We start from the raw sequence: 57,671 nt of genomic DNA, 5'->3' as shown, positions 1-57,671 counted from the left end.
GCCGTACACCTCTACTTTCCTGATGTTTGTTGAATATGCCCGTAATGCGGTGCGTATGGCAGCATTGATGAAGCAACGCCAGGTGATGGTCTACACCCACGACTCCATCGGTCTGGGCGAAGATGGCCCAACTCACCAGCCTGTAGAGCAGCTTGCTGCCCTGCGCGTGACGCCAAACATGAGCACATGGCGTCCATGTGACCAGGTTGAGTCTGCGGTGGCGTGGAAATACGCTGTAGAACGTCATGACGGCCCGACCGCGCTGATCTTCTCCCGTCAGAACCTGGCACAGCAGGATCGTACCGAACAGCAACTGGCAGATGTTGCCCGTGGCGCATACGTTCTGAAAGATTGTGCAGGCACGCCTGAGCTGATTCTGATTGCGACCGGTTCTGAAGTTGAGCTGGCTGTTGCAGCCTGGGATCAACTGACTGCTGAAGGCATCAAAGCGCGTGTGGTTTCCATGCCGTCTACCGATGCATTCGACAAACAAGATCCGGCTTACCGTGAAGCGGTACTGCCGAAAGCGGTTGCTGCGCGTGTTGCTATCGAAGCCAGCATCGCTGACTACTGGTACAAATACGTTGGCCTGAACGGCGCGGTAGTGGGCATGACCACCTTTGGTGAGTCAGCACCTGCTGAGCTTCTGTTTGAAGAGTTTGGTTTCACCGTTGCAAACGTAGTGAAACAAGCTAAAGCAGTTCTGTAAAACGTAATCCCCTAAGGCCAGCAAACATTGATTGCTGGCCTTTTTTTTATCTGTTGTTGATAATGCAATTGAAAATTATTATCATTCACATTCGTAAATAAATGTGAATCTAAGTAAATGAATCGACATACTTTGTACGGATACCAGAAATCGGGCTTCATTGCTTTAACCGTCGCACTATTGATGAGCTCACTGAGCGCGAGCGCTAAACCACTCCCTGAAAAGGACTTTCTTACCGTTCCGGTGGGTAATGGCGTGTATGAGCTGGCATATGACGCCTCTCAAAACGTTCTGTTTGCTGCCTCTGCCCCTTCGTTTGATAAAGATAAAACGGATGGTCTGGTCTACAAGCTGAACCCAGACACGTTGAAGACAACGGGGAAAATCACCACTGAGCGACGCGCATTTGCCACACTGCTGGATGAAGAAAACCATATTTTGTATATCGGTAACACCCTTGAAGGGGCCGTCACGCTTATTGATACGCGCACCGACAAAGAGATTAAAACGGTTCAACTGAGTGATATTAGTAACCCCAAAGAAATCGTTCACACCCGTGAAATGGCGCTCGATAAAAAACACCAGCGCTTATATGTCTCTGGCGTTACCCAGCAAGGAATTATTTGGGTGATCGATACGCAAAAACAGCAGCACATTGCGACCATTGAAAATATGGGTGAATATCCAACCGGGTTGACTGTCGATGAAGGCAAAGGGCGAGTTTATGCTGTAAACGGCAGTGGGGAATTTATTACGCTTGATGCCAGCGATAATAAAATTATTTCACGTGTTAAAGTTGAACCGCAGAAAAAACACTTCTTCTTAAATATCGCGCTGGATAATAAAAAAGAGCGTGCATTTATTACCGACCCCGATTTGCCTGATGTGCTGGTGGTTTCACTAAAAGACGGAAAAATCATTGATCGTATTAAGGTGATTAACTCTCTGGCTGTGATGTACAACAATGGCCGCAACGAGGTGTATATCACTCACCGTAACGCGCAGCTGATTAGCGTTGTCGACGCTGATACTTATAAAGTGAAAGCCAGCATCGCGACATCGGCCTTGCCTAATAGCCTTGCGCTCTCAGCGGATGGCCACACTCTTTATGCCAGCGTGAAGCAGAGTGAAAAAGAGATCGGTAAAAAACCGGACTACATTATTAAAGTCGAACTCGACAAAATCTAACTCACTTTTCATTAAAAGAACAATAAAGCCCTGTGGTGAAAATTCACAGGGCCGGCAGGCTTTTTTTTCAATATCTTGGGTAATAAAAAATGGCAACGAATAAGCAGTTGGTGTTGGCAAGAAGAGTGGCAGGAATAATAGTGCTGGCAGGGGGCGCTATGCTCCCCGTGTTGGCCGAGGAAAATAACGCTTCTCTTAAAGAATCTGAAGATCAAATGGTCGTGACGGCATCGGGTTTTTCTCAACAGAAAAAAGATGCCCCGGCGACAATTTCTGTTATTGACAGAAAACAGCTCGATGAAAAACCAAACAGGAATGTCGCCGAAGCCATTCAGGATTTACCCGGTGTTAATATCGGCAGTGGCTCAAGCGATATGGCAACCGGCAGTATTATGATGCGCGGTATGGACTCAGGCTATACAGCATTTATGGTTAATAGCGTGAAACAAAATACCGGTGAGTCACGGCCTTATGGGCAGGATATTGGTGCCGAGGTCAACTTCCTGCCGCCGATGGAAGCTATCGAACGAATTGAAGTCATTCGCGGGCCGATGTCATCGCTGTATGGTTCAGATGCAATTGGCGGTGTGGTCAACGTTATCACCAAAAAGCCTTATGGCGTGGCTGACTGGACCGGGGCATTGGCGGCAAACACCTTCATTCAGGAAGACAGTTCATTCGGTAATACCAACCAGATGAATTTATTTGCCATGGGGCCACTTGTGCCGGATGTGTTAGGTATCAGCGTCGCCGCCGACTGGCTTAATCGTCGCGATGACGAACGTAATAACTATTTCAGTAAAAACGATCGTAAATCTCTCGATATGACTGTAGGTCTTGCGGCAAACGAAACTAACCTTTTTGATCTGAATGTGGTGACGGGAAAACAGAAGAAAAATCGTGATGAAGCGCCATGGATGTGGACGTTTGACAGGGATGCGGTGACGCTGAGCCACAGCGGTTGGTATGCCGAAGACATGATCGCGACCAATAACTATCTCAACTATGAGAAGGGTCGCTCTAAATACAACCTGGACGGCGATGCACCGCAGTACATTGAGACTGAAAACTACGTTGCGAATAGCCAGACCACTTTCTCGTTCGAGAATCACAAACTCACCGTTGGGGCTAACTTCACCCGTGAAGAATTAAACGATCAGTTCGCTGTTTCCAGTAAAGAAGCGCCTGGCGTTGAACCGGTGACCAAAATCAGCCGCGAAGGTTGGGCGCTGTTTGCTGAAGACGGCTGGCAGATTGGGGACTTTACGCTGACCACCTCTGCACGTATGGACCGCGACAACTATTTTGGCACACACATCACGCCAAAACTTTATGGCAACTGGGCAATTACGGACGCCTGGGCTCTGAAAGGCGGGGTATCTTCAGGTTATAAAAAACCTGAGTTGCGTGAAACCTCCGCTGATTTTGTTACGCCACGTGGCTCATTACCACCGTACCCTTATTTGACCGTGGGTAACGATGACCTGAAACCAGAGAAAAGCGTTAACTCTGAGTTAGGTTTGTACTGGGCGGGAGAAAAACTGGCGTTAGACGGCACGGTTTTCTACACCCAATTTAAAGATAAAATCTCGGAAGAGACTATTTGCGAAACGACGGCGACTAACCAGTGCCAGATGAACGGCTATAAAGCTGACTCCATCAGCAAATACTTTAACGTCGGCAAAGCTGATGTTTACGGTGTGGAGCTGAATGCGGACTGGCAAGTGACGGAAACCGTGAAGGCCAACGCGAACTACACGTATAACCATAGTGAGCAGAAAACAGGTGTGAATAAGGGTTATGCGCTCAATGACTTCCCACGCCATATGGCGAACTTGTCACTGACCTTGTCGGCGACACAAGCGTTAGATCTGTGGAGCAAAACAAATTACCGCAGTAGCAATCGCGATACCGGCGACCATATTGATTATGACGCCTGGACGATGGTTGACCTCGGTGCGCGTTACCAGTTGAACAAAAATACTCAGCTTATGGCTGGGGTGTACAACGTGTTTGATGCCGACCCACAACGTGTCAGCCCATGGGGTGATTACGGGCTGGTCGAGGGGCGTCGTTATAATCTGGGGGCCCGAATCGAATTTTGATTGAAAGCCTGTCAGGATAAACGCTGCCAGCTGGCAGCGTTTACTCTTCATCGTTGAAATCCAGTTTTACTACGGAGCCTGTAATTCTGGGTAGTCGCGTGTTTACGCTGGCTACTATTCGTTCTTAGCCCATAATTCGTTGCAGTTATTCCATCGAAAATGTGACCTGCGTCAGAAGATTAGTTGCCTGTCCTGGGGTAACGTTCCATTTATTCCCCGTTTCGCTTACCATAGCTGAAGCGTTTCAGTCGACTAAATGTTCGACAATTAAGCAAACAAATGCAGTTTCAATAGTGCGAGGATTCCCCTCAGACGATTGCTGGATTACTCTGTCAGCCACTAAGTCTCAGGGATTCTGGCAGGAGAGATATGACCGTACGCATAGCAATTAATGGCTTCGGTCGCATTGGGCGCAACGTGGTACGTGCTTTGTACGAATCCGGTCGCCGTGCGGAAATTACCGTCGTAGCAATCAATGAACTGGCTGATGCTGCGGGTATGGCGCATCTGTTGAAATACGACACCAGCCATGGCCGCTTTGCCTGGGATGTACGCCAGGAGCGCAGTCAGTTATGGGTCGGTGACGACACCATCCGAATTTTGCACGAACCAGAAATTGCGAATTTGCCGTGGCGTGAACTGGGCGTAGATGTAGTGCTGGATTGTACCGGTGTGTTTGGCTCCCGTGCAGACGGTGAAGCGCATCTGACTGCTGGTGCCAAAAAAGTTCTCTTCTCTCATCCTGGCGGTAACGACCTCGACGCCACCGTCGTTTACGGTGTGAATCATGAAAGTGTGGTGGCTGAACATTGCATTGTTTCCAATGCTTCATGCACCACAAACTGCATTATTCCTATTATCAAATTGCTTGATGATGCATATGGTATTGAGTGGGGCACTGTGACCACCATTCATTCGGCCATGCATGATCAACAGGTTATCGACGCCTATCACCCGGACTTGCGCCGCACCCGTGCTGCCAGCCAGTCCATTATTCCCGTAGATACGCGTCTGGCTGCTGGTATCGCACGTATTTTCCCGCAATTTAACGATCGTTTTGAAGCGATCGCGGTGCGAGTTCCGACCATCAACGTCACGGCTATCGATTTGAGCGTGACAGTGAAAAATGCAGTTAAAGCCAATGAAGTCAACAAGTTGCTGCAAAAAGCAGCACGGGATTCATTTCATGGTATAGTTGACTATACGGAATTACCGTTGGTCTCGACTGATTTTAACCACGATCCGCACAGTGCCATTGTTGACGGCACGCAAACCCGGGTCAGTGGGCAACATCTGATTAAAACTCTAGTCTGGTGTGATAACGAATGGGGCTTTGCTAACCGAATGCTCGACACGACGTTAGTCATGGCCGCAAGTGGTTTCAGGTAGAGCGCATATGCGTTCGCAAAACTTTAAGAATCAACGAGAGGATTCACCATGTCTGTAATTAAGATGACCGATCTGGATCTAGCTGGTAAGCGCGTTCTGATCCGTGCAGATTTGAACGTACCAGTTAAAGAAGGGAAAGTGACATCTGACGCACGTATCCGTGCATCTTTGCCAACTATCGAACTGGCCCTGAAGCAAGGCGCTAAAGTGATGGTTACTTCTCACCTGGGTCGCCCGACTGAAGGCGAGTACAATGAAGAATTCTCTCTGCTGCCGGTTGTTAACTACCTGAAAGACAAATTGTCTGCTCCGGTTCGCCTGGCTAAAGATTACCTCGACGGCGTTGAAGTTGCTGCGGGTGAACTGGTTGTTCTGGAAAACGTTCGCTTTAACAAAGGCGAAAAGAAAGACGACGAAACACTGTCTAAAAAATACGCTGCACTGTGTGACGTATTCGTAATGGACGCTTTTGGTACTGCGCACCGTGCACAGGCTTCTACTCACGGCGTTGGTAAATTTGCTGACATCGCTTGTGCAGGCCCGCTGCTGGCTGAAGAGCTGAGCGCACTGGGTAAAGCACTGAAAGAACCTGCTCGTCCAATGGTTGCCATCGTTGGCGGTTCTAAAGTTTCTACCAAACTGACTGTTCTTGATTCCCTGTCCAAAATCGCTGACCAGCTGATTGTTGGCGGTGGCATCGCGAACACCTTCGTTGCTGCTCAAGGCCACAACGTGGGTAAATCCCTGTACGAAGCAGACCTGGTTGACGAAGCTAAACGCCTGCTGACCATCTGTGATATCCCAGTTCCTGCGGATGTTCGCGTTGCTACTGAGTTCTCTGAGTCTGCTGCTGCAACTCTGAAATCTGTAAACGACGTGAAATCTGACGAGCAGATCCTGGATATCGGTGATGCATCTGCGCAGCAACTGGCTGAAATCCTGAAGAATGCGAAAACCATTCTGTGGAACGGCCCGGTTGGCGTGTTCGAATTCCCGAACTTCCGTAAAGGTACTGAAATCGTTGCTAATGCAATTGCAGACAGCGAAGCATTCTCTATCGCAGGCGGCGGTGACACTCTGGCAGCAATCGACCTGTTCGGTATTGCTGACAAGATCTCCTACATCTCCACTGGTGGCGGCGCATTCCTCGAGTTCGTGGAAGGCAAAGTACTGCCAGCAGTAGCGATGCTCGAAGAGCGCGCTAAGAAGTAATAATGACGGGCAGGGTTTCCTGCCCGTTTGTTTTTTGCCGCCGATTTTAGTAAGCGGTTAATATTTCTTTATTTACCCTAACGGGCAAATTGGCCGACGATACAGGACAAACAACCATGTCTAAGATTTTTGATTTCGTAAAACCTGGTGTAATCACTGGTGATGACGTACAGAAAGTTTTCCAGATTGCAAAAGAAAACAACTTTGCTCTGCCAGCAGTTAACTGCGTAGGCACCGACTCTATCAACGCCGTACTGGAAACTGCTGCGAAAGTTAAAGCACCAGTTATCGTTCAGTTCTCTAACGGTGGCGCTGCATTCATCGCGGGTAAAGGCGTGAAAACTGACGTTCCTCAGGGTGCAGCAATCCTGGGCGCAATCTCTGGCGCACATCACGTTCACCAGATGGCTGAACATTACGGCGTGCCAGTTATCCTGCACACCGACCACTGCGCTAAGAAACTGCTGCCATGGATCGACGGCCTGTTGGACGCTGGCGAAAAACACTTCGCGGCAACTGGCAAACCACTGTTCTCTTCTCACATGATCGACCTGTCTGAAGAGTCTCTGGAAGAAAACATCGAGATCAGCTCTAAATATCTGGCTCGTATGTCCAAAATGGGCATGACTCTGGAAATCGAACTGGGTTGCACCGGCGGCGAAGAAGATGGCGTAGATAACAGCCATATGGACGCATCTGCTCTGTACACTCAGCCAGAAGACGTTGATTACGCTTACACCGAACTGAGCAAAATCAGCCCTCGTTTCACTATCGCTGCTTCTTTCGGTAACGTGCACGGTGTTTACAAGCCAGGTAACGTGGTTCTGACCCCGACTATCCTGCGTGATTCTCAGGACTATGTTTCTAAGAAACACAACCTGCCACACAACTCTCTGAACTTCGTATTCCACGGCGGTTCCGGTTCTACAGCTCAAGAAATCAAAGATTCCGTGAGCTACGGTGTTATCAAAATGAACATCGATACCGATACTCAGTGGGCAACTTGGGAAGGTATCCTGAGCTACTACAAAGCTAACGAAGCTTACCTGCAGGGCCAGTTGGGCAACCCTAAAGGCGAAGATCAGCCGAACAAAAAATACTACGATCCACGCGTATGGCTGCGTTCTGCACAGACTTCAATGATCACCCGTCTGGAGCAGGCTTTCAAAGAACTGAACGCAGTAGACGTTCTGTAATTTGAAGCAGTAAATGCTTGAATCAAGCCCGCTTCGTGCGGGCTTTTTTGTATCTTTAATAAATTTTTATCTGCAACCCAGGCTTAAAAATCCAGCATATTGCTTTTAAATAAACTGATAGCAGAAATAATATTTTCTGATGCGGGTATTTTCTGAATGCTATTTATTTCGGCAATTTTATAAAATTATTTTAGTTTTATTATAAGTGCCTATAAAATTGAGAGTTATTTGTACAGATATGATTTTATTATCACCATAACTTTATTTTATTACTCCTGCTAAGGTTGACCTTTGTCATGTAAAATGCAAATGACCTATTTTTAACGTTATGATTTTAAAGGGTTAATTTCGTTTGCGTGATTTGCATCCAATTAGCGCTCTGGTAATTGTGAGTCACTGCACACTACAACTGATGCATAATTCGATATGATCTGCTGCATGGGACGTTAATAGGCGCAGATTTGAATGGACAATAATACCTTACCAAAAACACAACATCTGCTTGTCTTTCAGGAAGTGGTGAGAAGTGGATCATTTGGTTCTGCGGCTAAACAACTGAGCCTGACCCAGCCTGCTGTCAGTAAAATTATAAGCGACATGGAATCGTATTTTGGTTTAGAGCTTATTATCAGAAAAAATACCGGCGTTAAATTAACTGAAGCAGGCAAAGTATTGCTGACTCACGCTGAATCCATCACACGTGAATTGCGCAATATGTGTAGTGAAATGAATCGCATGGTTGGAAATAGCGTGGTGGATGTGTCATTTGGCTACCCTTCGCTTATCGGCTTCACTTTTTTGCCAGGTATGATGAAAGAGTTTAAAGAGCTTTTCCCGCAGGCTCAGATCTCGATGTTCGAAGCCCAACTTTCTTCTTTCTTGCCTGCAATCCGCGATGGTCGCCTGGACTTTGCTATTGGCACATTGAGCGACGAAATGTTGCTACAGGATTTGCACATTGAACCACTGTTCGAGTCAGAGTTTGTTCTGGTTGCCAATCGAACACGGGTAGTTAAAGGGACGACCACGCTCAGCGCATTAAGTCATGAGCAATGGGTTTTACCACAAACGGAAATGGGATATTACAGCGAGCTTCTGACTACCCTGCAAAAGAACAATATCAAAAGTGAAAACATCGTAAAAACAGATTCGGTAGTAACCATTTATAACCTGGTGCTCAACGCAGGTTTTCTGACAGTTATTCCACGCGATATGATTTCCCCATTTGGGTCTAACCAATTTATTAAAATCCCGGTTGAGGATAAATTACCTGTCGCACGATATGCTGCCGTTTGGTCTAAGAATTATCGAATTAATAGATCTGCTGCCACATTAGTTGAACTGGCCAAAAAACATTCATTACGAATTAAGTTTCAATCAGACAAATTAACTGAAGTTGCTTAACTTAAATAAGTAACTCATAAAATATTACTCATTCAAAGTGGTAGCTTAATAAAAGCCACCCCATAAATCATTTTTGCTTTTAAATGTTGAGGTCTACATGCATATCGACTATGAACTACCTGTGACTATTATTGATGTTCTTGATGCTAAAAAAAGATTAGCGGGATATATCTATAAAACAGGGATGCCGCGTTCTAATTATCTGAGCGAATGCTGTAAGGGTGAAATATTTTTAAAATTCGAAAATATGCAGCGTACAGGCTCATTTAAAATACGCGGTGCTTTTAATAAGCTCAGCTCATTAACAGAAGAAGAAAGAAGCAAAGGTGTGGTGGCTTGTTCTGCCGGCAACCATGCGCAAGGTGTTTCGCTCTCCTGCGCCATTCTCGGAATCAATGGCAAGGTTGTCATGCCTAATGGTGCGCCTAAGTCTAAAGTAGCGGCAACAACGGACTACTCCGCACAGGTCGTGATGCATGGCGATAACTTCAACGATACCATCGCCAAGGTGAGTGAAATCGTTGAGATGGAAGGGCGCATCTTCATTCCACCTTATGACGATGAAAAAGTGATTGCCGGGCAAGGGACTATCGGCCTTGAAATTCTGGAAGATTTATATGATGTAGACAATGTCATTGTGCCAATTGGCGGCGGCGGATTAATTGCGGGTATTGCACTGGCGATTAAATCAATCAACCCGACAATCAATATTATCGGCGTGCAGGCAGAAAACGTGCATGGCATGGCCGCATCATTTTATAAAGGTGAACTCTTGGCGCACCGTACTTCAGGTACGTTAGCCGATGGTTGTGATGTTTCACGTCCGGGCAGAATAACCTACGAAATCGTGAAGAAGCTCGTTACCGATATTGTATTAGTCAGTGAAGATGAAATTCGTAACAGTATGGTAGCCCTTATTCAACGTAATAAAGTTGTCACAGAGGGTGCTGGCGCATTAGCCACTGCTGCATTATTGAGCGGTAAATTAGACCATTATATTAAAGGGCGCAAAACGGTTAGTATTATCTCCGGCGGTAATATTGACCTGTCTCGCGTTTCACAAATTACAGGCTCCGCAGATATTTGATAGAATCTCTCGAGGAACTTTATTATGAGTAATACTGATGCAACCCTTATTGGCCAAAAAGCGGAATCGCAATGGCGCAAGTCTGACACCACCTGGACTCTCGGTTTATTTGGAACGGCTATCGGTGCGGGAGTTTTATTCTTCCCCATCCGTGCAGGTTATGGCGGCTTAATTCCGATTGTGATAATGCTGTTCCTGGCATTCCCGATTGCATTTTACTGCCACCGTGCACTGGCGCGTCTGTGCCTTTCCGGCAGTAATCCTTCCGGCAATATCACGGAAACGGTAGAAGAGCATTTCGGTAAAACGGGTGGTGTGGTTATCACCTTTTTGTACTTTTTCGCGATTTGCCCGCTGCTGTGGATTTACGGTGTCACGATAACCAATACCTTCATGACATTCTGGGAAAACCAGCTCCAGCTTATGCCCCTTAACCGTGGTGTGGTTGCGCTCTTCCTGTTGCTGTTGATGGCTTTTGTCATCTATTTCGGCAAGGATCTGATGGTTAAAGTCATGAGCTACCTGGTGTTCCCGTTCATTGCCTGCCTGGTGCTGATTTCAGTCTCGCTGATCCCTTACTGGAACTCTGCGGTTATCGATCAAGTGAGCCTCAGCGACATTTCGTTTACCGGCAGTGATGGCATTCTGGTGACGGTATGGCTGGGTATTTCCATTATGGTCTTCTCGTTTAACTTCTCGCCAATTGTTTCCTCCTTCGTTGTTTCTAAACGTGAAGAGTACGAGCATGACTTTGGCAGGCAGTTTACCGAAGACAAATGTTCGAAAATCATTTCCCGTGCCAGCATGCTGATGGTTGCCGTAGTGATGTTCTTTGCTTTCAGCTGCCTGTTCACGCTTTCCCCGCAGAATATGGCCGAAGCTAAAGCGCAGAACATTCCCGTTCTTTCCTACCTGGCGAACCACTTCTCATCGATGGCGGGTACAAAATCGACCTTTGCCACGACACTGGAATATGGCGCGTCGATCATTGCACTGGTCGCCATTTTCAAATCCTTCTTCGGCCACTATCTTGGCACTCTCGAAGGGCTCAACGGTCTGGTTCTGAAGTTCGGCTACAAAGGGGATAAAACCAAAGTTTCCGGTGGCAAACTCAACCTTATCAGCATGGTCTTTATCATGGGGTCGACCTGGGTGGTGGCTTACGCTAACCCGAACATCCTCGATTTGATTGAAGCCATGGGTGCGCCAATTATCGCTTCACTGCTTTGCTTGCTGCCAATGTATGCCATTCGCAAAACACCTGCACTTGCGAAATATAAAGGCAGAACCGAAAACATTTTTGTCACAGTAATTGGCTTGCTGACCATTCTTAATATTGTCTACAAGCTTATCTAATGACTTACTCAGGATGAGTGGGATTTAAAAATGAATGATTACCCGGTAGTGTTGACGATTAACTGTGGTTCTTCTTCGGTAAAATTTTCAGTATTAGATGCAGAAACGTGTGATGTGCTTTTGTCCGGGATTTGTGAAGGTATTAATACCGATAAAGCATTTATAACGGTTAATGATGGGGAGCCAGTTATTCTGGCTCGCCAGAATTATGAAGAAGCACTTGCGGAAATATCCTCTGAGCTTGAAAAGCGTAATTTAATTGATAGTGTGGCCTTTGTTGGCCACCGTATTGCTCACGGTGGTTCTTTATTTAGCAAGTCGGTATTAATTACTGATGATGTCATAGAAAAAATTCGCCTGGTTTCACCTTTGGCTCCGCTGCACAATTATGCCAATTTACACGGCGTGGAATCTGCACGGCTTCGTTTCCCTGGCGTTCCTCAAGTCGCGGTATTCGATACCAGCTTCCATCAGACCCTAAAGCCCGAAGCTTATTTGTACGGTCTGCCATATCGTTACTTTGAAGAGTACGGCGTTCGCCGCTATGGGTTCCATGGCACTTCGCATCGTTACGTAGCGCAGCAGGCATGTGATTTATTAGGCCTGAACGTAGAGGATTCGGGGTTGGTGATTGCTCACTTAGGTAATGGTGCTTCGGTGTGCGCGGTGCAAAATGGCGAAAGCGTCGATACTTCAATGGGCATGACGCCACTCGAAGGCCTGATTATGGGCACGCGCTGCGGTGATGTGGATTTCGGTGCCATGGCCTGGCTTGCAAGGCAGACCGGACAATCCATGGATGACCTTGAGCAGGTCGTCAATAAAGAGTCAGGGCTGCTGGGGCTTTCGGGTTTATCGTCAGATTTACGTACCCTGGAAAATGCCTGGCACAACGGTGATGAGCGGGCACAACGGGCGATAAAAACATTTGTCCATCGTATTGCCCGAACGATTGGCGCGCACGCAGCTGCATTAAATCGCCTGGACGGCATTATTTTTACCGGTGGTATTGGTGAAAATTCAATACTTATTCGCCGTCTGGTTTCTGAACGTTTACAGGTATTTGGTGTTGAACTGGATATTGATAAGAATAACCAACCTAACCGGTCAGGTGAGCGAATTATTTCCTGCGAACAGTCTCCCGTTATTTTAGCGGTTATTCCTACCAACGAAGAAAAGATGATTGCACTTGATGCTTTGCATTTAGGTAGAGAATGCCATCTCGCCGAATACGCCTGATATATCCTCATATTTCAAATTGCAAGGCAAGGGGCTAACACCCTTTGTCCCGCAACTCGAAATTCAAAGGGTATATAAATAATATGCTTTAAAGGAATGAAGTAATGAAAGTAGATGTTGATATTACCAGCGATAATTATTCCCATGCCTGGCAGCAATTCTCGGGCGTAGAATGGAAAGCAACAATTAATGTTCGGGATTTTATCCAACAAAACTACACCCCATATGAAGGTGATGAATCATTTTTAGCGGGAGCAACTACGGCGACGACGGCACTGTGGGAAAAGGTCATGGACGGCATTCGTATTGAGAATGCCACCCACGCGCCAGTCGATTTCGACACTAATATTGCCACCACGATTACCGCGCATGCACCGGGTTATATCGTCAAAGAGCATGAAAAAATTGTCGGTTTGCAAACGGATAAACCGCTAAAGCGCGCCTTACACCCTTATGGTGGCGTGAATATGATCAAAAGCTCTTTTGAAGCTTATGGTCGTGAAATGGACCCGGATTTCGAATATCAGTTTACCTCGCTGCGTAAGACGCATAACCAGGGCGTATTTGATGTTTACTCGCCGGATATTTTGCGCTGCCGTAAATCGGGTGTGTTGACTGGCTTGCCGGACGGTTACGGGCGTGGCCGCATTATTGGCGACTACCGCCGCGTTGCGCTTTACGGGATTGCATACCTGGTGCGCGAGCGTGAATTGCAGTTTGCCGATCTGCAAAACCAGCTTGAGCGCGGTGAAAACCTTGAAGCGGTAATTCGCTTGCGTGAAGAGTTGTCTGAACATCGCCGTGCGCTGCTGCAAATTCAGGAGATGGCGGCAAAATACGGGTTCGATATTTCGCGCCCGGCAAGCAATGCGCAAGAAGCGTTGCAATGGCTCTATTTTGCCTACCTGGCTGCGGTGAAATCGCAGAATGGCGGGGCGATGTCACTGGGCCGCACCACCACGTTTATCGACATTTATATCGAGCGCGATATAAAAGCCGGGCTGCTGACAGAGCAACAAGCACAAGAGCTGGTCGATCACTTCATTATGAAAATCCGCATGGTGCGTTTCCTGCGTACACCGGAATTTGACACGCTTTTCTCCGGTGACCCTATTTGGGCGACCGAAGTCATTGGTGGAATGGGGCTTGATGGTCGCACGCTGGTCACCAAAAATGCCTACCGCTACCTGAACACGCTGTACACCATGGGGCCTGCACCGGAGCCGAACCTGACGATTCTCTGGTCGGAAGCATTGCCGAAACCCTTCAAGATCTATGCGGCGAAAGTATCCATCGAAACATCATCTCTGCAATATGAAAATGATGACCTGATGCGCTGTGATTTCGACAGCGATGACTATGCGATTGCATGCTGCGTCAGTCCGATGGTGATTGGCAAGCAGATGCAGTTCTTTGGTGCACGCGCTAACCTGGCAAAAACGCTGCTGTATTGCATCAACGGCGGCATGGACGAAAAACTCAAAATCCAGGTCGGCCCGAAAATGCCAATGCTGCTCGATGAGGTATTGGATTACGACAAGGTAATGAGCAGCCTCGACCACTTTATGGACTGGCTGGCAACGCAATACATCACCGCGCTCAATCTTATTCACTACATGCACGACAAATACAGCTACGAAGCCTCGTTAATGGCTCTGCATGACCGGGATGTTTATCGCACCATGGCATGCGGTATTGCCGGGTTGTCGGTGGCAGTGGATTCGCTTTCTGCGATTAAGTACGCCACGGTGAAACCGGTGCGCGACCAAAACGGCCTGGCGGTTGATTTCGTCATTGAAGGTGATTACCCGCAATACGGTAATAATGATGATCGTGTTGATGCCATTGCCTGCGATCTGGTTGAGCGTTTTATGAAGAAGATCCAGGCGCTGCCAACCTATCGCAACGCGGTGCCGACTCAGTCGATCCTGACGATCACATCAAACGTGGTATACGGGCAAAAAACCGGTAACACGCCAGATGGCCGCCGTGCCGGAATGCCATTTGCGCCGGGTGCTAACCCGATGCATGGGCGCGATCGCAAAGGTGCAGTGGCTTCATTAACGTCGGTCGCCAAACTGCCGTTCAGTTATGCCAAAGATGGCATCTCTTACACCTTCTCGATTGTTCCTGCGGCGCTAGGCCGTGATGACGCGGTGCGCCAGTTAAACCTTGTCGGGTTACTGGATGGTTATTTCCATCACGATGTGCGAACCGAAGGCGGGCAGCATTTGAATGTGAACGTCATGAACCGGGAGATGCTACTTGATGCTGTTGAACACCCGGAAAACTACCCGACGCTGACCATCCGCGTTTCCGGCTATGCGGTTCGTTTTAATGCGCTGACGCGTGAGCAGCAGCAAGATGTCATTTCGCGCACCTTTACCCACTCGATCTAATGCCACGCTGCATTTATTCACTCTCCTGAACCCGCCGCGTGCGGGTTTTTTCGGACAAATTTGTGAGCAACTTGGCATATTCGGTTGTTTTGTTTACCCTTTAAAGTCTCTGTTGTGCCTTTTGGGTACAAATTTCAGTAATGACAAGGACACGTGAATGGAAGATCTCAACGTTGTAGACAGTATTAATAATGCTGGGGGCTGGCTGGTGCGCAACCAGGCGCTGCTGCTGAGCTATGCGGTCAATATTGTGGCGGCGATTGCGATAATCATCGTCGGGATGATCGTGGCTCGCGTGGTTTCCAATACCATTAACCGTGTGATGTTGGCGCGTGGTATTGATGCGACGGTAGCTGATTTCCTTTCCGCTCTGGTGCGTTACGGCATCATCGCATTTACGTTAATTGCCGCGCTGGGGCGCGTTGGCGTTCAGACTGCGTCCGTTATCGCAGTCCTCGGTGCAGCCGGTTTAGCCATCGGTCTGGCTCTACAAGGTTCGCTTTCTAACCTCGCGGCAGGCGTGTTGCTGGTAACTTTCCGCCCATTCCGCGCAGGTGAGTATGTTGATCTTGGCGGTATTGCTGGCACCGTGCTGAACGTGCAGATTTTCTCCACCACGTTGCGCACCGTGGACGGCAAAATCGTTGTCGTGCCAAACGGTAAAATCATCGCTGGCAATATCATTAACTTCTCCCGTGAACCGGTGCGCCGCAATGAGTTCATTATTGGCGTGGCATACGATTCAGATATCGACAAGGTTAAGCAAATCCTGACAGATATCATTAACAGCGATGAGCGCGTGTTGAAAGACCGCGAAATCACCGTGCGACTCAATGAGTTTGGGCCATCAGCCATTAACTTTGTGGTGCGTGCATGGAGCAACAGCGGTGATCTGCAAAACGTCTATTGGGATGTGCTGGAACGCGTTAAACGTGAGTTTGATGCGCAGGGCATAAGCTTCCCGTATCCGCAAATGGATGTGAATTTCAAACGTGTGAAAGAAGCTGCGTAAGCGTGATTTTCTGGGGCTGGTTTCGGCTGGCCCCCTTTTTATTAGTAATACTTATAAACCATTAAAATTATCCATTTCCTCTAATAATTTTTCCCCATTAAACTCCTCTTTAATTGCTAAACATTAAAGAGTGAATCATCGTGTTATCTTACTTTTTTCAAGGGCTTACATTAGGCGCTGCGTTAATTCTGCCGCTGGGCCCACAAAATGCGTTTGTGATGAACCAGGGTATTCGCCGCCAGTATCATTTGATGATCGCCTCGCTTTGCGCCTTAAGCGATGTGCTGCTGATTTGCGGTGGGGTGTTTGGTGGTAGTGCGCTTTTGATGAAGTCACCATGGCTGCTGGCGAGCGTGACGTGGGGCGGTGTAGCATTTTTATTGTGGTACGGCTGGGGCGCATTGCGCACCGCCATGAGCAGCAGCGTAGAACTGGCTTCAGCAGAAGTGATGAAGCAGGGGCGCTGGAAAATTATCGCCACCGTGCTGGCGGTAACCTGGCTTAATCCGCATGTTTATCTGGATACTTTTGTTGTACTGGGGAGTCTTGGCGGGCAACTGGCTGATGAACCGAAGCGCTGGTTTGCATTAGGTACCGTGAGTGCGTCTATCCTATGGTTTTATGGTCTGGCTCTTCTCGCAGCCTGGCTTGCGCCACGTCTGCGCACCGCGAAAGCTCAGCGGATTATCAATGGCGTAGTGGGTGTGGTGATGTGGGTTATTGCTCTGCAACTGGCTTCTGATGGGGTTCGTCATATCGCGTCTCTGATGGGCTAATTAGCCTAAATCCGATAGACAAGTTACCATTCCAGGCTAAGCTTGCAGCCAGACGTCCGTGTATTTTGCGGGTGTAATGACAGTGGAATGTAGCATGGAGGAATTACAGTGAAGTTTAAAACCCTGGCATTAGTTGCTTTAATGGGATTAGGTTCGGTTCCGGCATTGGCCGATGAATTACCAAATGGCCCGCATGTCGTGACATCCGGTACGGCAAGTGTAGATGCCGTTCCTGACATTGCTACGCTCGCAATCGAAGTGAATGTGTCAGCTAAAGATGCGGCATCCGCTAAAAAACAGGCCGACGATCGTGTGGCGCAATACCTGACATTCTTGCAGCAAAGCGGTGTCGAGAAGAAAGACATTAATGCCGCTAACCTGCGCACCCAACCAGAATATGAATACCTGAAAGACGGCAAAACACAGCTCAAAGGCTACCGTGCTGTGCGTCAGGTTGATGTGACTCTGCGCAAACTCGACAAAATGAACGAGTTGCTTGATGGCGCGCTCAAAGCGGGCCTTAACGAAATCCGTTCTGTCTCACTTGGCGTCGCAAACCCGGAACAGTACAAAGACAAAGCGCGTAAAGCCGCTATCGACGATGCAACTCGTCAGGCGAAGCTGTTAGCTGAAGGCTTTAGCAGCAAGCTGGGGCCAGTTTATAGCGTGCGTTACCATGTCTCTAACTACCAGCCAGCACCGATGGTGCGGATGATGAAAGCTGACGCGGCTCCACCGGTTTCGGCCCAGGATACCTACGATCAGCAAACGATTCAGTTTGACGACCAGGTTGATGTGGTGTTTGAACTCGACAGAGCTCAGAGTCAGGCTCCGGCATCGCAGTAACTGTTTTACCCTTTGCCCTGGTTTTCTCCCTCGCCCCTTTGGGGAGAGGGTCGGGGTGAGGGGCTATAGAGTGTTATTCAGCATCCTGGCGTAAAACTTTATGCCCATATTCCAGCAGTGCGTCGGTAACGTTGCGCATCATGCGGCTTTCCGGTGCAAAACGGTGCCAGTACAGCATACGGCGTTGCATCAGGCCTGGCGTCAGGTCAATCAGCTCACCGCTATTAATCTCTCTTTCGATTTGCAGATGCGGAATCATGCAGCATGTGGTGCCCTGGCGTGCCAGTTGCACAAAGGCTTCTGACGAGTTAACGATATGGCACGGTACGCTGCCCGGTGACAAATCGAAGTTTTGCTGCAAGAACGCCTGGTGCATATCGTCGAGATGGTCAAACGCAACAGCCGGGGCTTTTAGCAGGGCAGAACGCGTGACGCCATTCGGGAAATAGCGCGCGGCAAAATCTTTCGAACCGACAAACAGATAATCCAGCGCACCCAGCCTGTCGACCAGACAGCTTGGCAACGGTTGCGGCTGAATTGACACCGCTCCGACCACTTCACCACGACGCAGGCGTTCCTGAGTGCGGGTTTCATCTTCCACCTGAAGATTCAGGCGGATAGGGGAGTCGGCAAGCACAGGCGCGAGCGCTGGCAGCAGCCAGGTTGCCAGACTGTCGGCGTTCACCGCAAGCGAAAGTAACAGTGGTGTCGAACCGGTCTGCTCATCGCCCAACCACTCTTCTTCGAGCAGTTCTACCTGGCGCAACAATGCCAGTAACTTTTGCCCTTGTTCGGTTGGACGAGGCGGCACAGTGCGCACTAACAATGGCTGGCCGAACATATTTTCCAGTTGCTTGATACGTTGTGAAACGGCTGATTGAGTGATGCAGAGCTTTTGTGCCGCACGCTCAAAACCACGTTCACGAATAACTGCATCCAGCGCCTGTAGTGTTCTATAGTCCGGGCGTTTCATTGTTGTTAGCTAACTCCTGTTTTTGTTATCCCAGCACTATGACATAAATTTGCAGTCGATCCAGACCAAAACCACAAAGATCGGATGAGTTCAGCCATTCACGGGGACAATCTCATGGCGCTTGCACTATAATGCGCGTCAGTTTTCACAGCACACAGGCAAAAAACCATGACGCAGGATGAACTGAAAAAAGCAGTCGGCTGGGCAGCATTACAATACGTGCAACCAGGCACGATCGTTGGTGTGGGTACCGGTTCAACGGCCGCACACTTTATTGATGCTCTCGGGACTATCAAACATCAGATTGATGGTGCTGTTTCAAGCTCCGACGCTTCTACCGCCAAACTGAAAAGCCTTGGTATCACTGTTTTTGATCTCAACGAAGTTGACTCTCTGGGCATCTACGTTGATGGCGCAGATGAAATCAACGGCCAGATGCAAATGATCAAAGGCGGTGGTGCGGCACTGACTCGCGAAAAGATCATCGCGTCGGTTGCGGAAAAGTTTATTTGTATCGCCGATTCGTCCAAGCAGGTCGATATTCTCGGTAACTTCCCGCTGCCAGTGGAAGTTATTCCTATGGCGCGTAGCTGTGTGGCGCGTGAGCTGGTGAAGCTGGGCGGTCGTCCGGAATACCGCCAGGGTGTGGTGACTGATAACGGCAACATCATTCTTGATGTTTATGGCCTGAGCATTGCCGAGCCTATTGCACTGGAAAATGCGATCAACGGTTTGCCGGGTGTCGTGACGGTTGGCCTGTTTGCCAACCGTGGCGCGGATGTGGCGTTGATTGGTACTGCCGATGGCGTGCAAACCATTGTGAAATGATATGACCCGGGCGCTTCATGCGCCCTTAAATTGCATAAAAAATGACAAAATAATCTAACGCCAAATTTGGTGACATATGTCACATTATTAACAACTGCCTGTTTTTCATTCCTGGTTATCTTCCCTGATTAGCATTTTCTGCTGCCCAATACGCCTTATTCCTTTTCTGACGAGATGCCTGCGCAATCGTTTATATTGCCCCGCCCGTAATTTTTGATATTTTGGCAGAAGGGTGTCTTATCACACAGCACAACATCAGTTCTAAAAATAGGGTCGGGAAATGGCAAAAGTATCACTGGATAAAGACAAGATTAAATTCCTGCTGGTGGAAGGCGTACACCAGAAAGCCGTGGATAACCTTCGCGCAGCAGGCTATACCAACATCGAATACCATAAAGGCGCGCTGGACAGCGAAGCCCTGAAAGAGTCGATCCGTGATGCGCATTTCATTGGTCTGCGTTCCCGCACTAACTTAACTGAAGATGTTCTGGCTGCCGCTGAAAAGCTGGTGGCGGTGGGCTGTTTCTGCATCGGTACTAACCAGGTTGACCTGAATGCTGCGGCTAAACGCGGCGTGCCAGTGTTTAATGCTCCGTTCTCCAATACGCGTTCTGTTGCTGAACTGGTTATTGGCCAACTGTTGCTGCTGATTCGTGGTGTGCCAGAAGCTAATGCTAAAGCACATCGTGGTGTGTGGAATAAAGTGGCTGTGGGTTCGTATGAAGCGCGCGGCAAGAAACTCGGCATCATTGGTTACGGCCATATTGGGACGCAGTTGGGTATTTTGGCTGAAGCGCTTGGCATGAACGTCTTCTTCTACGATATCGAAAACAAACTGCCGCTGGGCAATGCCACTCAGGTGCAGCACTTGTCTGATTTGCTCAATATGAGCGACGTAGTCAGCCTGCATGTGCCTGAAAACGCTTCCACCAAAAATATGATTGGTGCCAATGAACTGGCACTGATGAAGCCGGGCGCGCTGCTTATCAATGACGCACGTGGCACTGTGGTGGATATTCCTGCCCTGTGTGATGCATTAGCACGTAAGCATCTGTCTGGCGCGGCAATCGATGTGTTCCCAACTGAGCCTGCGACGAACAGCGATCCGTTTAACTCACCACTGTGTGAATTTGATAACGTGATCCTGACTCCGCACATCGGCGGTTCTACTCAGGAAGCGCAGGAAAACATCGGTCTGGAAGTGGCTGGCAAGCTGGCGAAATACTCTGACAACGGTTCAACATTGTCTGCCGTGAACTTCCCTGAGGTTTCCCTGCCATTGCACGGTGGAAGCACCAGCCGTTTACTGCACATTCACGAAAACCGCCCGGGGATTTTGACCGCGCTTAACCAGATTTTTGCCGACCAGGGCATCAACATCGCCGCTCAGTACCTGCAAACAACGCCGCAAATGGGTTATGTGGTTATTGATGTGGACGCTGAAGAAGATGTTGCTGAAGCTGCACTGAAATCTATGAAGGCGATTCCAGGCACTATCCGCGCTCGTCTGCTTTACTAATCTCAAATCTACGGGAGCCTGCATGGGCTCCTGTTTTTTCTTAAAGTCCTTTTCCTAAGTTGTTTTTTTAGCCTGTCCCACGGATAGTTACGCTTTTAGCCAGGCGGCGAAACAACATGACCAGTACATTCTTAAAATCCGGTGCCTTTATCCTGCTGTTGATTCTCATCTATACGGGCCTTAGCACCGCAGACAGGCTTACCTGGCTGATGGAAGTCACGCCGGTCATTATTATCGTCCCTCTGCTTTTAGTGACTTACGCTCGTTACCCGCTGACACCGCTTCTGTATACGCTGATTTTCTTCCACGCGATTATTTTGATGGTCGGCGGTTTGTATACCTACGCGAAAGTACCCATCGGCTTTGATATGCAGGAATGGTTCGGCCTGAGCCGCAACCCGTATGACAAACTTGGCCATTTCTTCCAGGGGCTGGTTCCGGCACTCGCTGCACGGGAAATCCTGATTCGTGGTGGCTATATCCGTGGGCGCAAAATGGTCGCGTTTCTGGTCTGCTGCGTAGCGCTCGCCATCAGTGCATTGTATGAACTCATTGAATGGGTGGCGGCGTTGTCATTAGGGCAGGGGGCAGATGAGTTTTTGGGTACGCAGGGCGATGTCTGGGACACGCAATCAGATATGTTTTGTGCGCTTCTCGGTGCGTTGTTTACGGTTTTGATACTGCAATACTGGCACACAAAGCAGTTACTGAAACTGCGTGTAGCCTGAGTTTACCACTGCCAGATACGCGATGGCGTGACCACAGCAGGCAGCGGGATATCCCACTTTTGCGCAGGTAACGCCGGAACGTGCTGGCAATCGTGCGCCAGCCCAACTGGCCACAAGCCATGCTGCTGCCAGTTCTGCAACGTACGGTCGTAAAAACCGCCGCCCATTCCCAGCCTCTGCCCTTGCTCGTCGAACGCGACCAGCGGCGTAATCAGCACATCCAGTTTATCCAGCGGCAGCACGTCACGCACATTAAGTTTAGGCTCAAGGATTTTCAGACGATTCATCACCAGATGGCTATCCTCGGCATAACGCAGGAACAGCAAATTGCCTTTACTAAAGGGATGCAGGACGGGCAGATAAACGGTTTTTCCCGCTTGCCATAAGGCGCGTATCAGTGGCGTGGTATCCAGCTCACCGTCAAACGACAAAAACACCGCGACCGTCGCAGCTTTCGCTATGGGCTCATAAGCAAGCATGCGCATAGCGGCAAGTTCAGCAAAATGGTGTTGTTCAGTTGGCGTGAGTGCACGGCGTCGTTGCCGAATGTGTTGTCGGATTTCTGAGCGAAGCGATGGGATTAGCTGAATTTTCGTCATGGTGATGACTAATTTGGTAGAAAGAGGGAATCTCCGAGATGCCGCCGCAGGCTGTAACCCTTGAACCCTTGGTTCAAGGTGAATGCAGCGTCAGAATCATCAGGCTTCTCGGACGGACCGAGCATGCTCACAGAATCTGGATCACCACACTCTTGTGGTATGAAATATCGGCTCAGGGGACTGGCCCGCATGCAAACATCTCAGAGAAATTTGGTCTTCAAAGTTACTCTACCATAGGTAACTGTGAAGTGTTATTCAAAATTTGGACCCTGTCTTTCTGTTATGCGACCTTGCTCAAGCAACGCTTGTTCGATGGTCTGCTGTAACATCCGAATACGTTCTTCCATATTGGAAGCGTAGTCGCGGGTTTTCGATTTTTCCTGAGCCAGTTCGTAGCAAATGTTCAGTGCTGCGATGAAAACTAACTGCTCAGTATTTGTGACTCTAGTGCGAACTTTTAAATCTTGCAACCGCTGATTAAGCTCTTCGGCCGCAAGATTCAGTGCATCCTGTTGTTCAGGCGGACAATTCACGCGCAATGAACGACCGAAAATTTGGATATCGACTGGTTGTGCAGACATGCCACCTTCCTGCTGTTAACTCGCCTGCCTCTCGCTAACCTGTGCCAGGCTACGAAAGGGGCGTCACTATAGCTATCCCGAAATGAAGATACAAGCCCTTTTCTGGTGCCTTGGGGTCCCTGGTGGTAGCATAACATGAACTATCCCTGCCAACGATGGCGAATGCGCATGTCTATACAGAACACTATGCCTGACTACGACTTAGTCGGCCAACTATTGAACCAACAAGGTGTGGGCCTGACGGCCTCAGAAATGCACGGCTTGATTAGCGGTATGCTGTGCGGTGGCAACAAAGATACCAGCTGGCAGCCACAGCTACACGACCTGACAAACGAAGGGCTGGCCTTTGGTCAAAACCTTGCCGACACATTGCGCCAGATGCACGGTGCAACGAGCGATTCGCTGGAAGATGACGGTTTCCTGTTCCAGCTTTACCTGCCCGATGGCGACGACGTTACCGTATTCCAGCGTGCCGACGAACTGGCGGGTTGGGTAAACCACTTCCTGCTGGGCCTTGGCGTAACGCAGCCTAAGCTCGATAAAGTCACCGGCGAAACCGGGGAAGCTATCGACGATCTGCGCAACATTGCGCAATTGGGCTACGACGAGGATGAAGATCAAGAAGAGTTGGAAATGTCACTCGAAGAGATTATCGAGTATGTGCGCGTTGCGGCATTGTTGTGCCACGACACCTTCACGCGCCAGATTCCGACCGCGCCAGAAGTGCAAAAACCCACTCTGCATTAATCATTATTAGCTTCAGGAGGTGTGATGAATCAGCACGAATTTCTCCGGCGCCGTCAGGCGTTGTTAGCCAAAATGGCACCGGCAAGCGCCGCGCTCATCTTTACCGCTCCCGAGGTAACACGCAGTGCCGACAGTGAGTACCCGTATCGCCAGAATAGCGATTTCTGGTACTTCACGGGTTTCAATGAACCGGAAGCGGTATTGGTGCTGATTAAAAGCGACGAAACCCATAATCACAGCGTGCTGTTCAATCGCTTGCGCGATAAAACCGCAGAAATTTGGTTTGGGCGTCGCCTTGGCCAGGAAGCGGCACCCGAGAAACTGGGCGTCGACCGTGCGCTGGCATTTTCCGAAATTGATGAGCAACTGCATCAGTTGCTCAATGGTCTCGATGTTGTCTATCACGCGCAAGGCGAACACGCTTACGCTGACACCATCGTTTTTGCCGCCCTTGATAAACTGCGCCGTGGCTCACGCCAGAATCTTGCCGCCCCCGCGACATTGACCGACTGGCGTCCGTGGGTTCACGAGCAGCGCCTGTTTAAGTCGGAAGAAGAGATAGTCGCTATGCGCCGCGCCGGGGAAATCACTGCACTCGGGCACACCCGTGCGATGGAAAAATGCCGTCCGGGGATGTTTGAATACCAGCTCGAAGGCGAAATTCTTCACGAATTTAACCGCCACGGTGCGCGCTTCCCGTCTTACAACACCATTGTTGGCAGCGGCGAAAACGGCTGCATTTTGCATTACACTGAAAATGAAAGCCAAATGCGTGATGGCGATTTGGTGCTAATCGATGCAGGTTGTGAATACAAAGGTTATGCCGGTGACATTACCCGCACCTTCCCGGTGAACGGTAAATTTAGCGCACCTCAACGGGCGATTTACGACATCGTTCTTGAGTCACTGGAAACCGCTCTCCAGCTCTACCGCCCGGGCACCTCAATTCAAGAAGTCACCACGCAGGTGGTACGCATTATGGTTAACGGCCTGGTCAACCTTGGGATTCTCAAAGGCGATGTTGACCAGCTGATTACTGATAACGCCCATCGTCCATTCTTTATGCATGGCCTGAGCCATTGGCTGGGGCTGGATGTGCATGACGTCGGTCATTACGGTAAAGACCGCTCACGCCTGCTTGAACCTGGCATGGTGATTACCGTTGAGCCTGGTTTGTATATTGCGCCAGATGCGGATGTGCCCGCTGAGTACCGTGGTATCGGTATTCGTATAGAAGACGATATCCTCATCACCGCTGACGGTAACGAAAACCTGACGGCAAGCGTGGTGAAATCGGCGGATGACATTGAAGCGTTAATGGCGGCGGCACGGCACTCATGAGCGTGATTATTGTCGGTGGCGGTATGGCGGGTGCGACGCTCGCGCTGGCTATATCGCATTTGACCCAGGGAAAATTGCCGGTTCATTTGATTGAAGCGGCAGCCCCCGAATCTGCGGCGCACCCTGGTTTTGATGCGCGCGCCATCGCCATTGCGCAAGGGACGTGCCAGCAATTAACACGCATCGGGGTGTGGCCTGCCATTCAGGACTGCGCGACGGCTATCACGACTGTTCATGTCAGCGATCGCGGGCATGCCGGTTTTGTTACGCTGGAAGCGCAGGACTATCAGATTCCTGCACTGGGGCAAGTGGTCGAACTGCATGATGTTGGGCTGCGGTTATTTGCGTTGTTACGCAAAGCGCCTGGCGTGACGTTGCATTGCCCACAGCGTGTCGCGTCCTTTACTCGTGAAACCGATAAAGTGAGCGTTAAGCTCGATAATGGCGAATGCATTGAAGGCCAATTGTTGGTGGCTGCAGATGGTTCTCGCTCCCAGCTTGGTGCGCAGTGTGGCATGACCTGGCAGCAGCAGGCTTATCAGCAAGTGGCGGTTATTGCCAACATCACTACATCGCAGCCCCATAATGGTCGTGCTTTTGAGCGTTTTACCGAGCATGGGCCGCTGGCAATGTTACCGATGTCGGATGGGCGCTGTTCGCTGGTCTGGTGCCATCCTCTGGCGGCTCAGGCTGAAATTGCGCAGTGGGATGACGAGCGGTTCTGCAATGAACTGCAACGCGCATTTGGCTGGCGGCTTGGGCGCATCACCCATGCAGGCGCGCGGGCACAATATCCTCTGGTCTTAACCACGGCCACGCAGTCGGTTTCTCACCGTGTTGTGCTGGTGGGCAATGCTGCGCAAACGCTGCATCCGATTGCCGGGCAGGGCTTTAACCTGGGTTTGCGCGATGTGATGTCGCTGGCTGAAAACCTGGCTGTGGCACATGAAGCATCTCAGGATATTGGCAGCTACGGCGTTTTGGCTGAATATCAGCAGCGCCGCCATGAAGACAAAATTGCTACCATTGGTGTGACCGATGGTCTGGTGCAGCTGTTTGCTAACCATTGGGCTCCGCTTGTCTTGGGGCGCAATCTCGGGCTGATGGCGATGGAACATTTAACTCCGGCACGTGATTTGCTGGCTATGCGTACGCTGGGCTGGGTTGCGCGTTAAAACCTGCCACCAGCCTTATTTATTTGCCATTTTGCCCCGGGAATGTGCTCGAAATCCTCACGTACTTTAGTACGCTCCGGTTTCTCCGCGCACTCCCGAGACAAACTGGCTGCAACATATACGCCTGGTGAGCAGGTTTAAGAATGTAAAGGAGAGTCAATTTGCAAAGCGTTGATGTGGCGATTGTTGGTGGTGGCATGGTTGGACTGGCGGTTGCCTGTGGTTTGCAAGGCAGCGGCTTGCGTGTTGCGGTGCTGGAGAACCATCTCCCACAGCCGCTGGCACCTGAATCTGCACCCGCTTTGCGCGTTTCGGCCATCAATGCCGCCAGCGAAAAACTGCTGACTCACCTTGGCGCCTGGCCGAAAATTATTTCCCAGCGTGCCAGTTGCTATCACGGCATGGAAGTATGGGATCAAGACAGCTTCGGGCATATCGCGTTTGATGATAAATCCTTTGGTTTCAGCCATCTTGGTCACATTATCGAAAATGCGGTGATTCACCATACATTGTGGCAACGCGCCGAACAGTGCAGCGATGTCACTTTGATGTCCCCGGTTGAATTACAGCAAGTTGCCTGGGGCGAAAACGAAGCATTCATTACCCTCAAAGATGGTGCCATGCTGACCGCACGTCTGGTCGTCGGGGCTGATGGTGCCAACTCCTGGCTGCGCAACCAGGCCGATATCCCACTCACTTTTTGGGATTATAAACACCATGCGCTGGTGGCAACTATTCGCACCGCTGAACCCCATCAAGCGGTGGCTCGCCAGGTGTTTCATGGCGACGGGATCCTGGCTTTCCTGCCATTAAGCGACCCGCATTTGTGCTCAATTGTCTGGTCATTAGCGCCGCTTGAAGCAGAGCGTTTGCAGCAGGCGACAGCCGAAGAATTTAACCAGGCGCTCAGCGTGGCCTTCAATATGCGCCTGGGTTTGTGCAGCGTTGAAAGTGAGCGTCAGGTTTTCCCGCTGACTGGCCGCTATGCCCGCAATTTTGCCGCCCACCGCCTGGCGTTGGTTGGCGATGCGGCACACACTATCCATCCGCTTGCCGGGCAGGGCGTGAACCTGGGCTTTATGGACGCCGCTGAACTGATTGATGAAGTGCGTCGTCTGCATCGCCAGGGCAAAGACATCGGGCAGCATATGTATTTACGCCGCTACGAGCGCAGCCGTAAGCACAGTGCGGCAATGATGCTTGCCAGCATGCAGGGCTTCCGTGATTTGTTTGCCGGAAGCAATCCGGCGAAGAAACTGCTGCGCGATATTGGCCTGAAACTGGCCGATACCCTTCCAGGCGTGAAACCGCAATTAGTTCGTCAGGCGATGGGTCTACACGATCTTCCTGACTGGTTAAGATAAATGCTCGTCATACTTCAAGCTGCAACGGTGCTGTCTGCACTCAGTTACCCCGGTCACTTACTTTAGTAAGCTTCCGGGGGTAACTGAGTTGGCCGCCTTGCTGCAGCTCGAATTATTTAGAGCATTCAGTGTGACAACGATCATCTTCTCTCATTTGAAAAATTCTAATCCCACACCCTTTCTCGGATTACTTTTTCTCATCCCACGTTTTTAGCGTTGTAGTGAATTTGTTTCTGAAATGGTCGTAAATGTTAGCTAACGCTAAATTCTGACTTAAACACTTCTTATTTATGCGTGGTGTCTCGCATTTTTCCAGTCGAATACTCTGCATGCTGCGCCTCTGGTTTTGGTCATAAGCTAATGCAATGACGCATTGTGCCTTATGGTTAACTCCCCCATTCAGTGGTAACTTCAGGCAAAAGGTAACGTTTGCGTCGCCCTCGGGATCGATGGTGATACTGGGTTTCGTCTGAAGAAAAGAAAAGCGAAATGCGCTTTTCAACCAGATGGTTAAAGAGGAAAAAATGACTCAAAAGACCCCTTTGTTTGAACAGCACAATCTCTGCGGTGCGCGCATGGTGGATTTCCACGGCTGGATGATGCCATTGCATTATGGCTCGCAGATTGATGAGCACCACGCGGTGCGCAATGATGCCGGTATGTTTGATGTCTCCCACATGACCATCGTTGACCTGAAAGGCAGCCGTACCCGCGAATTCCTGCGTTATCTCGTCGCCAACGACGTTGCCAAACTCACCCAACCGGGTAAAGCCCTCTACACCGCCATGCTTAATGCCTCCGGCGGTGTTATCGATGACCTGATTATCTATTTCCAGACCGAAGACTTCTTCCGCCTGGTGGTGAACTCCGCCACCCGTGAAAAAGATTTGGCCTGGATTAACCAACACGCCGAACCGTTCTCTGTCTCCGTTACCGTGCGTGATGACTTGTCGCTGATTGCCGTGCAAGGGCCAGGCGCTCAGGCAAAAGCCGCGCAGCTGTTTACCGAAGAGCAACGCCAAGCAGTGGCGGGTATGAAGCCATTCTTTGGTGTGCAGGCGGGTGATCTGTTTATTGCGACCACCGGCTATACCGGTGAAGCGGGTTATGAAATTGCGATGCCAAACGAAAAAGCTGCCGAGTTTTGGGCGCAACTGGTCGAGATTGGCGTGAAACCTTGTGGACTTGGCGCACGTGACACGCTGCGTCTGGAGTCCGGTATGAACCTGTATAGCCAGGAAATGGATGAGAGTGTTTCTCCACTGGCTGCCAATATGGGTTGGACTATCGCCTGGCAACCGGAAGACCGCGATTTCATTGGCCGTGAAGCGCTGGAGATTCAGCGTGAGAAGGGCACCGATCAGCTCGTGGGTTTGATCATGACGGAAAAAGGCGTATTACGTAATGATTTGCCTGTCCGCTTTACTGATGCTTCAGGCAACATCTGCGAAGGTGTGATCACCAGCGGAACGTTCTCGCCAACACTGGGTTACAGCATTGCGCTGGCGCGTGTTCCGGCAGGTATCGGCGAAACCGCCATTGTGCAAATCCGTAACCGTGAAATGCCCGTTAAAGTGACGAAACCTATTTTTGTTCGCGGCGGTAAAGCTGTCGCGCAGTAAATTTTGAGATCAGGAGAAAAACAATGAGCAATGTTCCTAACGAATTGAAATACAGTAAAGAACACGAATGGCTGCGTAAAGAAGCTGATGGTACTTACACCGTTGGTATCACTGAACACGCGCAAGAGCTGCTGGGCGATATGGTGTTTGTTGATCTACCAGACGTAGGCGCAACAGTGAGCACCGGTGATGATTGCGCCGTTGCCGAATCTGTCAAAGCGGCTTCTGATATTTACGCGCCAATCAGCGGTGAAATCATCGCTGTAAACGATGCACTCAGCGATGCGCCAGAGCTTATCAACAGCGAGCCATACGCGGCAGGTTGGATCTTCAAGATCAAAGCCAGCGACGAGTCCGAACTGGACGGTTTGCTGGATGCGACTGCGTACGAAGCGCTGCTAGAAGACGAGTAAATTCCCTTCATCCTTCGTGTTGCTGGGGTGTTGGCGTCGCTCAAACACCCCAGTCACGTACTTATGTACGCTCCTGGGGATGTTTTCACTTGCCGCCTGGCAGCAACACAAATGATTTTGGGAATCGGAATTATTCGGGTGAGCTGTACCAGCCCGGTTTTGTAGGGTGGATAAACGTAGTGCCATCCACCGCTAAAGCCCCACATGTTTCAGGAATCACCGCTCATGACCCAGTCTTTACGTCAGCTTGAAAATCACGAAGCGTTTATCGACCGTCACATTGGACCAGACGCGCAACAGCAACACGAAATGCTGGAGGCGGTGGGCGCTCGTTCGTTAAACGAGCTGATTGCTTCAATCGTTCCGGCTGATATCCAGCTTGCCGAGCCACCACAAGTGGGTGAGGCTGCAACTGAATTCGCGGCCCTGGCTGAATTAAAGACCATCGCCAGCCGTAATAAACGTTTTAAAACGTACATCGGCATGGGTTACACCGCAGTGCAAACTCCCCCGGTTATTCTGCGTAACATGCTTGAAAACCCAGGCTGGTATACCGCGTACACGCCGTATCAGCCGGAAGTATCACAAGGCCGTCTTGAAGCACTGCTTAACTTCCAGCAAGTGACGCTGGACCTGACGGGGCTTGATATCGCCTCGGCTTCTTTGCTGGACGAAGCCACCGCCGCAGCCGAAGCCATGGCTATGGCTAAGCGCGTGAGCAAACTGAAAAACGCCAACCGCTTCTTTGTTGCCGCTGACGTACACCCGCAAACGCTGGACGTAGTACGTACCCGCGCTGAAACCTTTGGCTTTGACGTGATTGTTGACGACGCTGCGAAAGTGCTGGATCACCAGGACGTGTTCAGTGTGTTGCTGCAACAAGTGGGCACTACCGGCGAAGTGCATGATTACAGCGCTTTGATTACCGAACTGAAAAGCCGCAAAGTCATCGTGAGCGTTGCCGCTGACTTTATGACGCTGGTGCTGCTGACCGCACCAGGCAAGCAAGGTGCCGACATTGTGTTTGGTTCCGCACAGCGTTTCGGTGTGCCAATGGGCTACGGCGGCCCACATGCTGCATTCTTTGCTGCACGTGACGAATTCAAACGTTCTATGCCAGGCCGCATTATCGGCGTTTCCCGCGATGCGGCAGGCCGCACTGCGCTGCGCATGGCGATGCAAACTCGCGAGCAACATATCCGCCGCGAGAAAGCCAACTCCAACATTTGTACCTCCCAGGTTCTGCTGGCGAACATCGCGAGCCTGTATGCGGTGTTCCACGGTCCGGCTGGCCTGAAACGCATTGCCGGGCGCATTCATCGCCTGACTGATATTCTGGCGGCTGGCCTGCAACAAAAAGGCCTGGTGCTACGCCACAAACACTGGTTCGATACCCTGTGTGTAGAAGTGGCCGATAAAGGCGCGGTTCTGGCGCGTGCTGAAGCTAATGAAATCAACCTGCGTAGCGACATTCTCAATGCAGTTGGCATCACGCTTGATGAAGCGACCACGCGTGAAGATGTGCAGGCGTTGTTCACTGTATTGCTGGGTGACAACCACGGCCTGGATATCGACAAATTAGATCAAAACGTAGCGGGCGATAGCCTGTCGATCCCAACTGGAATGCTGCGTACTGACGAATTCCTGACGCATCCGGTGTTTAATCGCTACCACAGCGAAACCGAAATGATGCGTTATATGCACTCGCTCGAGCGCAAAGATCTGGCGCTCAACCAGGCGATGATCCCGCTCGGTTCGTGCACCATGAAGCTGAACGCGGCCGCTGAGATGATCCCCATCACCTGGCCAGAATTTGCTGAGCTGCACCCGTTCTGTCCGGCAAACCAGGCGGAAGGTTATCACCAGATGATTTCCCAGCTGTCTGACTGGCTGGTGAAACTGACCGGTTACGACGCGCTTTGCATGCAGCCAAACTCAGGTGCGCAGGGCGAATATGCGGGCCTGCTGGCGATTCGTCGCTACCACGAAAGCCGCAACGAAGGCAGCCGTAATCTGTGCCTGATCCCAAGCTCTGCGCACGGGACTAACCCGGCGTCAGCGCAAATGGCGGGCATGGAAGTGGTGGTGGTGGCTTGTGATAGACAAGGCAACATCGATCTGCACGATCTGCGTCTGAAAGCAGAACAAGCGGGCGATGCGCTGTCTTGTATCATGGTCACTTACCCGTCCACCCACGGCGTGTATGAAGAGACTATTCGCGAAGTGTGCCAGATCGTTCATCAGTTCGGCGGCCAGGTTTACCTGGATGGCGCAAACATGAACGCACAGGTGGGGATTACTTCACCGGGCTATATCGGCGCGGATGTTTCGCACCTTAACCTGCACAAAACCTTCTGCATTCCACACGGCGGTGGCGGCCCAGGTATGGGGCCAATTGGCGTGAAAGCGCACCTCGCTCCGTTTGTGCCTGGTCACAGCGTGGTGCAAATTGAAGAGATGTTGACCCAGCAGGGTGCGGTTTCCGCAGCACCGTTTGGTAGCGCATCAATTTTGCCAATCAGCTGGATGTACATCCGCATGATGGGCGCGCAGGGGCTGAAGAAGGCAAGCCAGGTCGCCATTCTGAATGCGAACTATATTGCGACTCGCCTGAAATCTGCTTTCCCGATTCTGTACACCGGGCGCAGCGGCCATGTGGCGCACGAATGTATTCTCGACATTCGCCCACTGAAAGAAGAGACCGGCATTAGTGAGCTGGATATTGCCAAGCGCCTGATTGATTTCGGCTTCCATGCACCGACTATGTCGTTCCCGGTTGCGGGTACGCTGATGGTTGAGCCAACGGAATCTGAAAGCAAACTGGAACTGGATCGTTTTATCGACGCGATGCTGACAATCCGCACTGAAATCGACCGCGTTGCACGTGGCGAATGGCCGCTGGAAGATAACCCACTGGTTAACGCGCCGCACACGCAGGACGAAATTGTTGCTGACTGGACGCACCCGTACACTCGCGAACTGGCGGTATTCCCGACAGGCCATGGCAACAAATACTGGCCGACAGTGAAACGCCTGGATGACGTGTTCGGCGACCGTAATTTGTTCTGCTCTTGTGTGCCGATGAGTGAGTATCAGTAAGCACTAAAACAACCCTCACCCTAACCCTCTCCCTGATGGAGAGGGAACTAGAACGGTGTTCTCTCTCAGCTGTGGGAGAGGGAGCTGGATCGGTGTTCTCCCTCTCCAGCGGGAGAGGGTCGGGGTGAGGGCGCTGCAGAGTCTCTGGAGGTTGAAATGGGCGTCGTACTCGTCACTGGTGGCAGCCGTGGTATTGGCCGGGCAACATCGCTGCTGCTGGCACAGTCTGGTTACAAAGTGGTTGTGAACTATCAACGCAATAAACAAGCTGCCGATGAAGTGGTGAACATCATTCGCGAAGCAGGCGGTGAAGTGCTCGCTATCAAAGCGGATATTTCGGATGAACTGCAAGTGATGGCGATGTTCGCCGAAATCGACAGCGCTTTCGGGCCGGTGACTGCACTGGTCAATAACGCAGGGATCTTGTTTCAGCAATCCACCATTGAAGAGCTGACGGCAGAGCGAATCAATCGCGTACTGGCGACCAACGTCACGGGCTCGTTTCTCTGTTGCCGCGAAGCGGTAAAACGTATGGCGTTACGCCACGGCGGTAAAGGCGGCGCGATTGTTAATGTTTCGTCTGCCGCGGCACGTTTAGGTGCTCCGGGTGAGTACGTTGATTATGCGGCGTCGAAAGGGGCGGTAGACACGTTAACCACCGGGCTTTCTGTGGAGGTCGCAGCGCAGGGTATTCGTGTAAATGGCGTGCGGCCAGGTTTTATCTATACCGACATGCATGCGGATGGTGGCGAAGCCGGGCGAGTTGATCGTGTCAAAGAGCTGTTACCGATGAAGCGCGGTGGGCAGCCGGAAGAGGTTGCACAGGCCATCGCCTGGTTGCTTAGCGATAAAGCCTCTTACGTGACGGGCAGTTTCCTGGATTTAGCGGGCGGCAAATAGGATCAATGGCAGTCGCCTAAAGTTACAGGCGAACTGCCATTATTCGGGTTATGACTTTTTACCCATCTCGTCTTTAGCCATATTGTCTTTAGACATTTTGTCTTTGGACATGTGATCCTTAGACATACCGTCTTTTGACATATGATCTTTCGTCATACAGTCTTTTTTCATACTGTCTTTCGAACAGTCATGGGACATTTTCCCCATGTTATCTTTGGCCATATTATCTTTAGCCATATTATCGGCAGCATTTGCACCGGTTACACCAAAGAATAAAGCTGAGCACATCAGAGTAGTGTAGAGTTTTTTCATTTTTTAGTTCCTCGTCGTTTAATTAACTACTTAGGTTTGTGAAATCAGAGTAATTCTTGTAGCAGTCAACGAACCTGCCGTTTCAAGCATAAAAACATTAACTTCCGCCAAACCAGTTATAACCCTGATCCTCCCAATAACCACCGGGATAACGATTGGTGACTTCAATAACCAAAATATGCTTTGGGTTTTTATAACCTAACTTGGTTGGCATTCTTAATTTCATGGGGAAACCATATTTACGCGGCAATATTTCTCCGTCGTAGGTTAATGCAATAATGGTTTGTGGATGTAACGCCGTTGCCATATCAATGCTGGTGTAGTAATCGTCAGCACATTTGAAACTGACATAACGGGCGTTTAAATCGGCACCAATGCCTTTGAGAAATAGCGAGAACGGCACGCCGCCCCATTTGCCAATGGCGCTCCAGCCTTCAACACAGATATGGCGTGTTACCTGACTGACCTGCGCCATCTGGTGCAGTTGGGCGAGTGTCCACGGGCGTTTATCAGCCACTAAACCGGCGACTTCCAGGCGGTATGCGTCGCCATTAACCGCAGGTGCTTCCTCTTCACTGTAAAAAGCATTGAAGGGGAATGGGCGTGTCATCATGCTTTCCGGATAAATCGGTGCGAGGTCATTGGCATTAAATAACCACCCCTGCACCCGGTCATTAAAACGTGAAATACGGCTTAATGTGTTTTCTACCGATTGATTATCACTAATATCGCAACCGGTTAGCATCATCAAACCACCCAGCGTTAAACCTTGTTTTAAAAAACGGCGGCGGCCTTCCGATGATAACTGCTTATTAATTTCTTTCGTGGCATCGTGAATAATGACTGCTTTATCGGCGTCAGAGAAAAGCTTATTTTTATTGTTCATCTTTTTCCCTTATCGTCCACGCAGCATGGCGAGTAAAGTTTTTGGCACCAGCGCCACCATAATCAGATGAATGACGACAAACCCCACCATTCCAGACATGGCATAAAAATGAATAAAACGCGCGTTGTCATAACCACCCAATAATTCGCGTAACAGTGGAAACTGTACTGACTTCCAAATCACCAGGCCGGAACAAACAAGAACGATCCCGTCTAACATCACGAACAGATACGCCAGTTTTTGCACGGTGTTGTAGTGGCTAAGATCTTCATGGGCCAGCTTCCCACGTAGTGCGGCAAGGAAATCCTTTATCAACTCGCGTGGCGACAGCGGCCAAAATTTGCGTTTCAGGCGTCCGCTAAGAATATTAATCAGCAGATAAGCCCCGCCATTTATGCCAAACAGCCACATTCCTGCAAAATGCCACTGCAACGCACCGCCTAACCAACCGCCGAGGGTTAACTCGCCTGGAAAAGTAAAATTAAACAGTGGTGAGGCGTTATAAATTCGCCAGCCACTCGCCACCATGACAAGCATTGCCAGTGCATTCAGCCAGTGGCAAATCCTCAGCCACAGTGGGTGAACGATGATGGGTTTAACCTGAAACGTTGGAGTATCCATCGTTTTATTTCCGGTTATTGCGTTGAAATGAGTGTGGCCTAAATCTGTTCGCCAAAGTCTCACGAAAAGTTAAATTAAATGTGATAACTCCACGCCCGTTTGTTGTATAGACTTCTTGTAATAGAGGCATAAAAGGCGAAGTGATGAAGCCCAAAAAGTTATTAATCGTCGAGGATGACGAAAATATTGCTGAACTTCTGCAACTCCATTTGCGGGAAGAAGGCTATGAAATTGTCCATGCGGCAGATGGCACTCTGGGGCTGGAATTACTGAAACAGGGCGGCTGGGATGCGCTGATTTTGGATCTCATGCTGCCAGGTGTTGATGGCCTGGAAATCTGCCGCCACGCTCGCACTATGACGCGTTACACGCCGATTGTGATGATAAGCGCACGCTCCAGTGAAACGCACCGAGTTCTAGGGCTGGAACTGGGTGCTGATGATTATCTGGCAAAGCCATTTTCGATGCTGGAACTTGTCGCACGCGTTAAAGCGCTGTTCCGCCGCCAGGAAGCGATGAGCCAGAACCTGATGCAGGATGCGGGAACGCTGACTTTTGACCGACTTACGATTGACCCGCTTGCGCGTGATGTGCGCCTCAGAGAACAACCTGTTGAGCTGACGCCGCGTGAGTTCGACCTGCTGTGGTTCTTTGCCAAACACCCGGGCAAAGTTTTCTCCCGGCTGAGCTTACTAAACCAGGTTTGGGGCTACCAACACGAAGGTTACGAACACACGGTTAATACGCACATCAACCGGCTACGCATCAAAATTGAAGATAACCCCGCAGAGCCTGAATTCATTATGACGGTGTGGGGAAAAGGGTATAAATTCATTGCACCGCGACACGAGTAAACCATGCGAAAACTCACTCTTTCACAGCGCCTGACCCTTGTTTTTGCCTTGCTGCTGATCACCTCTTGCTCATTGTTGGGGTGGCTGCAAATTCGCACCAGCACGCAGTATAGCCAGGCGGTCATTCAACAGCTTTCCGGCTCTCTGGCTGAACATATCAACCAGAGCTACCCGCTGCTTGGACAAGATGGCCTGAATAATGATTCGGTGCGCACGCTGTTTGATCATCTGATGACGGTAAATCCAAGTGTTGAAGTTTATCTGCTGGATGAGAAAGGCAATATCATTGGTGATGCCGCGCCGCCGGATCATATTAAACGCCATCAAATCGATCTGGAGCCGATCCAGCTGGCGCTCAATGATCGGCAGTACCCGATCTACGGTGACGATCCGCGCAGTATTGATGGCAAGAAAGTGTTTAGCGTGGCACCGATGCGGCAAAACGGGCAGGTAAAAGGCTATCTGTATGTCATTTTGCTCGGTGAAAACTACAATGCGCTCGCCAGCGACGCGCAGTCGAATACGCTATTTAAAGTGGTTCTGCTCTCGATCAGCCTGGTTGCGTTACTGGGGTTGATTGTTGGGGGGCTGGCATTTCGCTGGATTACCCGGCCACTGCGTTCGCTGTCACGCCAGGTTAATGCGCTGGAAACTGGTGGCATGGCAGAAATGCAGGCCATGGCCGCACTGCCTTCCGAAAAAGTACAGAGCAATGATGAAATTAACCTGTTACGTCAGGGGGTTATCATGATGGCTCGGCGCATTTCAGAGCAGTGGCATCGCCTTTCGCAGCAAGACCAACTGCGCCGTGAATTTATTGCCAATATTTCCCATGACTTACGCACACCGTTAACCTCGCTACATGGTTATCTGGAAAGTTTATCGGTGATGTCTGCGACGCTTTCAGAAACTGAGAAAAAACGTTATCTGGAAATTGCCCTGGCACAGAGCCAAAAAGTCCGCACACTCGCGCAATCATTGTTTGAACTGGCGCGTCTGGAATATGGCGTGGTGAAGCCGCAGAAAGAGCATTTCTGCCTGAGTGAACTGTTGCAGGATGTCTTCCAGAAATTCGAACTGATGACGCAAACCCGCCAGTTGCAGCTGGTCGCTGATATTCAGCCCGGCTTGCCCTTAATTGATGCTGATTTAGGAATGATTGAACGGGTTCTGACTAACCTGCTGGATAACGCTATTCGCCATACGCCGGAGCAGGGAACGGTCGCGGTTCGCTTGTGGAAAGAGGGCGAAAAAGTGATGGTGCAGATTAGCGATAGCGGGCCTGGCATCCCACAGGAACTTAAAGAGGGGTTGTTTATGCGCCCGTCGATTGTTAATCAGTCACACGTCAGAGTCGGTGGATTAGGGTTGATGATTGTGCGCCAGATGCTGCAACTGCACGGCAGCGATATTGCGCTGGTGGAAAGGCCCGAAATCGGTGCCTGCTTCCGTTTTGGGTTGCCTACCTGAATTAAAAAGCGCCCCGCAAATGAGGGCGCTTAATTGATCAAATCAATCAGAGATTTTCGCCGTTGCTGGCAATCACTTCTTTGTACCAGTTAAAGCTCTTCTTGCGTGAGCGGGACATATCGCCAGTACCATCATCGTGCTTGTTCACATAGATAAAGCCGTAGCGTTTGCTGTACTGACCGGTGGTGAAGGAAACACAGTCGATACAGCCCCACGGGGTGTAGCCCATCAAATCAACGCCATCGTAAGTTACCGCTTTCATCATTTCGGAAACGTGTGCTTTCAGATAGTCGATACGGTAATCGTCGTTGATTGAACCATCTTCTTCGACTTTATCGTAGGCGCCAAAACCGTTTTCAACGATAAACAGCGGTTTCTGGTAACGCTCATATAATTCACACAGTGCGTAGCGCAAGCCAACCGGGTCAATCTGCCAGCCCCAATCGGACGCTTTAACGTGTGGGTTTGGCACGCTGCCCTGGAAACCAGACAACGCATCGCCACTGCCACCGTCTGCTTTCACAGCATTCGTCATGTAATAGCTAAAACCAAGGTAATCACACACGCCTTCACGCAAGATTTGCTCGTCGCCTGCTTCCATTTTGATGTTGAACTCGCGGCGTTCCCACTCGTTTAACACATAAGATGGGTAGTAACCGCGCAGTTGCACGTCGGTAAAGACATAACGTTCACGCATCGATTCTTGAGCGAACATTTGATCTTCTGGTTTGCAGGAGAACGGGTACAGCGGCACCATCGCCAGCATGCAGCCGATTTGCATTTCCGGATTGATACGGTGACCAATCTTCACCGCCATAGCGCTTGCCACGAACTGGTGATGTAGAACTTGATACATCACTTCTTCTGGGTTGTCGTGCTCGGTGTAAACCACGCCAGAGCAGCAATAACCGAACAGCGGCGCACGCCAGTTGCGCTGATTATTGATTTCGTTGAAGGTCATCCAGTATTTCACTTTGCTCTTGTAGCGTTCAAACACCACTTCGGCAAAACGAACAAAGAAATCGACCACTTTACGGTTGGTCCAGCCACCGTATTCGGTCACCAGATGGTGTGGCATTTCAAAGTGGGAGAGGGTGATAACCGGCTCGATGTTGTATTTCAGCAGCTCATCAAACATATCATCATAGAACTTCAGCCCTTCTTCATTGGGTTGCAGTTCATCACCCTTCGGGAAAATGCGCGTCCAGGCGATTGAAGTGCGGAAACATTTGAAGCCCATTTCAGCAAACAGCGCGATGTCTTCTTTGTAACGACCGTGGAAATCGATCGCTTCGTGGTTCGGGTAATATTTACCAGGGATAACTTCCTGAGTGATTTCACGCGGTACGCCGTGTGCGCCACCGGTTAACACATCACAAATACTTGGGCCTTTACCTTCTTTGTTCCAGCCACCTTCAACCTGGTGTGCAGCAACAGCGCCGCCCCACAAAAAGTCTTTTGGTAAGGTCAGTTTTTTCATATTTTGTCATCTCACTGTCAGTGCCAGAATAATGTGGGATATATCACAAAATGGCAGTGCGTTAATAAGCTCTGTTCTGGAGTCTAACAAATGAAATTTAATTGTCACGATATAACAAATCACGGTTATTGTGATTTGTTACATGGAAAAAACAGCCTGTTTTTTTATGCCATTTTCTTAGCCAGTTTACGGCCAATGGTTTCTAAAATATAAATAACGGGAATTTGCGTGGTGATGTCATAAACTCCGCCGACGCGTGTCAGTGGGATATGCCAGGAGATATTAAAATCGGCAAGCTTTGCCAGCGACGAGTTCTCATGGCTGGTGATGGAGAGCACCTTGCAGTTGTGCAGACTGAACTGGCTGGCGAAACGCAGGATCTCTTCGGTTTCACCGGAAACCGAAAGGACAATCGCTAATGCATTTTTAGCCATGTCGTTGGTAACTGGAAAATAAGGATCATCAATATGGTTACTGAATTTACCAACGTTAGAAAAGAAGCGTGCGCCATATTTTGCTAAGGCGCCAGATGTTCCGGCACCGACAAATATAATACGTTCTGAAGAACAAATAATATCAACGGCACGGTCGATTAAATTATCGAACTCTTCATTATTGGTACTTTTAAAAAAGCTGATGATTTCACTTGGGCCAAAATTCACCAGCTGTTCGTCATTCTGTTCCAGATATAATTTAAAGCGCACACGAAATTCAGAATAGCCTTCGCAGTTGAGCTTGCGGCAAAAACGCAGCACGGTGGTGGTGGAAACACCCACTGAATCGGCTAACTCGCGGATAGTCATGTACATCACTTTGTCACGATTCTTGATGACAAAGTTGTAGACCATCATTTCCAGTCCGTTGAGATTAGCGATTGCCGCATGACTAAACATGGTACGTATTCCTGAATTAGATTAACCAGCCCTTTTCTTGCGCTGTATATAAATGACTAACCACATGTTGCCATAATTCGGGCCAGCTTTCGCCCACCAGCGTGTTTCGCTGTAATACTTGTTCAAGGGAAATGCCATTCTCGCGCCAGCTTTGCCCTTCGTTATGCAAGTTTTGCAGAATCGGCAATATTCTATCCAGTGCGCCAGCAAAGCGAGCATCTGCACTAATACCCGCTTCATACTCTTGCCAGAGCTGCAAAAATTGCGTGCTCTGCGGCTCAGGTAACAGGCCGAATAGCCTTATCGCAGCGACAGCTTCTTTATCGGCAATCGCTGCGCGCGCCGCAAGGTCATAAACCAGCACGTCGCCGACATCGATTTCAACAATATCATGCAGCAGTGCCATCTGAACGACGCGGGAAATATCGACATTTTCAGGCGCGAAAGGCGTAAGGCTCATTGCCGCAACCGCAAAATGCCAGCTGTGTTCCGCCGAGTTTTCGGGGCGGCCATGACCGATAATCTTAGTGCGCCGCTCAACAAGTTTTAGCTTGTCGATTTCCATCAGAAAGTGAATGACATCCGTCATCGCGCCAAAAGCCAGCTGCATCATCCTTGTACTCCATGGGTTAATTTTTGATGGAAATATTGTATAGATACCGTTATTAACTCTGATAGATTTATTTTAGCTTACAGGTGTTCGCTGGAATCGTTCTCAGTTATGCTCTACCCGTCATTCTTCAAATTGAGTGTGCGATGCATTATCCATCTTTTGTCTCACCGGGAGTAGCCATATGGCTGACAAACCATTGATCGCGAAAGGATATTCACTGGCGGAGGAAGTCGCTAATAGTATTAGTCACGGTATCGGGCTGGTGTTTGGGATTGTCGGGCTGGTTTTGTTACTGATTCAGGCGGTTGACTCCAACGCGAGTGTGACGGCGATAACCAGCTATAGCTTGTACGGCGGCAGCATGATCTTGCTGTTTCTCGCCTCAACGCTTTATCACGCGATCCCGCATAAGCGCGCCAAGGTTTGGCTCAAGAAATTTGACCACTGCGCCATTTACTTATTGATAGCCGGGACTTACACACCATTCTTACTCGTTGGGCTGGATTCCCCACTGGCGCGCGGGCTGATGATTGTTATCTGGGGGCTGGCGCTGGCCGGGATTATTTTTAAGCTGACCATCGCACATCGTTTTAAAGTTTTGTCGCTGGTAACTTATCTGCTGATGGGCTGGTTATCGCTGGTGGTGATTTACCAGATGGTGATTAAACTCGCGCCAGGCAGCGTAACGCTCCTGGCCGTTGGTGGGGTGATTTACTCGTTAGGCGTCATTTTCTACGTCTGCAAACGTATTCCCTACAACCATGCAATCTGGCACGGGTTTGTGCTTGGCGGCAGTGTTTGCCACTTCCTCGCGATTTATCTCTATATTCATTAATTACCGAGATTCATCAAGCAATACCCTAAATAATTCGAGTTGCCCAAAGGCGACCAGACCATAAATCCCCAGGAGCATAGACAACTATGTGACTGGGGCGCATGGGTACCGTTAACGCATCTGCAACTTGAAGTATGACGGGTATTTACTCGTCTTCTAATGAATAAGGCAGGCGCTCGATAACGAGTTGGCTGCCGACGTCATCACGAACGCGCAACACGCTGTCAGCTTCCAGATCGTTATTCATCACGACTTGCACCAGAACACGGCCATCATCAAGCTGGCTTGCTGCCAGTACAGTGCCGGTACGGCGCCAGTTGTCGCCCATCTTCAGTTCAAGGTCTTCACCCGCTTCGGGTAAACGGCTGGCTTTCCCTGCAAGGAACCACAGCGCACGCTTGTTTGCGCCACGGAATTTCGCCCGCGCCACCATTTCCTGGCCGGTGTAACACCCTTTTTTAAAGCTGATACCACCGAGCGCCTGAAGGTTGGTCGCCTGCGGAATAAATTGCGCGCTGTTCACCGGCTCAATGACGGGAATACCGGCTTCGATATCCAGCGCCAGCCATTGTTGGCTGTCGTTACGCTGGGCCTCGCCCTGTAATTTTTCCGCCAGGGTCTGAGCCGTAGACTCATCGGTAACCAGCATAAAACGCTCAGCAGGGAGGTTAAACCACAGCAGTGTCGTTGCACCTTCCTGAACGACCGGGTTTTCCTCATCTGGCAAGGCAGTAAATACATTGGCAAGTGCCGCGCGAGCCTGAAAACCGGCGAGGCCCAGAAGCACACTTTCATCATCAGCAGTGATAGCGACTTTAGAAAACACCGCATATTTCTTTAATTCGACAAGTTGTGCGTCACGCACGTTACGGCGCTCAATCAGAGTAAAGCCTTCGCCGCGATGGAACAGGCGCAAGTTGCTCCACATTTTCCCTTTCGCATCGCAGTGTGCGCAAAGTGTGTGTTGGTTTGCCGCAAGCTGTGCGACGTCAGCAGTGACCTGGCCTTGCAGATACGATTCTGCATCTTTGCCCGTCACGGTTGCCAGAGCCCAATCATCAAGAGTCATGAGCGTTAGCGGCAGGCGGGCTGCAGCTGTAGGCTGACGTGGAGGAAATGGAGTGAAAGCCATAATTATGTCCCTGGTTTTTGAGCTGATGTATTGGCTCAATGGTAAAAGAGCCATTTGGCAATGCAAGCAGTTTGATACGGCGATTCGTGCGCTTACGGGAATTCTCGCAAGGTTAATGCAACGACAACGAATTGCAGAATTTTTCTCACGATAAAGCCCGCAAACGGTAACATTCATTTAATACGTGCTAAGAAAACACGTTACACTAAGACTTGTACCTACTTTGTCAGAGAACCAGGAAAGAGCACATGGATATCAATAACAAAGCCCGAATTCATTGGGCGTGCCGCCGGGGAATGCGCGAGCTGGATATTTCTATTATGCCATTCTTCGAATATGAATATGACTCGTTAAGCGCTGAGGATAAACAGTTGTTTGTCCGTTTGCTGGAAAGCGATGATCCAGACCTGTTCAATTGGTTAATGAATCATGGCAAACCGGCAGATACAGAGCTGCAACGGATGGTGACACTGATTCAGACGCGGAATAAAGAACGTGGTCCTGTGGCAATCTGATCTACGCGTCTCCTGGCGTGCACAATGGCTGTCTCTCTTGCTCCACGGCCTTATCGCACTCTTCGTGCTGCTTATGCCGTGGCCAATGAGCTACACGCTAATCTGGATGCTACTGCTCTCGCTGGTTGTTTTTGACAGTGTCCGCAGCCAGCGGCGCATCCATGCCTGCCAGGGCGAAATGAAACTCCTGACCGATTACCACCTGCGTTGGCAAAATCAGGAGTGGGAAATCGTGGGCACGCCATGGGTTTTACGCAGCGGTATGATGCTGCGCTTACGCCGCATCGGGCGCAAACGTAGCCAGCATTTATGGCTTTCTGCCGATAGCATGGATACGGGCGAATGGCGTGATTTACGTCGCCTGATGCTGCAACAACAGGCGAGTGGGAGTGGGGAAGCCTAAGTTTCTGTCAGGCAAACTTCTCGGCCATTTCCGCAAGGATTTGCTCACACCAGTTTTGGATCCGCTCATCGCTTAAATCGTACTGGTTAGTTTCATCCAGTGCCAGGCCAACGAAAAGTTGCCCATCAGCAATCACGGGTTTCGGGCTGGTAAACTCATAGCCTTCCGTCGGCCAGTAGCCAATAAACTGTGCGCCTCGTGGGGCAAGTTTATCGTGCAACATACCCAGCGCATCAAGGAACCATTCGCCGTAGCCGAGCTGGTCGCCCATGCCAAAAAGCGCAACCGGTTTACCTTCAAGGTTCAGGTTATCCAGTTGATCCCATATGGATTCCCAGTCTTCCTGTAATTCGCCAAAATCCCATGTGGGGATCCCGAGAATCAACACATCGTACTGTTCCATCATGGCCGGTGAATCGTCTTTCAGATTGTGCAAAGTCACCAGTTCCGGGCCAATGATGTCACGAATTTTTTCGGCAGCCATTTCGGTGTAACAAGTGCTGGAGCCATAAAAAAGGCCAATGTTCATTGCGTTAATAACTCTTTTAAAAACGTGCAGGGTTGCAAGTGTATCAGATCCCATTGTGCATCATGCATAATGGACACAATTCGCCAAACGTGTGGCAGGCAGTGAGGCATAAGTGAGGCTGTAGTGGAACAGGATCTGGCCCGAATAGAACAATTTCTGGATGCACTCTGGCTTGAGCGCAATCTGGCGCAAAACACGCTGGACTCCTATCGCCGGGATCTGAAAATGGTGGCGGAATGGCTGGAACGCCATGACTTGAGTTTGCTGAATGTGCAGACCGGGGATTTACAGTCACTGTTTGCGGAACGCCTTGAAGGTGGCTATAAAGCAACAAGTTCAGCACGAATGCTGAGCGCTATTCGCCGGTTGTTCCAGTATCTTTACCGCGAAAAACTGCGCGAAGACGACCCCAGTGTGATGCTTTCATCGCCAAAATTACCGCAGCGCTTACCGAAAGATTTAAGCGAAGCTCAGGTCGGTCGGTTACTCCAGGCGCCTTGTATCGATCAGCCTATCGAGTTGCGTGACAAAGCGATGCTCGAATTATTGTATGCTACCGGGCTGCGCGTTTCTGAGTTAGTCGGCCTGACGATGAGTGATGTCAGCCTGCGTCAGGGTGTGGTGCGAATCATCGGTAAAGGTAATAAAGAACGCTTAGTGCCGATGGGCGAAGAAGCGGTTTACTGGCTTGAAAACTATCTGGAACATGGGCGGCCATGGCTGCTCAATGGCGTGTCGATTGACGTGGTTTTCCCCAGTAATCGAGCCCAGCAGATGACGCGCCAGACATTCTGGCACCGCATCAAACATTACGCAGTGCAGGCGGGTATCGACAGCGAAAAACTCTCGCCGCACGTACTTCGACATGCTTTTGCCACGCATTTACTGAACCATGGCGCGGATTTGCGAGTCGTACAGATGTTGCTTGGACACAGTGATTTGTCCACCACACAAATTTATACGCATGTAGCGACAGAGCGATTACGCCAGCTACATCAACAGCACCACCCACGTGCGTGAGTGGTAAAAGATAAGGAATCATCATGAAAAAGCGTTTGTGGCTGCTCCCATTGTTAGCGGTCTCTGTGTCCGGTTTTGTTCATGCTGACGACGCAGCAATCAAGCAGTCTCTTGCTAAGTTAGGCGTACAAAATGCTGACATTCAGTCGGCACCTGTTGCGGGCATGAAAACGGTATTAACCGATAGCGGCGTTCTGTATGTGACCGAAGACGGTAAACACGTTATTCAGGGGCCACTGTACGACGTCAGCGGAGCACAGCCCGTTAACGTCACTAACCAATTATTGGTGGGTAAACTTAACGCGCTCGAAAAAGAGATGATCGTCTACAAAGCGCCGCAAGAAAAACACGTGATTACGGTGTTTACCGACATCACTTGTGGCTATTGCCACAAGCTGCATGAAGAGATGAAAGACTACAACGCACTGGGCATTACCGTGCGCTACCTGGCTTTCCCGCGCCAGGGTCTGCAAAGCCCAATCGAAAAAGATATGAAAGCTATCTGGTGTGCAAAAGACCCTAAAAAAGCCTTTGATGCAGCGATGAAAGGCGAAGCTGTTACTGGTGGGGCTTGCGATATGAATATCGCCAACCATTACAACCTGGGTGTGCAGTTCGGCATTCAGGGAACGCCTGCAATTGTGTTGAGCAATGGTACGGTTATTCCTGGCTATCAGGGGCCGAAAGAGATGAAACAAATGTTAGATGCGCACCAGCAACTGACCAATGTAGGCGGGTAGTTAACGGGTGAAACAGCAAACACAGCTTCGCCGTCGCACGGTCGATGAGTCCGTGGTGTTACCCCAGCAATTGCATCCACTTTTAAAACGTCTTTATGCCAGTCGTGGTGTGCGTGGTGAGCAGGACCTGGAACGCGGTGTGAAAGGGATGCTCCCCTGGCAGCAACTCAATGGCATGGATAAAGCCGTTGAGATTCTGCATAACGCCTTTCGCGAAGGCTTGCGCATTATCGTGGTCGGCGATTTTGATGCTGACGGCGCAACCAGCACTGCGTTAAGCGTGCTGGGGCTGCGCAGCCTCGGTTGCCAGAACATCAGTTATCTCGTTCCCAACCGTTTTGAAGATGGTTACGGTTTAAGCCCGGAAGTCGTCGATCAAGCTCATGCGCGCGGCGCGCAAATAATTTTGACCGTCGATAACGGTATCTCATCCCATAGTGGTGTTGAGCGTGCCCATGCGCTGGGCATTCCGGTGGTGGTTACCGATCACCACCTGCCAGGGGCAGAATTGCCTGCGGCAGATGCCATCATCAACCCCAACCTGGTTGATTGCGAATTTCCGTCTAAATCCCTCGCAGGCGTTGGCGTTGCCTTTTATCTGATGCTGGCGATGCGTGCGCATCTGCGTGATTGCGGTTGGTTTGAACAACAAGGCCTGGCCATTCCGAACATTGCAGAGTTGCTGGATCTGGTGGCGTTAGGCACCGTGGCCGATGTTGTGCCACTGGATATGAATAACCGCATTTTGACCTGGCAGGGCTTGAGCCGTATTCGTGCTGGCAAATGTCGCCCGGGCATTAAAGCGCTGATTGAAATCGCCAACCGTGAGCCGCATAAACTGGCGGCAAGCGACTTAGGTTTTGCTTTAGGCCCGCGTCTGAATGCTGCCGGTCGCCTGGATGATATGTCCGTGGGTGTTGCGTTACTGCTCAGTGAAAATATTGGCGAAGCACGCATGCTGGCTAACGAACTTGACGCGCTAAACCAGACGCGAAAAGAGATTGAGCAGGGCATGCAGGTTGAAGCACTCACGCTGTGCCAACAACTGGAACACAGCCACGATGAGCTGCCGTATGGCCTGGCGATGTACCACCCGGAATGGCATCAGGGCGTGGTCGGTATCCTGGCTTCACGTATCAAAGAGCGCTTTAACCGCCCGGTTATCGCATTTGCGCCAGCAGGCGACGGCACGCTGAAAGGCTCAGGCCGCTCGGTGCAAGGCTTGCATATGCGTGATGCTCTTGAGCGGCTTGATACGTTGTACCCGGGCATGATGCTGAAATTTGGCGGTCACGCTATGGCTGCAGGGTTGTCGCTGGAAGAAGCTAAATTCGAAGAGTTCCGCCAGCGTTTTGGCGACCTGGTGGGGGAATGGCTTGATCCCGCCTTGCTTCAGGGCGTGATTTGGTCAGACGGCACGATTACCGCGCAAGAGATGACGCTGGAAACCGCCGAGATGTTACGTGACGCCGGGCCGTGGGGGCAGATGTTCCCTGAGCCACTGTTTGATGGCAAATTCCGCTTATTACAGCAACGGCTGGTGGGGGAACGCCATCTTAAAGTCATGGTTGAACCCGTTGGCGGCGGCCCGCTTATTGACGGCATCGCCTTTAACGTCGACACCGCATGCTGGCCGGATAACGGCGTGCGCGAAGTCGAACTGGCCTTTAAGCTCGATGTAAATGAGTTTCGTGGCAATCGAACCGTTCAATTACTCATCGACCATATCTGGCCAATTTAGCCTAATAACTCGGCTAAAAGAGGCAACAAAACTATAAAAAGCGGCGTAATTCCGGTAAACTTTCCGGTTTACGACCGCATTTTCGTCTTCTGTCATCAACATAAGATAATACAGACCATGTTTGAAATTAACCCGGTAAAAAACCGCATCCAGGACCTTACGGAGCGCAGCGACGTTCTTAGGGGGTATCTTTGACTATGATGCCAAGAAAGAGCGCCTGGAAGAAGTAAACGCAGAGCTGGAACAGCCTGATGTGTGGAACGAACCTGAACGCGCACAAGCGTTAGGTAAAGAGCGTTCTTCACTGGAAGCGATTGTCGAAACATTCGATCAAATGACTCAGGGGCTGGAAGATGTTTCCGGTTTGCTTGAGCTGGCTATTGAAGCCGACGACGAAGATACCTTCAACGAAGCCGTTGTCGAGTTAGATCAGCTGGAAGGCAAACTGGCGCAGCTTGAATTCCGCCGCATGTTCTCCGGTGAGTACGACAGCGCCGATTGCTATATCGACATTCAGGCAGGTTCTGGCGGCACCGAAGCGCAAGACTGGGCCAGCATGCTGATGCGAATGTATCTGCGTTGGGCAGAATCACGCGGCTTCAAAACCGAAATCATTGAAGAGTCTGATGGCGATGTTGCGGGTATTAAATCTGTGACTATTCGCATTCAGGGCGAATATGCCTTTGGCTGGTTGCGTACTGAAACTGGCGTGCATCGCCTGGTACGTAAGAGCCCGTTCGACTCCGGTGGCCGTCGCCATACCTCGTTCAGCTCCGCCTTTGTCTACCCGGAAGTCGATGACGATATTGATATCGAAATCAATCCGGCCGATCTGCGTATCGACGTTTACCGCGCCTCGGGTGCGGGTGGTCAGCACGTTAACCGTACAGAATCTGCGGTGCGTATTACCCACCTTCCGACCAATACCGTGACTCAGTGCCAGAACGACCGTTCGCAACATAAGAACAAAGATCAGGCGATGAAGCAGATGAAGGCGAAGTTATACGAGCTGGAAATGCAGAAGAAGAATGCTGAGAAGCAGTCGCTGGAAGACAACAAATCGGATATCGGCTGGGGCAGCCAGATTCGTTCTTACGTACTGGACGACTCCCGTATCAAAGACTTGCGTACTGGTGTAGAAACCCGTAACACGCAGGCGGTACTGGATGGCGATCTGGACAAATTTATCGAAGCAAGTTTGAAAGCAGGGTTATGAGGAATCAACATGTCTGAACAACAAGAACAGGGCACCGAAGCGGTCGATCTTAACAATGAACTGAAATCCCGCCGTGAGAAGCTGGCTGGCCTGCGTGAGCACGGCATTGCTTTCCCAAATGACTTCCGTCGCGATCATACCTCAGACCAATTGCATGCTGACTTCGATGCGAAAGAGAACGAAGAGCTGGAAGAGTTGGGCATCGAAGTGGCTGTTGCTGGCCGAATGATGACACGCCGTATCATGGGTAAAGCGTCTTTCGTTACCCTGCAAGATGTTGGTGGCCGCATTCAGCTTTACGTTGCGCGTGACGATTTGCCAGAAGGCATCTACAACGAGCAGTTCAAGAAATGGGACCTCGGTGACATCCTGGGTGCACGCGGCAAGCTGTTCAAAACTAAAACCGGTGAGCTTTCTATTCACTGTACTGAACTGCGTTTGCTGACTAAAGCTTTGCGCCCGCTGCCGGACAAATTCCACGGTCTGCAGGATCAAGAAGCACGCTACCGCCAGCGTTACCTGGATCTGATCTCTAACGAAGAATCCCGCAACACCTTTAAAATCCGTTCGCAAATCATGGCTGGCGTGCGTCAGTTCATGGTGGAACGTGGGTTTATGGAAGTTGAAACGCCAATGATGCAAGTGATCCCGGGTGGTGCGTCTGCACGTCCGTTCATCACGCATCACAACGCGCTGGATATCGATATGTACCTGCGTATCGCGCCGGAACTGTATCTGAAGCGTCTGGTTGTAGGTGGCTTCGATCGCGTATTCGAGATCAACCGTAACTTCCGTAACGAAGGTATTTCTCCGCGTCACAACCCAGAGTTCACCATGATGGAACTCTACATGGCGTACGCGGATTACAAAGATCTAATCGAGCTGACTGAATCTCTGTTCCGTACTCTGGCACATGATGTGCTGGGTACTGCGCAAGTGAAGTATGGCGAAGAGATCTTTGACTTCGACCAGCCATTCGCCAAACTGACCATGCGCGAAGCCATCAAAAAATACCGCCCGGAAACTGATATTGCAGATCTGGACGATATGGCTAAAGCACTGGAAATCGCAGCGGCTATCGGTATTAAAGTTGAGAAGAGCTGGGGTCTGGGTCGCGTTGTGACTGAGATCTTCGAAGAAGTGGCTGAAAGCCATCTGATTCAGCCAACCTTCATCACTGAATACCCGGCAGAAGTGTCTCCACTGGCACGTCGTAACGACGAGAACCCAGAAATCACCGACCGTTTCGAGTTCTTCATCGGTGGCCGTGAAATCGGTAACGGCTTCTCCGAGCTTAACGATGCAGAAGATCAGGCACAGCGCTTTGCTGACCAGGTTAATGCGAAAGACGCAGGCGACGACGAAGCGATGTTCTTCGACGAAGACTACGTGACTGCTCTGGAGCACGGCTTGCCACCAACGGCGGGTCTGGGCATTGGTATCGACCGTATGGTTATGCTGTTCACTAACAGCCACACCATCCGCGACGTTATCTTGTTCCCGGCTCTGCGCCCGGTTAAGTAAGCTGTTCAAGGGAGATGACCAGGCTTTGGTCATCTCCTTCGCCCCTTTGGGGAAAGGGGCTGGTGAGGGAATTAATCCACTCTCTGGCACTGTTTTATTCTGTGATGATTTAAGAGGATTAGTTTGCGCAAGGAACGCATAGTCAGAAAGTGGGCAGCGAATGCCGTCGTCCTGGTGCTAAGCCTGTTACTCGTCGCTTGCTCCTCAAATAAAGCGAGCACCACTCAAGCCTCTTCTGGTAGCTACAGCGGTTCGGTTTACACCGTCAAACGTGGCGACACACTCTCTCGTATCTCGCGTATGACCGGCACAAGCGTTGGCGAACTGGCACGCCTCAATGGTATTCCGGCTCCTTATACGCTGGAGATTGGGCAAAAAATCCGTGTTAAAAACAGCTCAGGCTCTTCATCTTCGTCGAAGAAAACAGCCGTGGCGAAAACCTCGAAGCCGCGTTCATCATCCACAAGTAGCGTTGCGAAAGTCGCCGCTCCTCCGGTTGGTTCAAAATGCTGGCTCTGGCCAACATCCGGTAAAGTAGTTGCGCCGTTCTCCGACAGCGATGGCGGGAATAAAGGTATAGATATTGCCGGCAAACGTGGGCAACCCGTTTATGCTTCTGCCGCTGGTACAGTGGTTTACGTGGGTAACCAGCTTCGCGGTTACGGCAATTTAGTGATGATTAAACATAACGAAGAGTACATCACTGCTTATGCTCACAACGAAACGACACTGGTCAACACCAGCCAAAAAGTCAGTGCAGGGCAGAAAATTGCCACTATGGGCAGCAGCGGTTCAGACTCGGTGAATCTGCATTTCCAGATTCGTTATCGTGCAAATGCGATTGACCCACAACGCTATTTACCGCCTCCAGGTAGCAAACCCTCTTGTTAATTAACATAAGCCGGGCTGTGCCTGGCTTCTATTAAATCCCCTCCCTATTGATCTTTATCACGCATCCCCATGCTTTCCTGGCTAATAATGCTGGTCACTTTAATTCATAATATGAATGGTAAATATGTTGCAAAATAATAACTAAGTTATAAAAAATATAACCTGGTTAATTAACGTTGTAATATTTATCAACCATTCCATGTTAATGGTGAGTAGCAAACAATGACAATACGTATTAATGCAGACCAAATAATAGATACCTTTATCCGGTATACAACAATCAACACCACTTCCGTTCCCGATAATAACCAACTTCCCAGTTGCGAAAATCAGTACAAATTAGCTCAGCTTGTTGTGAGTGAATTTTCCAACGTGAATACCGTCGAGACTTCCATTAACGCTAATGCCATTACCGTTCTGAGTCTTGCGGCAAATAGCCCGGAAATGCCATCCATTGCCTTCTTCGCGCATCTTGATACTGCGCCAGATAACGCCAATGACACCCATGCCGTGCGCGTGAAAAACTACGATGGTAAAAATATCGTACTGCCTGCGACTGGCGAAGAGATAACCGTTGAGGCGTTCCCTGAACTGTTGAACTATGTCGGCCAGGACATCATTACTACAGATGGTACCAGCCTGTTGGGCGCTGACGATAAAGCGGCAATAGCGGCGGCGGTGGAAGCCATTCGCTATATGGTTGCGAACCCTGAGTTTAAACATGGCGATATCAAACTGGTGTTATTACCGGACGAAGAAATTGGTATTCGTGGTGCTAAAGCGTTAAACGTGGCGCAGCTAAATGCTGATTTCGGTATTTGCCTGGACTGCTGTGGTATCGGCGAATACGTTATTGAAAACTGGTACGCCGGTAGTGCCAAAATGACATTCAAAGGCGTGACGGCTCATCCTATGAGCGCGAAAGGCAAGTTGGTCAATGCTGTATTAATCGCCAACGAAGTGATCAACGCATTGCCAGAAAATGAACGCCCGGAATTAACGGAAGGCCGTGAAGGGTATTTCTGGGTGAATAAAATCACTGGTAATACCGTGAATGCCACACTCGAAATTGCCCTACGTGATTTTAAAATTGAAGGTTACCAGAGCCGAAAAGCGTTATTGCAGTCCATCACTGAGCAACTGCAAAGCCGTTATGGTCACGAAAATATCACCCTGGAATTATCGGATACCTACGATAACGTGAAAGCCGGGCTTGATAAAAAACCGGAAATTATTGCCAGCGTTCAGCAGGCGATGCGTAACCTGAGCATTGAGCCGAAACCATTAATTATGCGTGGCGGTTATGACGGTAGCGTGATTACTCCTGCTGGTTTACCGACGGTAAATATCTTTACTGGTGCCCATAATTTCCATTCCACAAAAGAGTTCCTGCCCGCAGAGTCTCTGCGCCTGGCAAGTGAAATGCTGCTGGAAATCGTTGCTCTGAGTGCTCAAGAGGTGCCTGCGTGAATAAGTGGATAACTGAATTTGTTTTGTATGCCGTCTACATGGTCTTTGGCGCAGCCTGGGCCACTACCGGTGCCGTTATGCCGCAAATCATGGCCGATTTTAATATCGACGTGTCCCATGCGGCGTTAATGTCGAACGTCATTCTGTGGGCGAAAATTTTAGGTGCTTTCTGCACCTCGATTTTGACCGCGCAACTAGGCGCGAAAAAGTCCTATCTCCTGGGCTGCGTGTTGACCGGGTTATCGATATTCATTCCATGGACCAATAACTTCGACCTGCTGTTAGTGATTCGCTTTATGGGTGGGCTGGGTGGGGCAATCTGCCTGGTTTCTCTGGTGCCGACCGTGGCACGTTTGTTCGATAACAAAACCGCATCTGCGCTTAACAGCCTGAACTGCACCTCCAACATCATCGGCACCATTATCGCGCTGACGCTGGCGGGTAGCCTGTCAATTTACTTTGGCGGCTGGAGAAACCTGCTGGCGGTGTATGGTGTGATAACGTTGGTTCTGGGTGCTGTGTGGTTTATCGTCTTTACTGATGAAGAGGTTGCCGTTACCGCTGCAAGCAACGACGGCAGCACGGATAAACTGCGCATCATGAAAGATGCGATTTTTAACCGCGTGGTGTGGGGGATGATTGCCCAGTACGTCGGCGCGATGATCATGATGATTTTCATGTTCACCTTCCTGCCGCTTTACTACGCCAAATACGCACACCTGCCACCAGAATCGCATGCTCACCTGAGCGGCACGGTAAACCAGGTGGGGATTATGCTCGGCGCAATCGCTGGACCATTCTGCAAAGCTCGCGGCTACCATTACAAAAACTGGTTGTTTAGCACCAGCATCGCAATGGCAATTACGACCTTTATTATGCTGTTTGCGACCAATGACATTCTGATTCTGGTCTGCTCATTCCTGACGGGTTTTGTGTTTGCGACCTGGTTTGCTTTTATCTTCTCAATTCCAAAAGAGACATTAAAAGGTGCCAATACCCAAACGGTGACCTACACGATGTCGACTTTCTGGGTTTGTACCTTTGTTATCGCCACCGCGAACAGCCAACTGATTGGCTGGTCAATTGATGCCACGGGTGGTTTCACGATGGGCTTTATCTGGGTTTTTGCGCTGATGGTTGTTTCACCTATCGTCGCGCTATTTGTCTTCCCGAAAAAGTCGGCAAGCCACGCTTAAGGAATAAGGGGAAACCGTATGGTTTCCCCTTACTATAAAACAATTGCTTAAAAATCCATCACATAAACTCAAAAAGACGCTTGCCAGTAAAAGCTGAGCGTCTATAATGCCTACGCACTTCAAAGCGGGTGTAGTTCAATGGTAGAACGGCAGCTTCCCAAGCTGCATACGAGGGTTCGATTCCCTTCACCCGCTCCAGATCTCCTGAATAATCAACAAGTTAGATTATTCAGTTAGTTACGTTGCCCCGATTCTCTGGGTACAACTTAAACTACCCATTGTTACTACACCCGTACCTGTCGCGTGATTGGTCTGTGGTTTATGGGAGCATATCATCACGCTGGCGGTGGTTCCAGGTTCTTACCGCGACAGTACAACAACGAACAAAAAGCCGAGCACCCGGTAGTCAGTAACACGACAAACTCCCAAAAACTTTCAGCAAGCGCATTTAAGCCCGATGATCTCTTATGCCACACGTCGTGATGACGTTGCAGAGAATAAACAGGTCTATGGTGGTTCGTACCTGCACACGAAATGCAGGCTCTGCCAGCGTCTCAGCCACGCTCCCTTATGGGTACACGGTTATCCTGATAAATGCTTGTTGTCTGACATAACCCTGATGCTGTCGCTATGCTCCGCTTGTTGTCTTACCACCAACGGGGCTTATTGGTTTCTATTGCCTTTACAGGCGATTTCTTAGCACGGTTAACAACCAGCCGAAATTAGCAACAGAGTCGAGAGAGTTTTCCGGCTGTATAGCGAGATAGATTAGCGTGAGGATGGAAATAGTGGAGAGAACAGTAACTAAGAACTGACGCAATGAAAAACCACGCATTAAAGACCTCCTCTCAAGTTGATGAGAGTAGTCTAAAGCCAGTTTTTATTCTTGGTCAATAGTTTTTGACTCTATTGTAATGATATAAATAATACTGCGCTATTGCAACTTTTTTGTTTATTTTTTTATGGCTATAAGAAACAGTTAGTTAGCCATACTGACGCGTAGCTAACTCTCTAAATAATTTTCCAGAAGTATGATAGATAAACCATCAACGGATGTTCGATAGCCCCCAGATGACCAGCCCAACTAATATGAGAGCACCAATTATGTTAATCGCGTTAACCGTGCTCTTAGTCGTCTGGGTGTAGCCTTTTCCCCTTCCAACATTGGCATGACACCAATCATTGAAAGCCTGGTGATGCTTAAGCTGTGTCTCTGAGGCTGTTGAGTTGACCGCTACGGGGCTTGTATAGCAATACCATGTCTTCCACGATCACCGTGGCATCTGGCGAGAAGTCTTGCGGAATGTCATTTACCTTTTCAGGGTAGAGCTTGCGGAAGTCCTCCGCTGAGAGTTTCCTTTCGCCGTAAGCGTAGATTTCGTGCTGGCTTCCATACCTCAATTCAATGTCGCTGAACCCACGGCGCACCATGTCATCAAGTTTTGGGGCTATCTTCTCGTATGTCTTTGTTATCGAGGCCATTACACCCAAGCGCTCTCGGTGTGTTGTGAATAATCTGGTAATTTAGCATTCAATTAGATCAAGCACATAGAAAAAGTGGGCCTTACACTCCTTCTTGTCACTCCTTTAAAGCCCTTAGTCACATCATAAGCAAATGGAGCTGTTACCCTTGCATTGTTGGCACCTTAACAAGCCTTTTTCCTTCTTGTTGCAGATCGAGAACTCTACCACGATAATCGGTTTGCGAATGTTGAATAACTAAGAAGGACATTGGCGTTTATTTTCCATAGATAGGATATGGCTATGTTTAAATTTAAGATTGCTATTTCAGTTGCAGTGTTTATATTTTTTACCCTAATAGGCTCCCTTTTTTCAGGATGTATTGATGGTTGGGCATCACCATCAATAGGGCATAGTGGAGCTTGCTCACACCACGGTGGTGTAAGCGGTATGCCTGGCTTATTCATGTTTATTGGATTTGTGGCGGGGGTGTTTGCCTTTCTTAAATTATCTTCAATAAATAGAATGCGTCACGGAGAAAACAGTAGCATTGATACAGTGGTTCGTAATGTTGAGCGTTTGGATAATCACAAGGCAAAAAACACTGACAGCAATTTACAGGTAAAAGAACTTATTTCTTCTATCGAAAAATACACCAGAAAAAATCAAGAACCACAATTGAAAATGTTTTGTTACTCTGATGGCTTACTGTTATGTGAGGTTTTAAATAGAAGTGGGAGGTATGAGATTTTTACAAAAAAGTTGAATGCTTTAAAATTACATGATCTCCAAGTTGTATTAAAGGATACTTTGACACAAAACAGTTGCAAACCTTGCACGAGCGATAGTGGAAATTATATTAAGATGAAAGTTTTCAGTGATAATGCTCATCGACACTCAGAAATAATACTGAAAAATCTTAATGAACCGAGCATGTTAAAACTAAAAAATATTTTAATTAATGCTTTGCCTGTTTTAGCCGCAAAACTATAAGCGCTCTTAACTATCACTCCCAAATGTTTGCAAGGGCAGCGCCCATGCTCTTAACGTCAATCTTCAAGTAGTTCATTGTGACTTTAGGATCTGAATGATTCAGCGCTTTCATGGTTAAGGCAAGATTCCCGTGAACATCATTCTGCTTTCTCTTTCTCCAATTTACGTCCTGCTGCTGAAAATATCCCGATGAAGTGGTCAACAAAAACTGGCCACAGTTTTAGAGTTTTTCCAGAACAATCGCTCTGATTCATTGGGTGTTAAGCCACCGTTATATTGGTGGGGTCTGAGCTGGCTGTAATAACCAATGATGTACTTCGTTATTGATCTATTTGCTTCGCTAAAATTAGCGTATCCACAGTTCGGTACCCATTCTGATTTCAGGCTGCGAAAAAATCGTTCCATTGGGCTGTTGTCCCAGCAGTTCCCACGTCGACTCATGCTTTGCTTTATACGATAACGCCACAGTAACCGTCTGAATTCCCTGCTGGTATAGTGACTTCCCTGGTCAGAATGATACATAACGTCAGCCGGTTTTCCCCTGGCTTCCCAGGCCATCGTTAATGCTTTTCCTGTCAGAGTTGTGTCCGGAGAAAACGACATCGCCCAGCCTATTGGCTTGCGGGAAAATAAATCCAGAACAACCGCCAGATAAGCCCATCGTTTGCCCGTCCAGATGTAGGTCACGTCGCCGCACCAGGTCTGATTAGGTTCCGTTACTGCAAACTGGCGATCCAGATAATTAGGGATATCCACATGCTCTTTTGTGGCTTTTTTGTAGCGATGCTCCGGTTGCTGGCAACTAACAATATTCAGCTCTTTCATTATCTTACTGGCCCGCCAGCGACTCAACGGAACACCTTTTGCGCTGACCATATCGGCAATACTCCGGGCCCCCGCAGAGCCATTACTGGCATGATAAACTTCACGAACCAGGCTTAGTATAACGATGTGTTTTGCATCAGGTTTCTGCGGTCGGCTTAGCCAGTACCGATAGCTACTGCGATGGATCCCGAACACATTGCAAATAAAGGCAACAGGAAACCGCGTCCTGAGTTTCTCAACTAAC

52 protein-coding genes, 1 tRNA gene and 1 other RNA gene (1 of these 54 running past the window's edge) are annotated in these 57,671 nt (G+C 49.7%); 40 read left to right on the top strand and 14 right to left on the bottom strand.

Annotated elements, in window-relative coordinates:
* The 14 genes from tkt to M975_RS15300 form a co-directional block, all read left to right on the top strand.
* Window positions 1–709 carry the 3' portion of a transketolase gene (gene tkt, locus M975_RS15365; protein WP_064560800.1) on the top strand. 1,283 nt of this gene lie to the left of the window's left edge, so 709 of the gene's 1,992 nt are visible here — the last part of the coding sequence; the start codon falls outside the window, past its left edge; its stop codon occupies window positions 707–709.
* Between the two features lie 117 nt (window positions 710–826).
* Entirely contained in the window at window positions 827–1,897 is a 1,071-nt protein-coding gene (yncE, locus tag M975_RS15360; RefSeq protein WP_064560799.1) for a 7-bladed beta-propeller protein YncE, read from the top strand.
* A gap of 158 nt (window positions 1,898–2,055) precedes the next feature.
* Window positions 2,056–4,002, top strand: coding sequence for a TonB-dependent receptor domain-containing protein (locus M975_RS15355; RefSeq protein ID WP_245164459.1), 1,947 nt, complete (start codon window positions 2,056–2,058; stop codon window positions 4,000–4,002).
* Between the two features lie 369 nt (window positions 4,003–4,371).
* Entirely contained in the window at window positions 4,372–5,391 is a 1,020-nt protein-coding gene (gene epd / locus M975_RS15350) for an erythrose-4-phosphate dehydrogenase (RefSeq protein WP_064560797.1), read from the top strand.
* 48 nt (window positions 5,392–5,439) lie between these two features.
* A complete protein-coding gene (gene pgk / locus M975_RS15345; RefSeq protein WP_064560796.1) occupies window positions 5,440–6,603 on the top strand; it encodes a phosphoglycerate kinase in 1,164 nt (387 codons plus the stop codon).
* Between the two features lie 116 nt (window positions 6,604–6,719).
* On the top strand, window positions 6,720–7,799 hold the full coding sequence (gene fbaA / locus M975_RS15340; RefSeq protein WP_064560795.1) for a class II fructose-bisphosphate aldolase: 1,080 nt from the start codon (window positions 6,720–6,722) through the stop codon (window positions 7,797–7,799).
* A gap of 465 nt (window positions 7,800–8,264) precedes the next feature.
* Window positions 8,265–9,203 carry a transcriptional regulator TdcA gene (tdcA, locus tag M975_RS15335; protein WP_064560794.1) on the top strand — a complete coding sequence of 313 codons (939 nt, stop codon included), beginning with the start codon at window positions 8,265–8,267 and terminating at the stop codon, window positions 9,201–9,203.
* A gap of 97 nt (window positions 9,204–9,300) precedes the next feature.
* A complete protein-coding gene (gene tdcB / locus M975_RS15330; protein WP_064560793.1) occupies window positions 9,301–10,290 on the top strand; it encodes a bifunctional threonine ammonia-lyase/L-serine ammonia-lyase TdcB in 990 nt (329 codons plus the stop codon).
* A 24-nt stretch (window positions 10,291–10,314) separates the two neighbouring features.
* The gene (tdcC, locus tag M975_RS15325) at window positions 10,315–11,646 is read left to right on the top strand and encodes a threonine/serine transporter TdcC (RefSeq protein WP_064560792.1); all 1,332 of its coding nucleotides are present in this window, start codon (window positions 10,315–10,317) and stop codon (window positions 11,644–11,646) included.
* A 30-nt stretch (window positions 11,647–11,676) separates the two neighbouring features.
* Window positions 11,677–12,885, top strand: a complete 1,209-nt coding sequence (gene tdcD, locus M975_RS15320) for a propionate kinase (protein ID WP_064560791.1) — start codon at window positions 11,677–11,679, stop codon at window positions 12,883–12,885.
* A 104-nt stretch (window positions 12,886–12,989) separates the two neighbouring features.
* On the top strand, window positions 12,990–15,284 hold the full coding sequence (pflB, locus tag M975_RS15315) for a formate C-acetyltransferase (protein WP_064560790.1): 2,295 nt from the start codon (window positions 12,990–12,992) through the stop codon (window positions 15,282–15,284).
* Between the two features lie 157 nt (window positions 15,285–15,441).
* Complete coding sequence (gene mscS / locus M975_RS15310) at window positions 15,442–16,296, top strand: small-conductance mechanosensitive channel MscS (RefSeq protein ID WP_064560789.1); 855 nt, start codon at window positions 15,442–15,444, stop codon at window positions 16,294–16,296.
* 140 nt (window positions 16,297–16,436) lie between these two features.
* Window positions 16,437–17,072 (top strand): arginine exporter ArgO, encoded by a 636-nt coding sequence (gene argO, locus M975_RS15305; protein WP_064560788.1) that lies wholly within the window; start codon window positions 16,437–16,439, stop codon window positions 17,070–17,072.
* A gap of 108 nt (window positions 17,073–17,180) precedes the next feature.
* Complete coding sequence (locus M975_RS15300; RefSeq protein ID WP_064560787.1) at window positions 17,181–17,918, top strand: oxidative stress defense protein; 738 nt, start codon at window positions 17,181–17,183, stop codon at window positions 17,916–17,918.
* A gap of 73 nt (window positions 17,919–17,991) precedes the next feature.
* On the opposite strand, the gene argP is transcribed toward M975_RS15300, so the two are convergent.
* The gene (gene argP, locus M975_RS15295) at window positions 17,992–18,891 is read right to left on the bottom strand and encodes a DNA-binding transcriptional regulator ArgP (protein WP_064513636.1); all 900 of its coding nucleotides are present in this window, start codon (window positions 18,889–18,891) and stop codon (window positions 17,992–17,994) included.
* 168 nt (window positions 18,892–19,059) lie between these two features.
* On the opposite strand from argP, the gene rpiA reads away from it, so the two are divergent.
* From rpiA to M975_RS15280, 3 genes are all read left to right on the top strand, one after another.
* The gene (gene rpiA, locus M975_RS15290) at window positions 19,060–19,719 is read left to right on the top strand and encodes a ribose-5-phosphate isomerase RpiA (protein WP_064560786.1); all 660 of its coding nucleotides are present in this window, start codon (window positions 19,060–19,062) and stop codon (window positions 19,717–19,719) included.
* Between the two features lie 280 nt (window positions 19,720–19,999).
* Entirely contained in the window at window positions 20,000–21,238 is a 1,239-nt protein-coding gene (gene serA / locus M975_RS15285; protein ID WP_064513632.1) for a phosphoglycerate dehydrogenase, read from the top strand.
* Between the two features lie 116 nt (window positions 21,239–21,354).
* A complete protein-coding gene (locus M975_RS15280) occupies window positions 21,355–21,966 on the top strand; it encodes a DUF2238 domain-containing protein (protein WP_064560785.1) in 612 nt (203 codons plus the stop codon).
* Window positions 21,967–21,968: 2 nt separating this feature from the next.
* On the opposite strand, the gene M975_RS15275 is transcribed toward M975_RS15280, so the two are convergent.
* The 3 genes from M975_RS15275 to zapA form a co-directional block, all read right to left on the bottom strand.
* Window positions 21,969–22,565 carry a 5-formyltetrahydrofolate cyclo-ligase gene (locus M975_RS15275; protein ID WP_064560784.1) on the bottom strand — a complete coding sequence of 199 codons (597 nt, stop codon included), beginning with the start codon at window positions 22,563–22,565 and terminating at the stop codon, window positions 21,969–21,971.
* 26 nt (window positions 22,566–22,591) lie between these two features.
* A non-coding RNA gene (ssrS, locus tag M975_RS15270) (6S RNA) lies at window positions 22,592–22,775 on the bottom strand.
* Between the two features lie 41 nt (window positions 22,776–22,816).
* Window positions 22,817–23,146 carry a cell division protein ZapA gene (gene zapA, locus M975_RS15265; protein ID WP_034457736.1) on the bottom strand — a complete coding sequence of 110 codons (330 nt, stop codon included), beginning with the start codon at window positions 23,144–23,146 and terminating at the stop codon, window positions 22,817–22,819.
* A gap of 168 nt (window positions 23,147–23,314) precedes the next feature.
* On the opposite strand from zapA, the gene M975_RS15260 reads away from it, so the two are divergent.
* From M975_RS15260 to M975_RS15225, 8 genes are all read left to right on the top strand, one after another.
* Complete coding sequence (locus M975_RS15260) at window positions 23,315–23,893, top strand: YecA/YgfB family protein (protein WP_157093401.1); 579 nt, start codon at window positions 23,315–23,317, stop codon at window positions 23,891–23,893.
* A 24-nt stretch (window positions 23,894–23,917) separates the two neighbouring features.
* Window positions 23,918–25,234 (top strand): Xaa-Pro aminopeptidase, encoded by a 1,317-nt coding sequence (gene pepP / locus M975_RS15255; protein WP_064560782.1) that lies wholly within the window; start codon window positions 23,918–23,920, stop codon window positions 25,232–25,234.
* The gene (gene ubiH, locus M975_RS15250; protein ID WP_064560781.1) at window positions 25,231–26,409 is read left to right on the top strand and encodes a 2-octaprenyl-6-methoxyphenyl hydroxylase; all 1,179 of its coding nucleotides are present in this window, start codon (window positions 25,231–25,233) and stop codon (window positions 26,407–26,409) included. Before pepP ends, ubiH begins: the two co-directional genes overlap by 4 nt.
* 161 nt (window positions 26,410–26,570) lie before the next feature.
* Entirely contained in the window at window positions 26,571–27,773 is a 1,203-nt protein-coding gene (gene ubiI / locus M975_RS15245) for an FAD-dependent 2-octaprenylphenol hydroxylase (RefSeq protein WP_064560780.1), read from the top strand.
* 524 nt (window positions 27,774–28,297) lie between these two features.
* Entirely contained in the window at window positions 28,298–29,395 is a 1,098-nt protein-coding gene (gene gcvT, locus M975_RS15240) for a glycine cleavage system aminomethyltransferase GcvT (RefSeq protein WP_064560843.1), read from the top strand.
* Between the two features lie 23 nt (window positions 29,396–29,418).
* Window positions 29,419–29,808 (top strand): glycine cleavage system protein GcvH, encoded by a 390-nt coding sequence (gene gcvH / locus M975_RS15235; RefSeq protein ID WP_064560779.1) that lies wholly within the window; start codon window positions 29,419–29,421, stop codon window positions 29,806–29,808.
* Window positions 29,809–30,033: 225 nt separating this feature from the next.
* The gene (gene gcvP / locus M975_RS15230; protein WP_064560778.1) at window positions 30,034–32,907 is read left to right on the top strand and encodes an aminomethyl-transferring glycine dehydrogenase; all 2,874 of its coding nucleotides are present in this window, start codon (window positions 30,034–30,036) and stop codon (window positions 32,905–32,907) included.
* Window positions 32,908–33,063: 156 nt separating this feature from the next.
* On the top strand, window positions 33,064–33,807 hold the full coding sequence (locus tag M975_RS15225) for an SDR family oxidoreductase (RefSeq protein WP_064560777.1): 744 nt from the start codon (window positions 33,064–33,066) through the stop codon (window positions 33,805–33,807).
* A 48-nt stretch (window positions 33,808–33,855) separates the two neighbouring features.
* Here M975_RS15225 and M975_RS15220 read toward each other — a convergent pair whose 3' ends face one another.
* The 3 genes from M975_RS15220 to M975_RS15210 form a co-directional block, all read right to left on the bottom strand.
* Complete coding sequence (locus tag M975_RS15220) at window positions 33,856–34,119, bottom strand: pentapeptide MXKDX repeat protein (protein WP_064560776.1); 264 nt, start codon at window positions 34,117–34,119, stop codon at window positions 33,856–33,858.
* Window positions 34,120–34,216: 97 nt separating this feature from the next.
* A complete protein-coding gene (locus M975_RS15215; RefSeq protein WP_064560775.1) occupies window positions 34,217–35,005 on the bottom strand; it encodes a molybdopterin-dependent oxidoreductase in 789 nt (262 codons plus the stop codon).
* A 9-nt stretch (window positions 35,006–35,014) separates the two neighbouring features.
* A complete protein-coding gene (locus M975_RS15210; protein ID WP_064560774.1) occupies window positions 35,015–35,626 on the bottom strand; it encodes a cytochrome b/b6 domain-containing protein in 612 nt (203 codons plus the stop codon).
* Between the two features lie 140 nt (window positions 35,627–35,766).
* On the opposite strand from M975_RS15210, the gene M975_RS15205 reads away from it, so the two are divergent.
* Together M975_RS15205 and M975_RS15200 are read left to right on the top strand one after the other, a co-directional pair.
* A complete protein-coding gene (locus M975_RS15205; RefSeq protein ID WP_064560773.1) occupies window positions 35,767–36,480 on the top strand; it encodes a response regulator transcription factor in 714 nt (237 codons plus the stop codon).
* 3 nt (window positions 36,481–36,483) lie between these two features.
* Window positions 36,484–37,950, top strand: a complete 1,467-nt coding sequence (locus M975_RS15200; protein WP_064560772.1) for a sensor histidine kinase — start codon at window positions 36,484–36,486, stop codon at window positions 37,948–37,950.
* A 46-nt stretch (window positions 37,951–37,996) separates the two neighbouring features.
* On the opposite strand, the gene M975_RS15195 is transcribed toward M975_RS15200, so the two are convergent.
* The 3 genes from M975_RS15195 to M975_RS15185 form a co-directional block, all read right to left on the bottom strand.
* Window positions 37,997–39,430 (bottom strand): 6-phospho-beta-glucosidase, encoded by a 1,434-nt coding sequence (locus M975_RS15195; protein WP_064560771.1) that lies wholly within the window; start codon window positions 39,428–39,430, stop codon window positions 37,997–37,999.
* 164 nt (window positions 39,431–39,594) lie between these two features.
* Window positions 39,595–40,323: a MurR/RpiR family transcriptional regulator gene (locus M975_RS15190; protein WP_064560770.1), complete on the bottom strand. Its 729-nt coding sequence runs from the start codon at window positions 40,321–40,323 to the stop codon at window positions 39,595–39,597.
* Between the two features lie 16 nt (window positions 40,324–40,339).
* Window positions 40,340–40,933, bottom strand: coding sequence for an HD domain-containing protein (locus M975_RS15185; protein WP_245164461.1), 594 nt, complete (start codon window positions 40,931–40,933; stop codon window positions 40,340–40,342).
* Window positions 40,934–41,117: 184 nt separating this feature from the next.
* On the opposite strand from M975_RS15185, the gene trhA reads away from it, so the two are divergent.
* A complete protein-coding gene (gene trhA / locus M975_RS15180; protein ID WP_064560769.1) occupies window positions 41,118–41,771 on the top strand; it encodes a PAQR family membrane homeostasis protein TrhA in 654 nt (217 codons plus the stop codon).
* Window positions 41,772–41,916: 145 nt separating this feature from the next.
* On the opposite strand, the gene ygfZ is transcribed toward trhA, so the two are convergent.
* Entirely contained in the window at window positions 41,917–42,903 is a 987-nt protein-coding gene (gene ygfZ, locus M975_RS15175) for a tRNA-modifying protein YgfZ (RefSeq protein WP_064560768.1), read from the bottom strand.
* A gap of 248 nt (window positions 42,904–43,151) precedes the next feature.
* Between ygfZ and sdhE the strand changes: the two genes are divergently transcribed.
* Together sdhE and M975_RS15165 are read left to right on the top strand one after the other, a co-directional pair.
* Window positions 43,152–43,418 (top strand): FAD assembly factor SdhE, encoded by a 267-nt coding sequence (sdhE, locus tag M975_RS15170; RefSeq protein WP_034498232.1) that lies wholly within the window; start codon window positions 43,152–43,154, stop codon window positions 43,416–43,418.
* On the top strand, window positions 43,399–43,821 hold the full coding sequence (locus tag M975_RS15165; RefSeq protein WP_064560767.1) for a protein YgfX: 423 nt from the start codon (window positions 43,399–43,401) through the stop codon (window positions 43,819–43,821). The genes sdhE and M975_RS15165 overlap by 20 nt, the downstream gene beginning before the upstream one ends.
* Window positions 43,822–43,828: 7 nt before the next feature.
* Here M975_RS15165 and fldB read toward each other — a convergent pair whose 3' ends face one another.
* A complete protein-coding gene (gene fldB / locus M975_RS15160; RefSeq protein WP_064560841.1) occupies window positions 43,829–44,350 on the bottom strand; it encodes a flavodoxin FldB in 522 nt (173 codons plus the stop codon).
* 123 nt (window positions 44,351–44,473) lie between these two features.
* Between fldB and xerD the strand changes: the two genes are divergently transcribed.
* The 9 genes from xerD (at window position 44,474) to M975_RS15115 (ending at window position 54,346) form a co-directional block, all read left to right on the top strand.
* Window positions 44,474–45,370, top strand: a complete 897-nt coding sequence (xerD, locus tag M975_RS15155; protein ID WP_064560766.1) for a site-specific tyrosine recombinase XerD — start codon at window positions 44,474–44,476, stop codon at window positions 45,368–45,370.
* A 23-nt stretch (window positions 45,371–45,393) separates the two neighbouring features.
* Window positions 45,394–46,110 (top strand): bifunctional protein-disulfide isomerase/oxidoreductase DsbC, encoded by a 717-nt coding sequence (gene dsbC, locus M975_RS15150; RefSeq protein WP_064560765.1) that lies wholly within the window; start codon window positions 45,394–45,396, stop codon window positions 46,108–46,110.
* 7 nt (window positions 46,111–46,117) lie between these two features.
* Complete coding sequence (gene recJ / locus M975_RS15145; protein ID WP_064560764.1) at window positions 46,118–47,851, top strand: single-stranded-DNA-specific exonuclease RecJ; 1,734 nt, start codon at window positions 46,118–46,120, stop codon at window positions 47,849–47,851.
* A 117-nt stretch (window positions 47,852–47,968) separates the two neighbouring features.
* Window positions 47,969–49,067 (top strand): peptide chain release factor 2 gene (prfB, locus tag M975_RS15140; RefSeq protein ID WP_134184552.1). Its coding sequence is split into 2 segments (ribosomal slippage): window positions 47,969–48,043 and window positions 48,045–49,067, totalling 1,098 coding nucleotides; the frame shifts between segments, so codons are not numbered across the junction.
* 9 nt (window positions 49,068–49,076) lie between these two features.
* Window positions 49,077–50,591: a lysine--tRNA ligase gene (lysS, locus tag M975_RS15135; protein WP_064560763.1), complete on the top strand. Its 1,515-nt coding sequence runs from the start codon at window positions 49,077–49,079 to the stop codon at window positions 50,589–50,591.
* Window positions 50,592–50,714: 123 nt separating this feature from the next.
* Complete coding sequence (actS, locus tag M975_RS15130; protein ID WP_064560762.1) at window positions 50,715–51,482, top strand: amidase activator ActS; 768 nt, start codon at window positions 50,715–50,717, stop codon at window positions 51,480–51,482.
* Window positions 51,483–51,704: 222 nt separating this feature from the next.
* The gene (gene pepT / locus M975_RS15125; RefSeq protein WP_064560761.1) at window positions 51,705–52,952 is read left to right on the top strand and encodes a peptidase T; all 1,248 of its coding nucleotides are present in this window, start codon (window positions 51,705–51,707) and stop codon (window positions 52,950–52,952) included.
* Window positions 52,949–54,148: an MFS transporter gene (locus tag M975_RS15120; protein ID WP_064560760.1), complete on the top strand. Its 1,200-nt coding sequence runs from the start codon at window positions 52,949–52,951 to the stop codon at window positions 54,146–54,148. Before pepT ends, M975_RS15120 begins: the two co-directional genes overlap by 4 nt.
* A 124-nt stretch (window positions 54,149–54,272) precedes the next feature.
* Window positions 54,273–54,346 (top strand) — tRNA-Gly (locus tag M975_RS15115).
* Window positions 54,347–55,348: 1,002 nt separating this feature from the next.
* On the opposite strand, the gene M975_RS23435 is transcribed toward M975_RS15115, so the two are convergent.
* On the bottom strand, window positions 55,349–55,639 hold the full coding sequence (locus M975_RS23435) for a hypothetical protein (protein WP_245164456.1): 291 nt from the start codon (window positions 55,637–55,639) through the stop codon (window positions 55,349–55,351).
* Between the two features lie 273 nt (window positions 55,640–55,912).
* Here M975_RS23435 and M975_RS15105 point away from each other — a divergent pair, with 273 nt between their 5' ends.
* Window positions 55,913–56,602: a hypothetical protein gene (locus M975_RS15105; RefSeq protein ID WP_157093400.1), complete on the top strand. Its 690-nt coding sequence runs from the start codon at window positions 55,913–55,915 to the stop codon at window positions 56,600–56,602.
* 198 nt (window positions 56,603–56,800) lie between these two features.
* Here the strand turns inward: M975_RS15105 and M975_RS15095 are convergent.
* A partial coding sequence (locus M975_RS15095; RefSeq protein ID WP_083967907.1) for an IS3 family transposase occupies window positions 56,801–57,671 on the bottom strand: 871 nt, incomplete at its 5' end.

Source organism: Buttiauxella brennerae ATCC 51605, from assembly GCF_001654925.1.
Classification (GTDB): domain Bacteria; phylum Pseudomonadota; class Gammaproteobacteria; order Enterobacterales; family Enterobacteriaceae; genus Buttiauxella; species Buttiauxella brennerae.
The sequence above is the reverse complement of the archived record's forward strand: the minus strand, read 5'-3'. Positions and strand labels throughout refer to the sequence as shown.

Coding starts and splice junctions, on each gene's coding strand:
- yncE (WP_064560799.1), top strand. CDS start 827: ATGAATCGACATACTTTGTACGGATACCAGAAATCGGGCTTCATTGCT.
- M975_RS15355 (WP_245164459.1), top strand. CDS start 2,056: ATGCTCCCCGTGTTGGCCGAGGAAAATAACGCTTCTCTTAAAGAATCT.
- epd (WP_064560797.1), top strand. CDS start 4,372: ATGACCGTACGCATAGCAATTAATGGCTTCGGTCGCATTGGGCGCAAC.
- pgk (WP_064560796.1), top strand. CDS start 5,440: ATGTCTGTAATTAAGATGACCGATCTGGATCTAGCTGGTAAGCGCGTT.
- fbaA (WP_064560795.1), top strand. CDS start 6,720: ATGTCTAAGATTTTTGATTTCGTAAAACCTGGTGTAATCACTGGTGAT.
- tdcA (WP_064560794.1), top strand. CDS start 8,265: ATGGACAATAATACCTTACCAAAAACACAACATCTGCTTGTCTTTCAG.
- tdcB (WP_064560793.1), top strand. CDS start 9,301: ATGCATATCGACTATGAACTACCTGTGACTATTATTGATGTTCTTGAT.
- tdcC (WP_064560792.1), top strand. CDS start 10,315: ATGAGTAATACTGATGCAACCCTTATTGGCCAAAAAGCGGAATCGCAA.
- tdcD (WP_064560791.1), top strand. CDS start 11,677: ATGAATGATTACCCGGTAGTGTTGACGATTAACTGTGGTTCTTCTTCG.
- pflB (WP_064560790.1), top strand. CDS start 12,990: ATGAAAGTAGATGTTGATATTACCAGCGATAATTATTCCCATGCCTGG.
- mscS (WP_064560789.1), top strand. CDS start 15,442: ATGGAAGATCTCAACGTTGTAGACAGTATTAATAATGCTGGGGGCTGG.
- argP (WP_064513636.1), bottom strand. CDS start 18,891: ATGAAACGCCCGGACTATAGAACACTACAGGCGCTGGATGCAGTTATT.
- rpiA (WP_064560786.1), top strand. CDS start 19,060: ATGACGCAGGATGAACTGAAAAAAGCAGTCGGCTGGGCAGCATTACAA.
- serA (WP_064513632.1), top strand. CDS start 20,000: ATGGCAAAAGTATCACTGGATAAAGACAAGATTAAATTCCTGCTGGTG.
- M975_RS15280 (WP_064560785.1), top strand. CDS start 21,355: ATGACCAGTACATTCTTAAAATCCGGTGCCTTTATCCTGCTGTTGATT.
- M975_RS15275 (WP_064560784.1), bottom strand. CDS start 22,565: ATGACGAAAATTCAGCTAATCCCATCGCTTCGCTCAGAAATCCGACAA.
- zapA (WP_034457736.1), bottom strand. CDS start 23,146: ATGTCTGCACAACCAGTCGATATCCAAATTTTCGGTCGTTCATTGCGC.
- M975_RS15260 (WP_157093401.1), top strand. CDS start 23,315: ATGTCTATACAGAACACTATGCCTGACTACGACTTAGTCGGCCAACTA.
- pepP (WP_064560782.1), top strand. CDS start 23,918: ATGAATCAGCACGAATTTCTCCGGCGCCGTCAGGCGTTGTTAGCCAAA.
- ubiH (WP_064560781.1), top strand. CDS start 25,231: ATGAGCGTGATTATTGTCGGTGGCGGTATGGCGGGTGCGACGCTCGCG.
- gcvT (WP_064560843.1), top strand. CDS start 28,298: ATGACTCAAAAGACCCCTTTGTTTGAACAGCACAATCTCTGCGGTGCG.
- gcvH (WP_064560779.1), top strand. CDS start 29,419: ATGAGCAATGTTCCTAACGAATTGAAATACAGTAAAGAACACGAATGG.
- gcvP (WP_064560778.1), top strand. CDS start 30,034: ATGACCCAGTCTTTACGTCAGCTTGAAAATCACGAAGCGTTTATCGAC.
- M975_RS15225 (WP_064560777.1), top strand. CDS start 33,064: ATGGGCGTCGTACTCGTCACTGGTGGCAGCCGTGGTATTGGCCGGGCA.
- M975_RS15220 (WP_064560776.1), bottom strand. CDS start 34,119: ATGAAAAAACTCTACACTACTCTGATGTGCTCAGCTTTATTCTTTGGT.
- M975_RS15215 (WP_064560775.1), bottom strand. CDS start 35,005: ATGAACAATAAAAATAAGCTTTTCTCTGACGCCGATAAAGCAGTCATT.
- M975_RS15210 (WP_064560774.1), bottom strand. CDS start 35,626: ATGGATACTCCAACGTTTCAGGTTAAACCCATCATCGTTCACCCACTG.
- M975_RS15200 (WP_064560772.1), top strand. CDS start 36,484: ATGCGAAAACTCACTCTTTCACAGCGCCTGACCCTTGTTTTTGCCTTG.
- M975_RS15195 (WP_064560771.1), bottom strand. CDS start 39,430: ATGAAAAAACTGACCTTACCAAAAGACTTTTTGTGGGGCGGCGCTGTT.
- M975_RS15190 (WP_064560770.1), bottom strand. CDS start 40,323: ATGTTTAGTCATGCGGCAATCGCTAATCTCAACGGACTGGAAATGATG.
- M975_RS15185 (WP_245164461.1), bottom strand. CDS start 40,933: ATGCAGCTGGCTTTTGGCGCGATGACGGATGTCATTCACTTTCTGATG.
- trhA (WP_064560769.1), top strand. CDS start 41,118: ATGGCTGACAAACCATTGATCGCGAAAGGATATTCACTGGCGGAGGAA.
- ygfZ (WP_064560768.1), bottom strand. CDS start 42,903: ATGGCTTTCACTCCATTTCCTCCACGTCAGCCTACAGCTGCAGCCCGC.
- sdhE (WP_034498232.1), top strand. CDS start 43,152: ATGGATATCAATAACAAAGCCCGAATTCATTGGGCGTGCCGCCGGGGA.
- fldB (WP_064560841.1), bottom strand. CDS start 44,350: ATGAACATTGGCCTTTTTTATGGCTCCAGCACTTGTTACACCGAAATG.
- dsbC (WP_064560765.1), top strand. CDS start 45,394: ATGAAAAAGCGTTTGTGGCTGCTCCCATTGTTAGCGGTCTCTGTGTCC.
- lysS (WP_064560763.1), top strand. CDS start 49,077: ATGTCTGAACAACAAGAACAGGGCACCGAAGCGGTCGATCTTAACAAT.
- pepT (WP_064560761.1), top strand. CDS start 51,705: ATGACAATACGTATTAATGCAGACCAAATAATAGATACCTTTATCCGG.
- M975_RS15105 (WP_157093400.1), top strand. CDS start 55,913: ATGTTTAAATTTAAGATTGCTATTTCAGTTGCAGTGTTTATATTTTTT.